46 protein-coding genes and 2 pseudogenes (1 of these 48 running past the window's edge) are annotated in these 57,671 nt (G+C 64.5%); 26 read left to right on the forward strand and 22 right to left on the reverse strand.

Going from position 1 to position 57,671, the window contains the following annotated elements; translation table 11 throughout:
- From D769_RS31505 to D769_RS28185, 12 genes and pseudogenes are all read left to right on the forward strand, one after another.
- Positions 1-781: VENN motif pre-toxin domain-containing protein (locus tag D769_RS31505; protein ID WP_152415094.1), on the forward strand; the 781-nt coding region annotated here is incomplete at its 5' end.
- A complete protein-coding gene (locus tag D769_RS32065) occupies positions 778-1,257 on the forward strand; it encodes a hypothetical protein (RefSeq protein WP_152415095.1) in 480 nt (159 codons plus the stop codon). The genes D769_RS31505 and D769_RS32065, both read left to right, overlap by 4 nt.
- A 176-nt stretch (positions 1,258-1,433) precedes the next feature.
- Positions 1,434-1,835 carry a hypothetical protein gene (locus D769_RS32070; RefSeq protein ID WP_152415096.1) on the forward strand — a complete coding sequence of 134 codons (402 nt, stop codon included), beginning with the start codon at positions 1,434-1,436 and terminating at the stop codon, positions 1,833-1,835.
- A 53-nt stretch (positions 1,836-1,888) separates the two neighbouring features.
- Positions 1,889-4,408: pseudogene (locus tag D769_RS28150) on the forward strand (hemagglutinin repeat-containing protein); the annotation flags it as partial.
- Between the two features lie 18 nt (positions 4,409-4,426).
- Complete coding sequence (locus tag D769_RS32075) at positions 4,427-4,732, forward strand: hypothetical protein (protein ID WP_152415097.1); 306 nt, start codon at positions 4,427-4,429, stop codon at positions 4,730-4,732.
- 35 nt (positions 4,733-4,767) lie between these two features.
- Positions 4,768-6,471, forward strand: a pseudogene (locus D769_RS33010) (filamentous hemagglutinin); the annotation flags it as partial.
- 1 nt (position 6,472) lies between these two features.
- The gene (locus D769_RS28160) at positions 6,473-6,727 is read left to right on the forward strand and encodes a hypothetical protein (protein WP_008651828.1); all 255 of its coding nucleotides are present in this window, start codon (positions 6,473-6,475) and stop codon (positions 6,725-6,727) included.
- 255 nt (positions 6,728-6,982) lie between these two features.
- The gene (locus D769_RS28165) at positions 6,983-7,174 is read left to right on the forward strand and encodes a hypothetical protein (protein ID WP_008651829.1); all 192 of its coding nucleotides are present in this window, start codon (positions 6,983-6,985) and stop codon (positions 7,172-7,174) included.
- A gap of 3 nt (positions 7,175-7,177) precedes the next feature.
- Entirely contained in the window at positions 7,178-8,944 is a 1,767-nt protein-coding gene (locus D769_RS28170) for a ShlB/FhaC/HecB family hemolysin secretion/activation protein (RefSeq protein WP_008651830.1), read from the forward strand.
- Between the two features lie 58 nt (positions 8,945-9,002).
- A complete protein-coding gene (locus tag D769_RS28175) occupies positions 9,003-9,677 on the forward strand; it encodes a CsgG/HfaB family protein (protein WP_008651831.1) in 675 nt (224 codons plus the stop codon).
- 30 nt (positions 9,678-9,707) lie between these two features.
- Entirely contained in the window at positions 9,708-10,181 is a 474-nt protein-coding gene (locus D769_RS28180; RefSeq protein ID WP_008651832.1) for a DUF4810 domain-containing protein, read from the forward strand.
- Positions 10,178-10,837 carry a DUF799 domain-containing protein gene (locus D769_RS28185; RefSeq protein WP_040011317.1) on the forward strand — a complete coding sequence of 220 codons (660 nt, stop codon included), beginning with the start codon at positions 10,178-10,180 and terminating at the stop codon, positions 10,835-10,837. The genes D769_RS28180 and D769_RS28185 overlap by 4 nt, the downstream gene beginning before the upstream one ends.
- 128 nt (positions 10,838-10,965) lie before the next feature.
- Here the strand turns inward: D769_RS28185 and D769_RS28190 are convergent, their stop codons facing one another.
- A complete protein-coding gene (locus D769_RS28190; protein ID WP_008651834.1) occupies positions 10,966-11,451 on the reverse strand; it encodes an adenosine-specific kinase in 486 nt (161 codons plus the stop codon).
- Between the two features lie 190 nt (positions 11,452-11,641).
- Between D769_RS28190 and D769_RS28195 the strand changes: the two genes are divergently transcribed.
- Positions 11,642-12,691, forward strand: a complete 1,050-nt coding sequence (locus D769_RS28195; RefSeq protein ID WP_008651835.1) for an MBL fold metallo-hydrolase — start codon at positions 11,642-11,644, stop codon at positions 12,689-12,691.
- Positions 12,692-12,730: 39 nt separating this feature from the next.
- Here the strand turns inward: D769_RS28195 and D769_RS28200 are convergent, their stop codons facing one another.
- The 4 genes from D769_RS28200 to D769_RS28215 all read right to left on the reverse strand — a co-directional run bounded on the left by D769_RS28200 (position 12,731) and on the right by D769_RS28215 (position 16,149).
- Entirely contained in the window at positions 12,731-13,453 is a 723-nt protein-coding gene (locus D769_RS28200) for an MgtC/SapB family protein (RefSeq protein WP_008651836.1), read from the reverse strand.
- A 112-nt stretch (positions 13,454-13,565) separates the two neighbouring features.
- Positions 13,566-13,772: a hypothetical protein gene (locus D769_RS32480; protein ID WP_193750074.1), complete on the reverse strand. Its 207-nt coding sequence runs from the start codon at positions 13,770-13,772 to the stop codon at positions 13,566-13,568.
- A 282-nt stretch (positions 13,773-14,054) separates the two neighbouring features.
- Positions 14,055-15,470 (reverse strand): ATP-binding protein, encoded by a 1,416-nt coding sequence (locus D769_RS28210; RefSeq protein WP_008651838.1) that lies wholly within the window; start codon positions 15,468-15,470, stop codon positions 14,055-14,057.
- A gap of 1 nt (position 15,471) precedes the next feature.
- The gene (locus D769_RS28215) at positions 15,472-16,149 is read right to left on the reverse strand and encodes a response regulator transcription factor (protein ID WP_008651839.1); all 678 of its coding nucleotides are present in this window, start codon (positions 16,147-16,149) and stop codon (positions 15,472-15,474) included.
- Between the two features lie 177 nt (positions 16,150-16,326).
- On the opposite strand from D769_RS28215, the gene zneB reads away from it, so the two are divergent.
- Genes zneB through D769_RS28230 form a run of 3 tightly spaced genes read left to right on the forward strand, consistent with a single transcriptional unit; the run spans position 16,327 to position 22,143 of the window.
- Complete coding sequence (zneB, locus tag D769_RS28220; RefSeq protein ID WP_008651841.1) at positions 16,327-17,484, forward strand: zinc efflux RND transporter periplasmic adaptor subunit ZneB; 1,158 nt, start codon at positions 16,327-16,329, stop codon at positions 17,482-17,484.
- The gene (locus tag D769_RS28225) at positions 17,477-20,596 is read left to right on the forward strand and encodes a CusA/CzcA family heavy metal efflux RND transporter (protein ID WP_008651845.1); all 3,120 of its coding nucleotides are present in this window, start codon (positions 17,477-17,479) and stop codon (positions 20,594-20,596) included. The genes zneB and D769_RS28225 overlap by 8 nt, the downstream gene beginning before the upstream one ends.
- The gene (locus D769_RS28230; protein WP_008651847.1) at positions 20,596-22,143 is read left to right on the forward strand and encodes an efflux transporter outer membrane subunit; all 1,548 of its coding nucleotides are present in this window, start codon (positions 20,596-20,598) and stop codon (positions 22,141-22,143) included. Before D769_RS28225 ends, D769_RS28230 begins: the two co-directional genes overlap by 1 nt.
- Here the strand turns inward: D769_RS28230 and D769_RS28235 are convergent.
- The 3 genes from D769_RS28235 to D769_RS28245 are packed head-to-tail and all read right to left on the reverse strand — an operon-like array spanning position 22,128 to position 25,024.
- On the reverse strand, positions 22,128-23,570 hold the full coding sequence (locus D769_RS28235; RefSeq protein ID WP_008651849.1) for an ATP-binding protein: 1,443 nt from the start codon (positions 23,568-23,570) through the stop codon (positions 22,128-22,130). The genes D769_RS28230 and D769_RS28235 overlap by 16 nt on opposite strands.
- Complete coding sequence (locus D769_RS28240) at positions 23,546-24,211, reverse strand: response regulator transcription factor (RefSeq protein WP_008651850.1); 666 nt, start codon at positions 24,209-24,211, stop codon at positions 23,546-23,548. Before D769_RS28240 ends, D769_RS28235 begins: the two co-directional genes overlap by 25 nt.
- A 48-nt stretch (positions 24,212-24,259) precedes the next feature.
- Positions 24,260-25,024 carry an MFS transporter gene (locus D769_RS28245; RefSeq protein ID WP_008651851.1) on the reverse strand — a complete coding sequence of 255 codons (765 nt, stop codon included), beginning with the start codon at positions 25,022-25,024 and terminating at the stop codon, positions 24,260-24,262.
- 304 nt (positions 25,025-25,328) lie between these two features.
- Between D769_RS28245 and D769_RS28250 the strand changes: the two genes are divergently transcribed.
- Complete coding sequence (locus tag D769_RS28250) at positions 25,329-25,640, forward strand: hypothetical protein (RefSeq protein ID WP_008651852.1); 312 nt, start codon at positions 25,329-25,331, stop codon at positions 25,638-25,640.
- A 7-nt stretch (positions 25,641-25,647) separates the two neighbouring features.
- Here the strand turns inward: D769_RS28250 and D769_RS28255 are convergent, their stop codons facing one another.
- Positions 25,648-26,268 carry a response regulator gene (locus tag D769_RS28255; protein WP_008651855.1) on the reverse strand — a complete coding sequence of 207 codons (621 nt, stop codon included), beginning with the start codon at positions 26,266-26,268 and terminating at the stop codon, positions 25,648-25,650.
- A 109-nt stretch (positions 26,269-26,377) separates the two neighbouring features.
- Here D769_RS28255 and D769_RS28260 point away from each other — a divergent pair, with 109 nt between their 5' ends.
- Positions 26,378-27,961: an ATP-binding protein gene (locus tag D769_RS28260; RefSeq protein ID WP_008651856.1), complete on the forward strand. Its 1,584-nt coding sequence runs from the start codon at positions 26,378-26,380 to the stop codon at positions 27,959-27,961.
- On the opposite strand, the gene D769_RS28265 is transcribed toward D769_RS28260, so the two are convergent.
- Positions 27,951-29,507, reverse strand: coding sequence for an efflux transporter outer membrane subunit (locus D769_RS28265; protein WP_008651858.1), 1,557 nt, complete (start codon positions 29,505-29,507; stop codon positions 27,951-27,953). The genes D769_RS28260 and D769_RS28265 overlap by 11 nt on opposite strands.
- A gap of 169 nt (positions 29,508-29,676) precedes the next feature.
- Between D769_RS28265 and D769_RS28270 the strand changes: the two genes are divergently transcribed.
- From D769_RS28270 to D769_RS28280, 3 genes are all read left to right on the forward strand, one after another.
- Positions 29,677-30,891, forward strand: a complete 1,215-nt coding sequence (locus D769_RS28270) for an efflux RND transporter periplasmic adaptor subunit (protein ID WP_008651859.1) — start codon at positions 29,677-29,679, stop codon at positions 30,889-30,891.
- A gap of 51 nt (positions 30,892-30,942) precedes the next feature.
- The gene (locus tag D769_RS28275; RefSeq protein WP_040011318.1) at positions 30,943-34,080 is read left to right on the forward strand and encodes a CusA/CzcA family heavy metal efflux RND transporter; all 3,138 of its coding nucleotides are present in this window, start codon (positions 30,943-30,945) and stop codon (positions 34,078-34,080) included.
- A gap of 162 nt (positions 34,081-34,242) precedes the next feature.
- Positions 34,243-34,899, forward strand: coding sequence for a response regulator (locus D769_RS28280; protein ID WP_008651864.1), 657 nt, complete (start codon positions 34,243-34,245; stop codon positions 34,897-34,899).
- An 8-nt stretch (positions 34,900-34,907) separates the two neighbouring features.
- On the opposite strand, the gene D769_RS28285 is transcribed toward D769_RS28280, so the two are convergent.
- The 7 genes from D769_RS28285 to D769_RS28315 form a co-directional block, all read right to left on the reverse strand.
- Positions 34,908-35,297 (reverse strand): response regulator, encoded by a 390-nt coding sequence (locus tag D769_RS28285; protein ID WP_008651865.1) that lies wholly within the window; start codon positions 35,295-35,297, stop codon positions 34,908-34,910.
- Positions 35,298-35,330: 33 nt separating this feature from the next.
- Positions 35,331-35,606, reverse strand: a complete 276-nt coding sequence (locus tag D769_RS28290; protein ID WP_008651867.1) for a XapX domain-containing protein — start codon at positions 35,604-35,606, stop codon at positions 35,331-35,333.
- Between the two features lie 78 nt (positions 35,607-35,684).
- Positions 35,685-37,304 carry an MFS transporter gene (locus D769_RS28295; protein ID WP_008651868.1) on the reverse strand — a complete coding sequence of 540 codons (1,620 nt, stop codon included), beginning with the start codon at positions 37,302-37,304 and terminating at the stop codon, positions 35,685-35,687.
- Between the two features lie 18 nt (positions 37,305-37,322).
- Positions 37,323-37,745, reverse strand: a complete 423-nt coding sequence (locus tag D769_RS28300; RefSeq protein WP_008651870.1) for a DoxX family protein — start codon at positions 37,743-37,745, stop codon at positions 37,323-37,325.
- A 30-nt stretch (positions 37,746-37,775) separates the two neighbouring features.
- Positions 37,776-39,641 (reverse strand): amidohydrolase, encoded by a 1,866-nt coding sequence (locus tag D769_RS28305; protein ID WP_008651871.1) that lies wholly within the window; start codon positions 39,639-39,641, stop codon positions 37,776-37,778.
- An 86-nt stretch (positions 39,642-39,727) separates the two neighbouring features.
- Positions 39,728-40,549 (reverse strand): alpha/beta hydrolase, encoded by an 822-nt coding sequence (locus tag D769_RS28310; RefSeq protein ID WP_008651873.1) that lies wholly within the window; start codon positions 40,547-40,549, stop codon positions 39,728-39,730.
- 65 nt (positions 40,550-40,614) lie between these two features.
- On the reverse strand, positions 40,615-41,301 hold the full coding sequence (locus D769_RS28315) for a hydrolase (protein ID WP_008651875.1): 687 nt from the start codon (positions 41,299-41,301) through the stop codon (positions 40,615-40,617).
- Between the two features lie 316 nt (positions 41,302-41,617).
- Here D769_RS28315 and D769_RS28320 point away from each other — a divergent pair, with 316 nt between their 5' ends.
- The 3 genes from D769_RS28320 (at position 41,618) to D769_RS28330 (ending at position 48,035) form a co-directional block, all read left to right on the forward strand.
- Complete coding sequence (locus D769_RS28320) at positions 41,618-42,304, forward strand: response regulator (protein ID WP_035881050.1); 687 nt, start codon at positions 41,618-41,620, stop codon at positions 42,302-42,304.
- Between the two features lie 84 nt (positions 42,305-42,388).
- Complete coding sequence (locus D769_RS28325) at positions 42,389-47,575, forward strand: ATP-binding sensor histidine kinase (protein ID WP_052018185.1); 5,187 nt, start codon at positions 42,389-42,391, stop codon at positions 47,573-47,575.
- Positions 47,576-47,735: 160 nt separating this feature from the next.
- Positions 47,736-48,035 carry a zf-TFIIB domain-containing protein gene (locus tag D769_RS28330; protein WP_008651884.1) on the forward strand — a complete coding sequence of 100 codons (300 nt, stop codon included), beginning with the start codon at positions 47,736-47,738 and terminating at the stop codon, positions 48,033-48,035.
- Between the two features lie 249 nt (positions 48,036-48,284).
- On the opposite strand, the gene D769_RS28335 is transcribed toward D769_RS28330, so the two are convergent.
- A complete protein-coding gene (locus D769_RS28335) occupies positions 48,285-49,490 on the reverse strand; it encodes an NnrS family protein (RefSeq protein ID WP_040011319.1) in 1,206 nt (401 codons plus the stop codon).
- 315 nt (positions 49,491-49,805) lie between these two features.
- On the opposite strand from D769_RS28335, the gene D769_RS28340 reads away from it, so the two are divergent.
- Complete coding sequence (locus D769_RS28340; RefSeq protein WP_008651888.1) at positions 49,806-51,434, forward strand: methyl-accepting chemotaxis protein; 1,629 nt, start codon at positions 49,806-49,808, stop codon at positions 51,432-51,434.
- Here the strand turns inward: D769_RS28340 and D769_RS28345 are convergent.
- From D769_RS28345 to D769_RS28355, 3 genes are all read right to left on the reverse strand, one after another.
- The gene (locus D769_RS28345; RefSeq protein ID WP_008651890.1) at positions 51,404-52,705 is read right to left on the reverse strand and encodes a cytochrome c peroxidase; all 1,302 of its coding nucleotides are present in this window, start codon (positions 52,703-52,705) and stop codon (positions 51,404-51,406) included. The genes D769_RS28340 and D769_RS28345 overlap by 31 nt on opposite strands.
- A gap of 21 nt (positions 52,706-52,726) precedes the next feature.
- Entirely contained in the window at positions 52,727-54,271 is a 1,545-nt protein-coding gene (locus tag D769_RS28350) for a metallophosphoesterase (protein WP_040011320.1), read from the reverse strand.
- 66 nt (positions 54,272-54,337) lie between these two features.
- Positions 54,338-55,987: a hypothetical protein gene (locus tag D769_RS28355; RefSeq protein WP_234819135.1), complete on the reverse strand. Its 1,650-nt coding sequence runs from the start codon at positions 55,985-55,987 to the stop codon at positions 54,338-54,340.
- A 144-nt stretch (positions 55,988-56,131) separates the two neighbouring features.
- Between D769_RS28355 and D769_RS28360 the strand changes: the two genes are divergently transcribed.
- Positions 56,132-56,956, forward strand: a complete 825-nt coding sequence (locus D769_RS28360; RefSeq protein WP_008651895.1) for a penicillin-binding transpeptidase domain-containing protein — start codon at positions 56,132-56,134, stop codon at positions 56,954-56,956.
- A 27-nt stretch (positions 56,957-56,983) separates the two neighbouring features.
- On the opposite strand, the gene fliR is transcribed toward D769_RS28360, so the two are convergent.
- Positions 56,984-57,671 carry the 3' portion of a flagellar biosynthetic protein FliR gene (fliR, locus tag D769_RS28365; RefSeq protein ID WP_008651897.1) on the reverse strand. The gene runs 98 nt beyond the window's last position, so the window shows 688 of its 786 coding nt (coding positions 99-786); its start codon lies beyond the right edge, outside the window — the gene reads right to left on this strand; its stop codon occupies positions 56,984-56,986.

Here is a 57,671-nt window from a genome sequence, read left to right on the forward strand (position 1 = left end):
GGGCGCCGGCCAGGGTTGCGGGGCGGGCGCGATGGGTGCGGCGGCCAGCTCGGTGATCGGTAGTCTGCTGTCGCCGCCGGAAGGCTTGACGCCGGGGCAGAAGCAGGCGCGGGAGAATGCGATCCAGAGTCTGGTGGCCGGCGTGGCGGGTGCGGCTGGGGCGTCGGGGGTGGATGCAGCGACGGCGACGAATGCGGCGACGTTTGAGATTGAGAATAATTGGCTTAGTCTCAAGCCCGTCCAGCCACCGCTACCGATCTCAACGCCAGGACAACCGCAGAAGCCGTTCCAGACACCGGGTAAGCCTGCGGATCCAAGTGAGGTTGCGGTAACAGGGACGCCGGATCAGTCAAAGAATAATCAATCCAAGCCAATTATCCAGCCGATTGTCGATACGGCAGATGCCATTGGGGCCGTAATTGGCGGAGTATTGCCCAATCCACTGAAGATTGTCGAGGGTCTTGGGGCGATTCTTAGCAATGCTGATGGAGTTCCAAAATACGTTCCCAGCCCAAAACACGACGCTGGTGGTTGGGGGACTCCTATGGATCTGGACGAGCTAGCGGCTCAACGAGTGCTTAACAATTCTGTGCAAGGTGGAAAGCAGCGCTATGGCGTTTCTGACGGTAAGGTATATGAGTTTCAACCCGACAACGTTGGAGGATGGCATGGGTACCCAGTTCCCGGAAACGAAGTTCCTGCTAATGTTTTGAGAGCGTTACTGCAGAAAGGAGACATAACAAAATCGGAGTATGGAAAGCTCATTAAGGGGAAGCAATGAATAATTTGAAGCTTGATTTTTATCCGATGACGAATGTGTCGCCATTGAGTTTTGGATTTTCGGAGTCAGCGCGCATTGGTAGAATCGTACTTGCTGTTATAGGTAATAGTATCGATCGCATTCTTGTTGATGTTAAATGGGATTTTGGTGAGTTAGTTTCTTGGTTCGCCGAAAATAGAACATCCATAAAAATGGAGTCGCTCCCTGATTTTGTGAGTTGGGATTGTTCTATTGCTAAATCAATAGATAAAATATATGAGAGTCCAGATAATTATTCTGACGAGCAGTTGGACATGCTGTTTGAGTATAGGCGGCGTCATGAAATTTGTTTTGGAATGAGGGGTGTAAAAATACCATCACTTTATGTTGGGGTTGGAAGTTTAGGGGAGGAGGTGTCGGGTGAGGTAGATCGTGTCAGATTTCGTTATCCAGTTAATCTTGACTCGTTCTTCCGAGAGTTGGAGGCGTTGAGCTAGTCTGCAAGAGATCCGGCCGTTGAGGCTGTCAGCGACGGCGTCAAGTTCATCCTACGAGTGGATGGAAAGGTCAGTGCCTAACTAAGACACCGAATAGAAGTGATCCTGATACTTGGAGCACCAATCCCGGTATCCCAGGAACCCCTATACTTCCAGGTAAGCCGTAGGAGGTGATCATGAAAAATCAAGCTAATCAGTACGCGGAACTGCACGACGCAGAATTGGTATCGGTTGCACACGAAAAGAAGGACAAGAAAATCTCCTTAGGCTTGGTGTGCAGCGATGGAAGCGAGGTCTCGATGAAATTGTGCGGCGTTAAGACGATCAGAATCACCGATTACGTTTCGCAAAATATCGTTTCGCGCGTACTTCACTCAGAGTCCATGCAGTTGGATAGAGTTGCTCTGAATCAACTGGTTACATGGGCAAATTCACTATCCGACGGCACTTGTCTGATTTCACGAGAGGCAGCTGACGCTTATGTTTCAGACATTCAGACTGGTGCACTAAGGCTTTTTGCTATTGAGCCATCCTGGGGTGCAGAGCTAGTTTGTATCTACACGGCTGAAGAACGTTGAGAGCATTGCGTCATATACAAAAGTACCCCAAGAGCTACGATTGGTTCTTGCTTCACCACGACGAAACCCACGAAGTGAAGCAGACCGGCTTCACGCTGGGCGTGGGCGGCGGCGCGATCGGTTCGGCCATTAACGCGGGGCAGAAGGCGGGGGCCGCGACGAAGAGCCAGGACGGCCGCGCGTCGGCGCTCTGGGGGATCGCGGCAGGGCGGGATGCCTACGACGCGGCGATGGGTGCAGGGGATGCCGTCAAGAGCCTGGCCGATGGGAAGGGGCCAGCGGGCACGGCGCTCACGCTGTCGTTCGGCACCAGCCAGAGCAAGCAGACGCTGACGCAGGACAGCACCACGCACACAGGATCGAACATCCAGGCAGGCGGCACGGCCACGTTCACCGCCACGGGCGTGGATGCTGCCGGAAACAAGACCGCTGGCAATCTGGACATCGTTGGCTCGGATATCGGGGCCAACAAGGTCGGGCTCGACGCCAGGGGCGATGTGAACATCGTGTCGGCCACCGACACGTACGAGAACCGCAGCACGAACAAGTCGAGCAGCGGGAGCATCGGGGTGTCGGTCAGCGCGGCAGGCTTCGGGGTCTCGGCATCGGCCTCGACCAGCAAGGGCCATGCCGATGGCACGGGCACGACGCAGGGCAACAGCCACGTGAGCGGCAGCGAGTCCGTGTCGATCGTATCGGGCAAGGACACCAACCTTCTGGGTGGCGTGGTCAGCGGCGGCAAGGTATCGGCCGATGTCGGCGGCAACCTGAATCTCGCGAGCCGTCAGGACACCGAGGACAGCGAGGCCCGTCAGCAGAGCGTGGGTGGCGGTATCGGGTGGAGCCAGGGTGCTGGCCTCTCGGGATCGTTCACCGCGTCGATGGGCAAGGGTGACGGCAAGTACGCCAACGTGAGCGAGCAAACGGGGATCCGGGCGGGCGAAGGCGGCTTCGATCTCGATGTGAAGGGCAACACGGACCTGAAGGGGGCGGTGATCGCGAGCACGGCCAGCCCGGACAAGAACCGGCTGTCCACGGGCACGCTGTCCTGGAGCGACATGGAGAACCAGTCGGACTACAGCGCCACGTCGTTGGGTGTGAGTGGAGGCTTCACCTTCGGGCCGAAGGCGGAGGACAAGAAATCGGGTCCGACGTCAGGCAGGAACACCGGCGGCGTGAGCCCGATGATTCCGCAGCACGAGAGCGGCAGCCAGCGAGGCGTGGCGCAATCGGGTGTCGCGGCGGGCACGATTGTCATTAACGATGCGGCGAACCAGAAGCAGGACGTGGCGACGCTGAACCGGGAGACGTCGAACACGAACACGACGGTGGGCAAGAACCCGGATCTGGCCAACGTGCTGGGCAAGCAGGCCGACATCATGGCGGCGGCGCAGGCGGCTGGGGAGGCGGTGGCGAAGACGGTAGGGGACGTCGCAAATGGAAAAGAACGTGACGCTCGCGCAGCGGCGCAAGTGGCGCGCGATGCGGGCGACCTCGCCCTCGCAACTCAGTATGAGGATGAAGCTAGACGATGGGAGGAAGGAGGCAGTTACCGTGCGACGCTGCAAGCTGCGGGAGGTGCGCTGATTGCAGGATTGGGTGGGGGGAATGCCGTGGCGGGGGCTGCGGGTGCCGGCGCGGCGTCGATTGCCGGCAAGAAGCTCGACGAACTCAGGAACGCCATTGCCACTGGTGCGGATACTGGTAATGCCGCGCTTGACGAGACCGTGGGAAATATCGCTGCCAACATCGTTGCGGGAAGCATCGGTGCAGTCGTAGGCGCTGGCTCGGGTGCCGCGACAGCGGCTAACGTTGACCGTTTCAATCGCCAACTACGCGTTACTGAAAAGAAGCTGATTCAAGCTGCAGCAGGCGATGACAGCGCCAAGGCGGAGAGACTTAGGCAGGCAGCATGTTATGAGGTGAAATGCTGGGCTCAGTATCCAGCGGGAAGTCTTCTGTACAGTTCCAATTATGTGAGTACCTTGACAGGAGAATCTCTTGTTAGTGAAAGAGCTTGGATCAAAGGTCAGCAGGCGCAGGGATACTTCACCTACACGACGATGGACAATATTTCCGATCAGAAATCTGTCTTCTTTGGAATGACAAAGGATGCCTATAGCGGCGTTCCATGGGAGCGGCTCAATGATCCGAAGCCTGGCCAAAGCGGCATGAGTTACCTCGTTCCGACGCGCGGTGGTTGGGCAGACGATCAACACAAGAATGCATTTCGCGAAGCCACTGCAGATACGGCGGGATTTGTGGGAGCTCAGGCGGGGCGTGTATCTGCTGCTGCGACAGCGGCTGCTAGTGTTCCGGGTCCGCATGTGCCGCTTGCGGAGGCTGTTGCGGCAGGTGGGGCAGTTGTAAATCTGGGGGCGACTGCGATCGTTCAAGCAGTAAAACCAAACGTTGGTCAAATGGTTATTGAAACAACTACATCACTCGGCGTAGATCTTTCAAGCAAGATTCCGGTTGTCGGTCCTGTATTGAGCCCGGGAGTCAATGAGGTAATGGAATCATTTAAGGGTTCAAGGCCCGCTAATGATATTAATAATTTCATAAACAAATAAATACTGTTGGAGTTTTATATGGGCTTGTTTGTTAGGGATGGGAATTTAAGAGGGATTGTTTGCGTAGTTCTATTTTTAATTGGAATAACTGTCGTTTATGCATTTGTTGAGTATTATTATGGGTCGATCAGGATTTTTGGAATATCTCTTGGTATGGCCTTGATGGCGATTGGCGGATACTCTGCAAAAGCCTCGGCGCTTCACCTGCGCCCCTTTGATACTTCGCCATGGCGCCGTGCCAAGGCCACATATGACGAGCCCGAGAAGACTATCGAGTTGGAAGATTCGACCAACCGAGACTCCGACGATTCCAAATCGAAATGACATTTGCGCTGCCTTGCCGAAAGCGCGGTGTGGCTGAAGGCGGCTTCGATCTCGATGTGAAGGGCAACACGGACCTGAAGGAGGCGGTGATCGCGAGCACGGCCAGCCCGGACAAGAACCGGCTGTCCACGGGCACGCTGTCCTGGGGCGACATGGAGAACCAGTCGGACTACAGCGCCACGTCGTTGGGGGTGAGTGGTGGCTTCACCTTCGAGCCGAAGGTGGAGGACAAGAACTCGGGTCCGACGTCAGGCAGGAACACCGGTGGCGTGAGCCCGATGATTCCGCAGCACGAGAGCGGCAGCCAGCGAGGCGTGGCGCAATCGGGTGTCGCGGCAGGCACGATCGTCATTAACGATGAGGGCAACCAGAAGCAGGACGTGGCGACGCTGAACCGCGAGACGTCGAACACGAACACGACGGTGGGCAAGAACCCGGATCTGGCCAACGTGCTGGGCAAGCAGGCCGACATGATGGCGGCGGCGCAGGCGGCTGGGGAGGCGGTGGCGAAGACGGTAGGGGATATTGCGGGGAGCAAGGAGCGGGCCGCGCTTGCGAAGGCCAAGGAAGCCAGCGACGCGGGCAATAAGGAGTTGGCGCAGCAGTATCGGGATGAGGCGGCGCTATGGGAGGAGGGTGGAGCGAATCGCGCGGCACTCCATGCCGCGGGCGGCGCGCTGATCGTGGGGCTGGGCGGCGGCAATGCGGTCGCGGGTGCCGCAGGTGCGGGGGCGGCTTCGCTGGCGGGCAAGACGCTGAACGAGCTGAGCCAGACGATTGCCAGCAGCGTGGGAAGCGGCAACGCCGATCTGAACGAGGCGATTGGCAATCTGGTGTCGAACGTCGCAGCGGGCGGGATTGGGTTGGCGGTGGGAGGCGGTTCAGGGGCTGCGACGGCGGCGAATGTGGATCGGTTTAATCGGCAGTTGCATCCGGATGAGAAGATGCTGGCGCAGAAGATGGTGGCCAAAAGCAACGGCAAGTACACGGCCGAGCAGATTGAAGCGCAGATGCGCCTGTCCAACGTCGTCGATATGAACGGTACCGTGCTGGAATACGGTACACCCGATCAGATTGATGCGGTGACCACAAAGCCGACAGATACCGGTGTGCAGTGGACTTCGATAACAGGTACGACGCAGATCCGGGAAATACAAGCGCAGCCAGATGCTGGCTTCATTGCTTACATCCAAGCGCAGCGGAGGACGATGCAGGGGGATGTGCCTTATACAAGCCGAATGGACTTTAGTAATGTTCCGAAGGTCAGCTACTCACCAGGGTTACTGTCCACCGCAAAATGTGGAGGTGGACAGACTGATTGCGCAGCAGGACTTCCAACTCCATATAGCGCGGAGGAGGTGGCAAGGCGAAGGGTTCAAGTTGCTGATGCAGCAAGCAACTTTGGCACCCAGACAGGACGGCTGGGCGCAGCAGCAGGTGCCATTGCTGCAAGCTCTCCAAATCCCGTCGTGTCGACGACTGCCGGCACGATATCTTTCGTAAGTACGGTCGCGAGTGTAATTGCAGGAGGTGTGGAGCAACTGGCAAGACCGGACGTGGGCCAGTATCTTGGCGAGGGCGCTCTAGGTGCCACCGGCTATTTTCTTGGTGAACGTTATCCCATGGCTGGACCTGTGATCAATGAATTTGGGGAGGGAATAAAGGCTACCGGTGCCATGGATAACATTAAAGCTTGGATAAACAAAGGTTGGAACAGGACAACGACGTCGGAAAAGTAATATGAAAATGATAAAGGATGGAAACCTCACCGCGCTGATGCGTGGGCTGATAATCTTCCTCGGTGCCGGGATCGGAGCGGCAGGATTGGGGTTGGATTGGCTTCCAAAGTGGGCGAGTATCGTGATGATTCTCGGTGGCTTCGCTGCAATGCTGCTGGGAGGCCTTAGTTCTCGCGCTGCACTGATTGGTCTAAGGCCCTTCGGTGAATCGGAATGGCGCAAAGCAAAGCGGACCTACGAGAAGGACGACAAGTGAATCGACAAGACGACCAAGGGTCACGGAGGTGACGTGCATGCAGTAGTTTTCATTATCGGAAAACGCTGACGGACTGCTTGTATTGCAAAAACTACCGGGAGCAAGACTAATGCGCCCGCCGTGAAAAAAGCTTCCCGGCCACTGATCTTCATTTCGGCCAGATTTCAGAGCCAGTAGTCCTCAATTACTTCAACCAAAACGGCACCAGACCGACCAACGCCCCCTAACCAACTCTCCGATAAGGGGCATAACTGCATGAAGAAGACGCTCGCATTTTCCCTGCTCGCAACGGCTACCGCCATTGCGGTCTGTGGTGGTGGTACCGACAGTGGCACGACCACCGGCGCCACTGGTGTCGCAAGCAATCTCATGGCACTACTTGACGCATCGTGTCTCGCCGCCATGCCTACGGGCGGCACGATGACTGGCGTCGAATTGAAGCATTAACCCATGAGAATCAAGTCGATGGCGATGACTCGCCCACTTCATGCGAGCCTGCTTCTGCTCGGCCTTTCCACGTGCGCGGAGGCGCAGCCGACTGGCCCGGGCCGGAGCCCGGCCACCACCGCCGCCGATCAACAACAACTCACCCGCCAGCAACAGGAAGCCCGCGAGCGCGCCCAGGCCATTGAAGCGCCCGGCGTGCGCGCGCAGGATGTGACGCCGCTCGCCTATCCGACGCTGCCGACCGAGACGCCATGTTTCCGCATCGACCGCTTCGTGCTCGACGTCCCTGCCGATCTGCCCGATAGCGTCCAGGTACACGGTGCCTCTACGCTGCCGATGGACCCGTTTGCTTTTGCCCGTGCATGGCTCGATCACTATCAGGGTGCGTGTGTCGGCAGGCAGGGCCTGGATATGCTGACCAAGGGTGTGTCTCAGACCATTCTGAGCCGAGGCTATGTCACCACGCGCGTGTTACTGCCGCAGCAGGATCTCAGCACCGGCACATTGCGGTTGGCGCTGATCCCCGGCGTGATCGGCGAGTTGCGTTTTGCGGAACCGGACACGCGCGGCACGTGGAAGTCCGCGTTTCCGGCACGTTCGGGCGATCTGCTGAATCTGCGCGATCTGGAGCAGGGGCTGGAGCAGATGAAGCGCGTGGCCAGTCAGGATGCGGAGATGCAGATCGTGCCGACTGCCGTGCCGGGCGTGAGCGATGTAGTCATCGCGGTCAAGCGGGCGAAGGCGTGGACCGTGGTGGCGTCGATCGACAACTCGGGCACGGAGGCAACGGGCAAATGGCTCGGCAATCTGAGTCTGGGCATCGATAACCCACTGGGTCTCAACGATCTGTTCAACGTCGGCTATATGCAGGACGTTGAGCTTGGCAACCGGAAGCACGGCACGCATGGCTGGAACGGCTTCTACTCGGTGCCGTGGGGTTACTGGACGGGCACGCTGTCCGCGTACTCGAACACGTACTACCAGCAGATTGCGGGCGTCAACCAGACCTTTGTCTCAAGCGGGAATTCGCAGACGGTGGACATGAAGCTGCAACGCGTGCTTCGCCGCAGCCAGAACGACGTGCTGGGTCTGCAGTTCCGGCTCTCGCGCCGCTTTGGCGAGAGCTTCATCGAGGACACGGCAATCCCCCAGCAGCGGCGCAACAACACGTTTGTGGAGGCCGGCTTCACCGATCGCCATTACTTCGGCGCGGCGCAGTTCGATGGCAGCCTCGTGTATCGCCAGGGCATCGGCGGATTCGGTTCGCAGGCCGATACGCTGGCTGTGAACGGCGGGCCGACATGGCGCTACAGCATGGTCGTGGCCGATGCCAATCTGTCGGCGCCCTTCCGGCTTGGCGAGCAGATGCTGCGTTACGTGACGACCTTCCGTGGCCAGTACACCGGTGATCGCCTGTATGCGCTGGACATGATGACCATCGGCAGCCGCTATACGGTGCGCGGCTTCGACGGTGAGATGCTGTTGGCCGGCGATAGTGGCTTCTACTGGCGCAACGAACTGCAGGCACCCGTCGCCAACACCGGGCAGGCGCTGTATGCGGGGCTGGACTACGGACGTGTGTTCGGGCCGTCGACGGTCGGGCTGGTTGGCACGCAACTGATCGGCGCGGTGCTGGGCCTGCGCGGTGGCTTTGGTTCGAAGTTCGGGCGGCTGTCCTATGACTTCTTTGTCGGCCTGCCCGTGTACAAGCCCGCTGCCTTTCATACGTCTGGCGTCACCGGCGGGATGCAGGTGGCGTATCAGTACTGAGTTTTCATACCGGCGGCTGTCGCCGCTTTCAGCAACGTAGTCAAACAGGAGAAATTACGTGATTCGATTCAAGACCTATGCCGCGGTGGGTGTCGTGGCGGCGCTGGGGTTGGCAGGCTGCGCGACCGAGACGTCCACGGCGGTGGCCGTGCAGAAGGTGGAAAGCGCCAGCCGCCCCTACAACGGCGTGCGCACGCCGATCGCTGTGGGCAAGTTCGATAACCGCTCGAACTATATGCGCGGTGTGTTCTCGGACGGCATCGATCGGCTGAGCGGCCAGGCGAAGACAAGTCTGGTGACCCACCTCCAGCAGACCAATCGATTCAATGTGCTGGAGCGCGAGAATCTGGACGAGATGAAGCGCGAGGCGACGATCAAGAACCAGGCCCAGAAGCTCAAGGGCGCCGATTATGTCGTGACCGGCGACATCACCGAATTTGGCCGCAAGGAAGTCGGCGACGTGCAGCTGTTCGGCATTCTGGGCCGCGGCAAGGAGCAGGTGGCCTATGCCAAGGTCAATCTGAACATCGTGAACATCAGCACCTCCGAGGTCGTTTACTCGACGCAGGGCGCGGGCGAGTACAAGTTGTCGAACCGGGAGGTGATCGGCTTTGGCGGCACGGCGAGCTATGACTCCACGCTCAATGGCAAGGTGATGGATCTGGCCATGCGCGAGGCGGTGAACAACCTTGTGGGCGCCATCGAATCCGGCGCGTGGAAGCCGCAGCAGTAATCGCTGTTCTTTGTACGACGGGAAGAAAAAATGAAGAGCATGGTCACGCTGCGCAAGGCAGCGTTTTTGTCGGCGGCCGGCCTCGTGCTGGCGGGTTGTGCGAGTGGGCCGAAGCCCCTCTATCAATGGGAGGGGTATCAGACCCAGGTCTATCAGTACCTCAAGGACGGCGCGAAGGAGGAACAGGTGCTGGCGCTGGAAAGCGGGCTGGACAAGATGAAGGCGAAAGGTGGCTCGCCGCCGCCGGGGTATCACGCCCAGCTTGGCATGTTGTATCTGAATCTGGGCAAGGGCGACCAGATGGTGAAGGAGTTCCAGACCGAGAAGACGCTGTTCCCGGAGGCCACGCCCTATATGGATTTCCTGATGCGTAATGTGAAGACCGATGCGCGCAAGGATGTGAGCGCAGGGGCCGCAGCCGATGCCGCAACCAACGCCTCGGCCAAGGCCAAGGCTGACACGGCGGAAGCGAAGTCCGACGCCACCACCGGGAGCGCCAAATGATGCGTCGAATCCTGACCTATATCGCGGGCCTTGGTGCCGTGGCGCTGTTCGCGGGTTGTGCCGTGCCGACCAAGCAAATTGACTATTCGGCGTACAAGGCCGCCCGGCCGCGTTCGATCGTGGTGCTGCCGCCGTTGAACGAGTCGCCGGATATCAATGCGACCTACGCGATGCTGGCGCAGTCCACCGCGCCGCTGGCCGAGTCGGGCTACTACGTGCTGCCTGTGGCGCTGGTTGACGAGACGTTCCGCCAGAACGGGTTGACTGTGCCGGGTGACATCCACGCCGTTCCAGTGGCCAAGCTGCGCGAGATCTTCGGCGCCGACGCCGCGCTATACGTGACCGTGAGCGAGTACGGTTCGAAGTATCAGGTGCTCAGCAGCGTAACGCGCGTGGCCGCGAGCGCGAAGTTGGTGGATCTGAAGACCGGCGACGCGCTGTGGAGCGGTTCGGCCGCCGCGGCCACCGACGACTCCGGTAACGCCGGCGGCGGACTGGTGGGTGCGCTGATTGCCGCGGCCGTTGCCCAGGTGATCAACCACACGGTGGATCGCAGCTACGGCGTGGCTGGAGCCGCGAGCGACCGGTTGCTGTCGGCGGGTCAGCCCACCGGTATTCTGTACGGGCCGCGTTCGCCGAAGTACCAGTCGGACTAACGGTAGTCGGCGTACATCGTCAGGCCACGACCTCGGTGATCCGGGGTTGTGGCGGTGCCTCATGGACGATACGGGCAATACAAGCGAAACGCGCGACACGCGCGATACTGGCCATCGCTCCCTCCCACTCAGAGCTTGTAGCCAATCTGCCGCAGCAGTTGCTTCCGGTCGGCGATATCGGCGGCGGTCTCGATGCCCAGCGGCGGTTCTCCATCGACGACGCCGAGCACGGCCCGGCCAAGATCCGTCTGCGCGACGATGACCTCCGTCGGGTTCGCGGTGGCACAGTAAATGCGGCATACCTCGGGCACGGCGCGCACGGCGCCGAGCACGTTGACGGGAAAAAACCCATCCCCAAGAAAGATCAGGAAGGTATGCCCAGCCGCGATCGCGGTGGCGTTCTGGCAGGCCAGGTCGATCATCGCCTCGTCGGTGCCAGACCAGCGCACGAGCCGTTTGCCCGATGCCTCGCAGAAGGCGATGCCGAAGCGGATGCCGGGTACCGTGCCGACGAGTGCCTCGTGCAGATCCTCGACGGTCTTGATGAAATGTGACTGTCCGAAGATGAAGTTGGTGTCTGCCGGCTTGGATACCGGCACCGCGCTGAGTTCCATGACTTGCTCTCCTGCATGGGTGCCTACCCAGTCAATGGTAGGCCGCGTGTCTTCGAATGCAAGCCGATGCATCCCGGGTGGATTAAGATAGCCGTTACGCCTGCCGGCGTCGTCGCAGATGCAGCACGCCGGCATGTGTTCAGCGACATCGTCAGTTTCCATCGACATCCACATTCAGAAGGAATCTCTCATGAAGCTGCATTCAACTCCGCTTCGTGCCGGAATGGGGTCCGGCAAGCGCGTGTTCCAGACGCTGGTTTCCGCCACGCTGCTCGCGGCCGCGACACTGGTCCTGCCCGCGATGCCGACCGATGCGTGTGCGCAAGCGCCTGTGCACGCGCAAAAGAAGACGCAGGTGCCCGGCTACTACCGCATGATGGTCGGCCAGTTCGAAGTCACCGCGCTGTACGACGGCTATATCGATCTCGATCCGAAGCTGTTCAAGTACACCAGCGCGCGCGAGGTGCAACGGTTGCTCGCGCGCATGTTCGTCGAATCGACACCCGGCATGCAGACAGCGGTCAATGCCTATCTGGTCAATACCGGCAGCCATCTGATTCTGGTCGATACCGGCGCGTCGGCATGTTTCGGCCCGACGCTGGGACGGATCCGAGAGAACCTGCACGCGGCCGGCTACGAGCCGGAACAGGTGGACACCATTCTGCTGACCCACCTGCACGCCGATCACGCCTGTGGTCTGCTTGCCAATGGCACGGCGGCGTTTCCCGCCGCCACTGTCTATGCCGACAAGGCCGACGCGGACTACTGGCTCGACGAGTCGAAGGCCGCGGCAGCACCCAAGGATGCGCAGGGTCTGTTTGCCATGGCACGTGACGCGGTGGCGCCTTACCGGGCAGCCGGCCGATTCCGCACCTTCAGTGCCAGTGCCGGCGCAGGTGACGAACTCGTGCCTGGCGTGCGCGCGGTGCCAGAATTTGGCCACACGCCGGGGCATGTCGGCTATCTGTTCACGTCCGGCAGGGAAAAACTGCTGCTGTGGGGCGATGTCATCCATAGCCACGCGGTGCAGTTCCGCAGCCCGCAGGTGGCGATCGAGTTCGATACCGACAGCCATCAGGCCGTGATGACGCGTAACCGCGTGCTGGCCGACGCCGCCCGCGACAAGCACTGGGTAGGCGGCGCGCACCTGCCGTTCCCGGGCATCGGACATGTGCGGCGCGAGCAGGTCGGCTATACATGGGTGCCCGTCGAGTACGGGCCGATCCGCAACGATCGCTGAGCGGGGCGGGGTTCACTCTGGCGGCGCCTTCGGGCGCCGCTATTCCGTGGTGCTCGGACTCCAGAACGCCTGGCTTACGGCTTCACATGCCGAAAGCCGTGCCACCACGGCATCCAGCTCGTCGCCGTCGACCGAAGTGGCCATGAGCACGGCTTCGATCTCGATATCGTTCGCGCCGAATGCGTGAACCACCAGATCGCGCGTGGGGTGGTTGCTGGCTTCCAGCATGTCCGACAGCAGCCGCAATGCCTCTTTCTGGCGATGGCGTGGCGTGATCACGTAGACCGTGTTGGTCACCTCGACCGCAGGCGTGTCGATTGGCTGCTGGTTGATGCGATTGACCACGGGACGCAGCAGCGTGTTGGCGGCCAGCACGAACATGCTGCCCAAGCCGGCCTCGATGATCAGGTCCGCGCCCGCGCTGGCGCCGACCGCGGCGGAGCCCCACAGCGTGGCAGCGGTGTTCAGGCCGCGCACATTGCCTTCCTCGCGCATGATCACGCCCGCACCAAGAAAGCCGATGCCGGATACCACGTAGGCCACTACGCGCACCGCGCCGTCGTGGCCGGCCAGTCGGTTGGCCATGTCGACGAAAATGGCCGCGCCCACGGCGACCAGCACGTTGGTGCGCAGGCCGGCGGTGCGCTGGCGGTACTGGCGTTCATAGCCGATGACCCCGCCAAGCACGAAGGCGGTAACCAGGCTGATGCTGGTGTCGAGGAGCGACTCTAGGTTGATGTTCTGGATGGCTTCGATGGACATGCTCGACGGACGTGGAAATCATGACGCCACATGGCAGCCGTGGCTGGCATGTGGCAGGACACGGCACGTGCGTGCCGTGGCGTACAACTGGCGTATGGATCGCGGACGCGTCTTACCAGAGCGTGCGGCAGAACCGGATGGCCGCATCGGCGTATTCCCGATCGGTTCTCGGGGCGTCCGTGCGGCCGGCCTGGCCGGGTGATTTCGAGTTCGTGGTCGAGGTCGAGGTGTTCGACTGCGTCTGGGCGCGCAGGAACGGGGAGACCAGACGCTCAGTGAGCGCGGAGGTCCGGGTGGTGGATGCGAGGAACTTGCGCATTTCCGACTCCTTCGCTGTCCTGCCGACCATGGCGGAACAGCATGGTGCCTGCCGGGGCAGGCGCGTGCGAGTGGCGCGCGGCGGGCTGGGGCGCCCGTGATTGCCGCTGCGTGACTTGCGATGGATCGATGCAAGCCAGCGACAAAAAAGGATGTGGGTGGCCTGCTTAACCTTGTGTTGGATATCGACTAGAACAACAGTCCATTTGAGGGTCCTCCCCAGGCGAGCTTTGATGGGACGGAGTGTATCGACGGGGTGCTGCTCCGTACACTGAATTCTTCTTCAGGAACCGGCTTCGCGCAGTGCCAGCGGAATCCTGACCGTGAACACCGCGCCGCCGTCGGGCCCGTTGGCGGCCTCGATATGCCCGCCCTGAGCATGGATGATCGATTGCGACAGGGCCAGCCCAAGACCCACTCCCTCGTTCTCGGACGCGCGCGCGCCCGCGCCACGGAAGAAGCGGTCGAACAGGAAGGGCAACTCGTCCGGGGGGATGCCGGGGCCTTCGTCGGTGACGCGCAATGTGGCGTGGTGTGCGTCGGCGGCGCAGTCCACCACGATCTTGCTGCCCCGTGGCGAGAACTTGAGCGCGTTGTCCACCAGATTGGCCAGCACCAGCCCTACCGATCCGTGCGACACCTTGGCGCCGCCCGCCGCTTCGCTGCGTGCCACCAGTTCGACCTGCCGTTCGCGGGCGGCAGGGCCGGCGCGCAACAGCGTTTCCGCGATCAGCGCATCCAGTGCCTGCGGCTCGCCAGCCTGGCGATCCTGCCCCGCGTCGAAGCGGGCCAGCATCAGCAGTTCCTCGATCAGCCGGGTCAGGCGGCCCACTTCATCCAGGCAGGAGCGCAACGTGTCCACGTACTCCTGGCTCTCGCGCGGCCGCCGCAACGTCACTTCGATCTCGGTGCGCAAGCGGGAAAGCGGCGAACGCAGTTCGTGCGAGGCGTCGGCCGTGAAGCGTCGCTGCTGGTCGAAAGCCTGCTCAAGCCGGTCCAGCATCGCGTTCAGCGTATCGACGAGCTGGCCGATTTCGTCCGTTGTGCCGGGGTGCGGCAGGCGTTCGCCAAGGTTGGCGTCGCCGATGAGCCGGGCCTGCTTCACGACGTCGTTGATGCCACGGAACGCGCGTCGCGTCAGCACGCTGCCGGCGGCGCCCACGGCGGCCAGCAGCGCGGCGGCCATGATGCCGAACAGGATCGTGGCCGACTCCAGCACGTTGTGCACATCGTCCAGCGAGCCCGCCACCTGAATTACCACGGGCTTGCCGTTTGCCACGGCGGGCAGCGACACCATGCGCAGCGGTTCTTCGCCAAAGCTCGGCAGCGTCTGAAAGACCGCCTCCCCGCCGGACGCGAGTTCGTCGAGCAGCGCGGGCGGGGCGGGCAGCATGGCGTCACCCAGGTTTGAGCTGCGGGCCAGGATTTCGCCCTTGGCATTGACGATCTGCACCAGCCGGTCCAGGCGCACCAGCGATGGCGGGGCCGACCCGGGCGGGCGCTCGTGCACGCGGACCGGTTGCCCGTGGCTCTCCACCTGCATGCCGGCCTCGGTATCGGCCAGCGTCAGCAGCGCCGCGTCGAGCTGCCCATGCACCAGGCGCGATAGCTGCCACCACCCGGCCAACGCCGAGCAGGCCACGATCACCACGATGACGGTCCAGTGGGTCAGGACCAGCCGCTGCCGGAAGTTCAGCACGTCAGAGGGCCCCCAATGGCGAGATGCGGAAGCCCTGGCCCCGCACGGTCTGGATCAGCGCCGCCATGCCCGGTGGGTCGAGTTTGCGGCGCAGGTTCTTCATGTGCACGTCGATCAGGTTGTCGATGGCGATCAGGTCCGCGTGCCAGATGTGTTCCGCAAGCTGTGCCCGGCTGACGATCTCCCCGGCGTGCGTCACCAGCAGGATGAGAATCGCGTATTCCTTCGGCGTGAGATCTAGCCGCGCGCCGGCCCGCGTGACGCCACGGGTCTGCGGGTCGATGACGAGGTCATCCAGCGTGATCGGGGCGGGTTGAGCCAGCTCCACACGCCGCAGCAAAGCCCGCACGTGCGCGAGCAGTTCCTCGAAGACGAAGGGTTTGGTCAGGTAGTCGTCGGCGCCGGTGTCCAGCCCGGTGATGCGGTCATTGATCGCATCGCGCGCCGTCAGCATCAGGATCGGCGTGCGCACGCCCTGCTCACGCAATTCCCGGCAGAACTCGACGCCACTTTTGCCCGGGAGCATCCAGTCGAGGATCAGCAGACTGAACGCGTAACAATTGTGAGCCGCCGCCACGTCAACCGAATGGGCGGTCTCCACGTCATAACCTTCTTCTTGCAGACCACGGGCCAGCAGTCGCGCTGCCTTCTGGTCGTCATCTACCAATAGGATCCTCATGGGTTCGCCTTTCCGGGTCGGGTCTGATTCTATCAGCCGACTTTTCCGCATGTTACGCATACGGCCCTGCCTGAAGAAGAATTCAGGGTGCGCGGGGGCTTGCGTGCGTACCATTGGCGGCAAATTCCCGCATGTGGCGATTCCATATCTTTTGAAACATCAGCATCGGAGTGAATGATGAAAAACAAGCCAGCCTTTCCCGGGCGCGCTGTCTACTGGCTTGCCGCGGCGGTCATACTGGGTCTCGGCGGTGCTGGTGTCTGGACGATGCGCGCCAAGGCCGACCAGAAGCGCGCGGACCCGCCCGTCGCCCTGCGTCATGAAGGCGAGCGCCTGGTCGTCCCGGCCGAGTCGCCATTGCGCCGTACCTTGGCTGTGGCGCCCGCCACGCGCGAAACCGTGGCCGCGCCGTTCAATCTGCCGGCCATGGTCGAAGCCGATCCGGCCAAGCTCGTGAAAGTGCTGCCGCCGCTGGCTGGCCGCATCGTCAGCCTGAACAAGCAGCTTGGCGACGAGGTCAAGGCTGGCGACGTGCTGTTCACGATCGATTCGGCCGATCTCGCGCAGGCCACCAGCGACGCCGCCAAGGCCCGCGCGGCCATGACGATGGCACGCCGCAACCTGGATCGTCAGCGGGAACTGGACAAGTCAGAGATCGCCGCAAAGCGCGACTTCGAGCAGGCCCAGAGCGACTATGACCAGGCTGCCAGCGAATCCCAGCGCGCCGATGCGCGTCTGGCGCAGCTTGGCGCCAAGGGTGGCGGCACGTTGCAGGCGGGCGGCGGCCACATTCTGACCGTGCGATCACCGATCAACGGGCGCGTGGTCGATCTCAATGCCGCGACCGGCGCGTACTGGAACGACACCACGGCCTCCCTGATGACCGTTGCCGATCTCTCGCACGTGTTTGTCACGGCCAACGCGCAGGAAAAGGATCTGGGCCACGTGTATGTCGGCCAGTCGGCCACCGTCAAGTTCGACGCCTATGACGATGCGCAGCCGGGCAAGGTGCGCTATGTCGGCCAGATCCTTGATGCGGACACCCGCACGACCAAGGTGCGCATGGTGTTCGACAACCCTGACGGACGGCTCCGTCCCGGCATGTTCGCGCAGGCTACCTTCCTGTCTCAGCCGCATGAAGGCATCGTCGTGCCGATGTCGGCCATCGTGCAGAGCGGCTTCTACACCCGCGCGTTCGTCGAAGTGGCGCCGTGGCAGTTCGAACCCCGTGTGATCAAGCTCGGCGCGCAGATTGGCGACCGTATGGAAGTGAAGTCAGGCCTGTCCGCGGGAGACCGCGTGGTGGTGAAGGAAGGGGTGCTGCTGAATGATTGAGCGCCTTGTAACCCTGTGCTTCAACCGGCGCGGCATCGTCGCGCTGGTGTTCGCGATGGTCGCGCTGTACGGCTGGTACGCGTGGAAGCAACTGCCCCTGGAAGCGTATCCGGACATTGCCGACACCACCTCGCAGGTGGTCACGCAGGTCAACGGACTGGCCGCCGAGGAAGTCGAGCAGCAGATCACGATCCCGCTCGAGCGCGAGATCATGGGCGTGCCCGGCATGCACGTGATGCGCTCCAAGAGCACGTTCGGCCTGTCCCTGATCACCGTGGTGTTCAAGGATGGCGCGGAGGACTACTGGTCGCGCCAGCGCCTGCAGGAGCGCATCAACGGCGTTTCGCTGCCGTACGGTGCGCAGCCGTCGCTTGACCCGCTGACGTCGCCGATCGGTGAAATCTACCGCTACACGCTGGTGTCGAAGACACGCGATCTGCGCGAGTTGTCGGAACTCCAGTTCTGGAAGGTGATTCCGCGCCTGAAGCAGGTGGCGGGCGTGGTGGACGTGGCCAACTTCGGCGGCCTGACCACGCAGTTCATGCTCGAGTTCGATCCGGTGATGCTGTCGAAGTACAACATCTCGCTGAACCAGATCACGCAGGCGATCTCCGAGAACAATGCCAACGCCGGCGGCAGCATCCTGAATCGTGGCGAGCAGGGGCTCGTGGTGCGCGGCGTGGGCCTGATCCGTAATCTGGACGATCTGGGCAACATCGTCGTCACCCAGAAGAATGGCGTGCCGGTGCTGGTGAAGGATCTTGGCCGCGTGGTGCTCGGCAACCCGCAGCGCCACGGCATCCTGGGCATGGACCACAACCCGGACACGATCCAGGGCATCACGCTGCTGCTCAAGAACGAGAACCCGTCGGTCGTGATGGAGGGCGTTCATGCCGCCGTGCGTGACCTGAACGACAACATCCTGCCCAAGGACGTCAAGGTGGTGCCGTATATCGACCGGAGCAATCTCGTCGATGCCACGGTGCATACCGTGGGCAAGACGCTGATGGAAGGCATGTTCCTGGTGTCGCTGGTGTTGCTGCTGTTCCTGGGCAGCCCGCGCGCGGCGATCATCGTGGCCGTCACGATCCCGCTGTCGCTGCTAATGGCGTTCATCCTGATGCATCATTTCAAGATCCCGGCGAACCTGCTTTCGCTCGGCGCGATCGACTTCGGCATCATCGTGGACGGCGCCATCGTGGTGATGGAGAACATCCTGCGCCGGCGCGAGGAGGACGCGGAGAAAGAACTGCATGGCCGGGACATCATGCAGTCGGTGCTGCAGGTGGCGCGCCCGATCTTCTTCGGCATGATCGTGATCATCACGGCCTACCTGCCGTTGTTCGCGTTCCAGCGCATCGAGTACAAGCTGTTCTCGCCAATGGCCTTCGCCGTGGGCTTCGCGCTGTTCGGGGCCTTGCTGGTGGCGCTGCTTCTGATTCCGGGGCTGGCGTACTGGGCCTATCGCAAGCCGCGCAAGGTGTTTCACAACCCGGCGCTGGTCTGGCTTGCGCCGCGCTATGAATCGGTGCTGAACCGGCTGGTGGGCAGCACGCGCACGGCAATCGGCATCGCGGTGGCTACGCTGGTCGGCGTGATGATCCTGGGCGCGACGATCGGGCGGGACTTCCTGCCGTATCTGGACGAAGGCTCGATATGGCTGCAGGTGACGCTCCCGCCGGGCATCTCGCTCGAAAAGGCTGGCCAGATGGCCGACAACCTGCGTGCCGCGACGATGGAGTTCCCGGAGGTGGAGCACGTGGTGACGCAGGTGGGCCGCAACGACGAAGGTACCGATCCGTTCTCGCCGTCACATATCGAGACCGCGGTGACGCTGCACCCCTATAGCACCTGGACCACCGGCCGCGACAAGCAGCAATTGATCGAGGCCATGGCCACGCGCTTCCGCGATCTGCCGGGTACTCAGGTGGGCTTCTCCCAGCCGATGATCGACGGTGTGCTCGACAAGCTGGCGGGCGCGCACAGCGACCTGGTGGTCAAGGTGTACGGCAACGACTTCGCCGAGACACGGCAGGTGGCCACGGCGATCACGCGGCTGCTGAAGACGGTGCCGGGCGCGCAGGACGTGATCATCGACCAGGAGCCGCCGTTGCCGCAGGTGCGTATCGACGTCGATCGTGCCGCTGCCGCGCGGCTGGGCATCAATGTGGCCGACGTGATGGCGCTGATCCAGACTGGCATCGGTGGCAGCCCCGTCACGCAGGTGTTCGTCGAGGACCGCAGCTACAACGTGGTGGCGCGCTTCATTGGCAGCTCGCGCAACGACCCCGAGGCAATCGGCAACCTGACGCTCACGGCCGCCAATGGCGCGCATGTGGCCCTGGCCCAGGTGGCGCATATTCGTCTGGCAGAAGGCGAGACCACGATCACGCGCGAGATGAACAAGCGGCACCTGACGGTGCGCCTGAATCTGCGCGGCCGCGATCTGTCGTCGTTCCTTGAAGAGGCGCGGACGCGCATCGACAAGGAAGTGCCGTACGACCGTACCCATATCCAGGTGGCATGGGGTGGTCAGTTCGAGAACCAGCAGCGCGCCCAGGCACGTCTGGCGGTGATCCTGCCGATGGTGTTGGCGCTGATGTTCGTGCTGCTGTTCGGCGAGTTCAAGAACCTGCGGCAGCCCGCGCTGATCCTGATGGCGGTGCCGCTGGCAACGCTGGGCGGATTGGTGGCGCTGCATCTGCGCGGGATGACGCTGAACGTGTCGTCGGCGGTTGGCTTCATCGCGCTGTTTGGCGTGGCGGTATTGAACGCGATCATCATGATCGCCAACCTGAACCGGTGGCGCGATACCGCTGGCGTGAGCCTGAAGGAAGCGGTGGTGCGTGGCGCGGGCGAGCGGATGCGGCCGGTGCTGATGACCGCGACCGTGGCGGCGCTGGGCCTGATTCCGGCGGCGCTTGCGCACGGGCTGGGCAGCGACGTGCAGCGTCCGCTGGCCACGGTGGTGGTGGGCGGGCTGATCACGGCAACCGCGCTGACGCTGGTGCTGTTGCCCGCGTTGTATTACCTGATCGAGACACGCGCGGCGAAGCAGGTGCGCGAGGAGCCTCCGGTCCAGTTCGGCCCCACCAGTGAAGGGGATTTGTAATGGCTAAAATCACTTCGATCAGCGTGGCGGCGCTGCTGGCGCTGGCCACCGCGGGTTGCGCGGTGGGCCCGGACTTCCAGCGCCCGGCCGCGCCCGAGACCGATCGCTACACGGCGACGACATTGCCCGCGGAGACCGCATCGGCATCCACGCCGGATGGGCAGGCGCAGCGCTTCGCGCCGGGGCAGGATGTGCCGGCGCAGTGGTGGACGATGTTCGGCTCCAGCGAACTCAACGCGCTGGTGGATGCCGCATTGCGCGCTAACCCGGACCTGCAGGCGATGGAGGCCGCGCTGCGCGTGGCCCAGGAGAACGTGGCGGCGCAGCGTGGCGCGTTCTTCCCGAGCGTCGACGCGTCGTACACGCCGTCGCGCCAGAAGATCGCCCAGATCATCGCGAGCCCGCTGTCCGACAACAGCGATCTGTTCACGCTGCACACGGCGCAGTTGAGTGTCTCGTACGTGCCCGACGTCTTCGGCGGCACGCGCCGGCAGGTGGAGTCAGGCGTGGCGCAGGCCGACGTTGCCCGGTTCCAGTGGCAGGCCGCGTACCTGACGCTGACGTCGAACGTTGTCAATGCGGCGATCCAGGAAGCCTCGCTGCGCGCCCAGATCCGCGCGACGCAAGACGTCATTGCGCTATCCACGCGCCAGCTCGAGGCCGTGCGCAAGCAGCAGCGCCTGGGACAGGTCGGCGCCGCCGAAGTCGCAGCACAGGAAGCCACGCTGGCGCAGGCGGAAGCGGCATTGCCGCCGCTGGACCGGCAACTCGCCCAGCAGCGCAACCTGCTGGCGGCATTGACGGGCCGGTTGCCGAGCGATGCCGTGCCGCAGCAGTTCGAGTTCGAATCGCTGACGCTGCCCGGAACATTGCCACTGAGCCTGCCGTCGAGGCTGGTTGGCCAGCGTCCCGACATTCGCGCGGCGGAAGCGCAGATGCACGCGGCTAGCGCCCAGATAGGCGTGGCCACGGCGGCCCGCCTGCCCAATATCACGCTGACTGCCGCGCTCGGTAGCTCGTCGCAGGCGATTGGCGATCTCTTCACGGCCGGCACCGGCTTCTGGGGAATCTCCGCGGGCCTGATGCAGCCGATCTTCAAGGGCGGGATGCTGCTGCACCAGCAGCGCGCGGCCGAGGCGGCCTACAAGCAGGCATCTGCGCAGTACCGCAGCACCGTGCTGACCGCCTATCAGGGGGTGGCCGACGCGCTGCATGCGGTCGAGGCCGATGCGCGGGGACTACGCACTGCATCGGATGCCGAGCGTGCCGCGTACCGCAGCTTCAACATCGCCCAGGCACAGTGGAAGGCCGGACAGATCGGCTACCCGGCCGTGATGCTGGCCGAGCAGACGTACCGGCAGTCGGCGATCACGCTGGTACAGGCGCGCGCGAGCCGGTACTCCGATACCGTGGGCCTGATGCAGGCGCTGGGCGGAAGCTGGGAGGATGAACCGGGCAAGACGTTGGAGAATCCGCCGGAGAACCACTCGGACAGCAAGCCGGCCGCAGCGCCGGAGGCCGCCGGCAAGGCTCAGGGTAACGGCTGATCCGTGGCGGCAGTCGCGTGCTGCCGACGGACGCCGCTCTCGTTGCCGCCATCGTTGCCGACATAGTTGTCACCACAGGGCACGCGCACCGTCACGCGCGTGCCGTGGTGCGCGGCCGCGTCGGCGTAGTCGATCTCGACCGTGGCGCCCACCCGCTCGGCAATGACCCGGACGATGGAGAGGCCAAGGCCGGAGCCGGGCGCGTCGTTGCCCGGAATCCGGTAGAAGGGATCGAAGATCCTGCTTCGTTCCTCCGTGCTGATGCCGGGTCCGGAATCGGTCACGATCATTGCCACCGCATTGGGGGAAGTCTCCACCGACAGATCGACGCGGCCGTGTTCGGGCGTATAGCGGATGGCGTTGTCCACGAGGTTCTTGAGCAGCGTGATCAGCTCCACCTCCTGAATTGGCACCTGCGCATCGGTGTCGCCAACCGCGCCGATGTCGATGTGACGCGAATCGGCCAGGGGCATCAGGTCTTCCAGCACGCGCCGGAAGGCGTGCCGCACGGAGATGCTTTTCGCTGGCGCTGGCGCCGCGGTTGCCGATTGGGCGCGCGCGAGACTCAGCAACTGTTCCAGCAGGGCGCGGCTGCGTTCGATGCCGCGCCGCAGGGTGGCCAGCCGGGTGCGCGCGGCCTCGGGCATCTCGGTGCGTTCGAGCCGTTCGGCCTGCAGCGATAGCGCGGTCATCGGCGAGCGCAGTTCGTGCGCTGCGTCGGCGACGAAGCGGCGCTGCATCTCCATGGCCTGCGCGATACGGGCCAGCAGCCGGTTGATTGCCACTACGAAAGGACGGACTTCGGCGGGAAGCTCGTCTTCCGGCAATGGATACAGTTCGTGCTCGCCGCGCCGGTCGATGTCCGTGGAAAGGGTGGAGATGGGGCGGAACATCTGGTGGACCAGATAGGCCACGATCAGCAGCAGCACCGGCACGAGCACCAGAAACGGCAACACCGTGACCTGCGCGCTGTTGCGCGCGATTTCGTCGCGCATGCCGGTTTCCTGGGCGACGGCAATGCGCTGGCCGGTCGGCAGCGTCCGGATCAGCACGCGGTAGGACTCGTGGTCGACCTCGAAGGTGCCGAGACCATCGGGTGCGCTGGCGGGCAACGCCAGCATCTGCCTGCTGCCGTCACCGCCCGGTGACAGGGTCTGCACGATCACTCGGGCTTCCTCGTCGCTGTGCGGCAGTCTGCCAGCGTCCGCCAGATGGGGCGCGGGCAGATGCTGCGCGTCGAACAGCATCGACACCTGCCGCAGCAGGTCATCCTGCATGATGTTGGCTTCGCGGAACGCCGAGGCGAACGAGAAGATGCCGCCGATGAGTGCCACCGCGAGGATCGCCAGCGATACCCAGAGGGATAGCCGTTGCTGGACCGAATGCTTTGGCCCGGCGTATTTCAGCCTTCCTTCGGCACCTGCCATCCCACCCCCCTGACGTTTCTGATGATGGTGCTGCCGAGCTTCCTGCGCAGGCCATGGATCAGGAACTCGACCGCATTGCTTTCCACTTCATCGCCCCAGCCATAGATGCGCTCTTCAAGCTCGGCACGCGACAGGATCGCGCCCGGGCGTGCCAGCAACGCCTGCAGCAGCGCGAACTCGCGATTCGTGAGTTGTTGGGGCGCGCCGCCCGCCAGGGTGGCCTGCCGGGTCGACAGGTCCAGCGAGACGCGGCCGTTGCCAAGTACCGATGACGCCAGGCCACTTCTCCGGCGCCACACAGCCCGCATTCGCGCGAGCAGCTCATCCATCTCGAATGGCTTGACCAGATAGTCGTCGGCGCCTGCATCGAGCCCGCCGATGCGGTCTTCGAGTGCGTCCCGCGCCGTGAGGATCAGCACCGGCACGGCGCTGCCACGCGCGCGCAGCGACGTCAGCACCGCATGGCCGCTCTTGCGCGGCAGGCCCAGATCCAGCAAGACCACATCATAGTGCTGGCGATCCAGTGCATCCAGCGCGGCCTGTCCATCCTCGACCCAGTCGGCGGCGCAGGAGGCGTCCTTCAGGGCGTCCTGCACCACCTGTCCGATCATGCGGTCATCCTCGACCAGCAGCACCCGCATCGCGTTCTCCATGCCAACGGTGTCCGACATCACGCATCATAGCGCCGCTCAATGGCTTGCGCGGGCCGCCGCCCGCTGGGGCAGCAGCAGGATGCAGATCACCATGAACGAGACCAGCGCGGCCGACGCCGAGAAGCGGCTCAGCGCCAGCCCACCCGATTGCAGCGGCTTGTCAAGAAAGTCGCCGACCACGGCACCGAGCGGACGGGTCAGGATAAAGGCGGCCCAGAACAGCAGGGTGCGCGAGATGCTGGTCCAGTAGTAGGCCGCGGCAATTGCTGCGAGCAGTGCGACGAAGACGAGCATTCCGCCCAGATAGCCCAGGCCGATGGTGTCGGCGGTCCAGTCGCCCAGCGCCGTGCCGAGTGTCTGCGAGAACATGATCGTCACCCAGTAGAACAGCTCGGCCTTCGGCGAGTTGACCGTGTCCACCGACACCGTTCCCATCGAGCGATACCACGTGGCCAGCGACAGCAGGAGCAGCGCCAGCAGCAGTGCGCTGCCTCCGGCATAGCCGATGCCGAGCGAGCGGTCCGCGAAGTCCGCGAGCGTGGTGCCGACAGTGGTCGTGGCGACGATGGTCACCCAGTACAGCGCGGGCCGGAAAGCGCGCGCGCGGATCTGCGCGGACACGGCGGCAAGGAAGACCACCGCGAATATCGCGGTGCTGACGAGGTAGCCGAGATTCAGCGACATCGACAAGGCATCGCCGCCGGTTTCCCCAAGCGTGGTGGCGGCGATCTTGATGAGCCAGAAGCCCAGCGTGATCTCGGGCACCTTGCTGAGTGCGTGATGTGTGGTGGAAGTGTTCATCGCATGTTCGTTGTCTTAAGGCTGGATTAAGCCGCGGCGCGTGCGCGGAGGTTGTACAGCGGCTGCATTAAGTCTTCATTAAGGAGCGACGCCGCGAAAGCGAGAGGCCATTCTTTCGTACAAGACTTAGCGTAGCCATAGTGCGCGGCGTGGCAACAATCCCTTACAAAGCTTCCGGCCAAGAATGTGTCTGATTCGTCAACGTTCGATGGATATCTCCGTTACACGTCATAACCGCGCTAACAGTTCGCAAAGACAAGACGAACCCGGGCGCTCATAGACTTGCACGCAGGAGGTACTGCATATGAAACGAATCATGATTGCCGGCATCGTGGCCGGCGTGGCGGCACTGGCATCGGGCAGCGCGCTGGCTCGCGTGGACGTAGGAATTGGCATCGGCATCCCCGGTGTCGTCGTGGCACCGGCGGCGCCGGTCTATTACCAACCGGCTCCGGTGTATGTCGCGCCGCCGCCTCCGGTCTACGTGGCACCGCGGCCGGTCGTGGTGGCGCCGGGCTACTACGATGGCTGGCGCGGCCGGGAGTGGCGCGAGCACGAATGGCGCGAGCACGAGTACCGCCGTCGTGAATGGCACCGCTGGCACGACGACGACTGATCGGTGCCTACGGTTTGATGAACCCCTCGGTGGCCGCGCGCACCACGGCTTCGACTCGCGTGGCCACGCCCAGTTTTTCCCTCGCGCGGTCGATATGGAAATCGACCGTCCGCTTCGACAGCCCCAGGATCGTCGCGATCTCGCCCGACGTCTTGCCGCGCGCGGACCATGAAAGCGCCTCGATCTCGCGCTCGCTCAGCGTGACGTTCTGCGGGGTGCGTTGTTGCGGTTTGACAGCGCGCGACAGCCGCGCTTCGATAATGCTCTCAAGGATGTCAAAATCCACGGGTTTGGTGACGTAGTCGTCCGCGCCCAGGCGGCGTCCCTTGAGTTCGGCATCGCGCTGGGCCAGCGCAGTAAGGAAAACGAACGGTACTCCGGCAAAGCGCGGGGCCAGCGCGCGCAGTTTGGCGAGCACCTCGAAGCCGTCCATGACAGGCATGCCCACATCGCACACGACAAGATCGGGTGGCATGCGCAGAATGGCGGCAAAGCCCTCCTGGCCGTCATGGGCGACGGTCACGGCAAAGCCTCGCTCGGTCAGTTCTTCCGCGATGAGCGTTGCCGTCTCTGCATCGTCTTCGATGCATAGAATCTGGCGGGGAGTATTGTCTGCAGATGTGACCATGTAGGGGCACTACTGTAGGGGAGCGGGCCGCAACCCGTCAATCGAACGGCATCTTGCAACTTCAGGGTAATGTATGCGCCACTTGTCTAGCGCAGAGGGAAAGGTAGCGGTGGGCAGGCTTTCCGCGGCTCCGCTGGCACAGCTTCATCGATTGCGTGTGCGTCTGCCGCTGGTATTCGTCTTGTTCCTGCTGCTTGTGATCGGGCTGGGCGCGTTCAGCATCAACAGGCTCAGCGCCTTTCACAACGTCGCGGCCGAGATCAGTGGCCGCTGGCTGCTGAGCAACCGCATCGCGGGCGATCTCAATAACAGCATTTCGGACTTTCGCGCCACCGAGGGCGAACTGCTGACCGCGCGTCGCGGCAAGGATCGGGGGCGCGCGGAAGGTTCGCTCGCGGTACTCGATGAAGAAATCGCGGATGCCAAGCGGCGCTATGAAACGATCGAGCATGACCCCATCGAGCTGGACCTTTACCAACAGTTCAGCGAGCAGTGGCGCGCATATCGCGAACTGGCCAGCCGGGTGCTGGTGCTTTCCCAGCGCGATGACAAGACCGAGGCCATTGCGCTTTACTACCAGGAGTCCCGACGCGCCTTCAGTGTGGCCAATGCCACGCTGGCCACGCTGACCGAGCGCAACGTCACCGGCGCGAACGAGGCGACCCAGGCGGAGGCCGTAGCCTACCGGCATGCCAGGGACCTGATCGTGAACGCGATCATCGTGGCGGCGTTGCTGATGATTGCCGGCGTGCTTTACTTCGTCACGGCTGTGACCAATCCAATCGCGGTACTGGTCGACCGGATGCACCGGATCTCCGACAACGAAACCGCGATTGACATCCCATCGACCGAGCGTCCCGACGAAGTGGGAGAGATCGCTCGCGCCGTGGTCCGGTTCCGCGACAACACGGTGGCGCTGGCGCAAAGCCGCGCCACGCTGGCCGAGCAGGCCCGCACGCTGGAAATCACGCTGGCCAACGAGCGGCGCATGGCGGAATTGCAGCGCAACTTCGTGTCGATGGTGTCGCACGAATTCCGCACCCCGCTGACCGTGATCGACGGCTACGCGCAGCGCCTGAGTCATATGAAGCCGCCGCTGTCGCTCGAGCCGGTGCTGGATCGCTCGAGCAAGATCCGCGCGGCGGTGCGGCGGATGACCGCGTTGATCGAGGATATGCTCGGGGCTTCGCAGGTGCTCGACCTGGCAACGCCGGGGGCGTTTCAACGCACGGAGTTCTCGCTACGCCTGCTGGTGCACGAGGTCTGCGAGATGCATCGCGAAAGTTCACCGGATGCGCAGATCGTGGAGCAGTGGCGCGAAGACGTACCCGAGATTTTCCATGGCGATGCGCGCTTGCTGTTCCAGGCCGTGAGCAACCTGATCGGGAACGCCGTCAAGTATTCGCCGCCCAAGACGCCGGTCAGCGTGGATGTATCAATGGAATCGGGCGCGATCCTGATTTGCGTCGCGGACCAGGGCATCGGCATTCCGGAGAAGGATCTCGGCCACGTGTTCGAGCGATACGTGCGCGGCGCCAACGTGACCGGCACCGCCGGCGCGGGCGTGGGACTCTATATCGTCCGGCTGGCCGCCGAACTGCACGGCGGCACGGTGTCGGTGCGGAGCGCGGAAGGCACGGGCTCGCGCTTCTTGCTCAGGCTGCCAGAAGCGCCAGCGCCGCTCAGCGCGTAGCGACTTCGGCGCGGGCCGGCTTGCCCGCGTCACCCACCTGCGTGCCTTCGGCCTGGCGGTTCCACCAGCCGCCACCCAGTGACTGGTAGAGCGCCACGGTATCCGTGAAGCGCGCAGCCTGCGCCTGTGCCGTAGCCTGTGTGGCCGTGCGCATCGTCTGTTCGGCGTTGAGCACTGCCAGCACATTGACGTAGCCGCTCGACAGTTGCTTCTCGGTGATCTCCAGCGTCGTGCGCGCGGCCTGCTCAGAGGTGATGGCCGCACGCAGCGTTTCCGCATCGGCGTCGATCGCGTGCAGCGTATCGGCCACGTTCTGGAACGCGTTGATGACGGTGCTGCGGTACTGGGCCTCGGCCTGCACGAGCGCGGCATCGGCGCCGTGCTTGAGCGCCAGCATCGTGCCGCCGGCGAAGAACGTTTGCGCGACGTTGCCGGCCAGGCTCCAGAAGACGTTGCCGGCGCTGAACATCTGGTTGAACACGGTGGCCGTGCCGCCGTACGAGCCAGTGATGGTGAGTTGCGGCAGCATGTTGGCGATGGCCACGCCGACTTCGGCCGTGGCCGAATGCAACTGCGCTTCGGCCGCGCGCACGTCCGGGCGTTGTCGCACCAGTTCAGATGGCAACGACACCGGCAGTTCCGCCGGCAACTTGAAATCGTCGAACGTGAACTCGGCGTCGAGCGGATCGGCCGGCAGCTTGCCGGCCAGGGCAGCCAGCAGGTCGCGCTGCAGGGCCAGTTGCTTGCGCAGCCCTGGCAGTGCCTGTTCGGCCTGCGCAAGCTGGGCCCGGGCCGCGGCCACTTCGAGACCGCTGACGAACCCGAGCGTGAATTGCTTCTGCAGCAGGTTGTACAGCTTGGTCTCGATGGCGACGATACGTTGCTGCGCGTCGATCTGAGCGCGCAACGAGGCTTCCTCGATAGCGGCCAGGCTGATGTTCGATGCCAGTGTCAGGTAGGTAGCCTCCACCTCGAAGCGCTGCGCATCCTCGAGCGCCTGCAGCGACTCCACCCGCCGGCGGTTCAGGCCGAAGACATCGGGCGCATAGCTGATCGACAGTTCCGCCGTGTGCAGGTTGTAGAGCGGATCGCCAGACGTCAGCGTCGGCGAGATCGTTCCTACCGCATTGCGCTGCCGCGATGGCGAATAGGAACCCGAGACGGTCGGGAAGAAGAAGCCCTGCTGCGCGCGCACTTGCGCCTGAGCCTGCCGCAACGCGGCTTGCGCGGCCGTCACTGTCGGATTGGCCTTCATCGCTGCCGCGATAAAGCGGTCGAGCTTCTCCGAGTGCAACATGCTCCACCACTGTTCGGGGATCTGCATGCCTTCGACAAAGCGCTGGGCTTCGCCGCCTTGCACCGGTGCGGATGCTGTCTCGGTGGGCAGCGGCTTGGGCGTGTACGCGGTGGCGTCGGGCGCCTTCGGCGTCTGGAAATTGGGGCCGACGGCGCAGGCCGTCAGAACGCCGCAAACGGCCAGGGCGCAAGCCGTGCCGGCGAATGGGATTCTGGAGCGAATGGAAGGGCTGCGGTGATCTGGCAGCATGGGCCGTGACCTCAAAGCGATGGCTGGTGCTGTTGGTAGAGCTATTGGTAGCGCTGGGCGGATTCTATGAGCGATGCGCCGGGGAGGCCACTGTCATTAATCACAGTAGACCGTGACGCGGCGAACTCTCATCATTTGCCCAAGTTTTCAGAATCCAGAGGGTTAGTCCATGCGTTTCGATGCCAAGTCCGCCATCCTGGGCGGGGGCGCCACCGCTGTGGTCCTGGTGGGGTTGATGTTCGCATTCAACGCGTGGACGCAGCCCAGCCCGCTCTACGGCCCGGAAAAAGGCTTCGGTCAGGGAGGTCCGTCGGAGCCTAAGGTGGCGCCGCGCGGCTCGTCCGTCACGTTGACCCAGACCCAGATGGGTACAGTCAAGGTCGTGTCGGTGCAAGACTATGAGTTCGCCAACCAGCGCGAAGCCGTCGGCAATATCGACTTCAATCAGGACCGCTCGGTCCAGGTGTTCACGGCCTACCAGGGCAAGGTTCGCAACGTGTTCGTGAAGGTTGGCGAAGACGTGGCCAAGGGAGCGCCGTTGTTCGATATCGAGAGCCCGGATCTGGTCCAGGCCGAATCGACGCTGATCTCCGCTGCCGGTGCGCGCAAGCTCAATGCCAAGGCGCTGGAGCGCGCGCATCAGCTCTTTGAGATTCAGGGTATCGCGCAGAAGGATCTCGACCAGGCCATCTCCGATCAGCAGGCCGCGGAAGCCGCCTACAAGGCAGCGCGCGACGCCGTGGCCATCTTCGGCAAGAGCGCGTCCGAAATGGATCGCATCATCGAACAACGTCGCACCGACCCGGTCCTGACCGTGGTCAGCCCGATCGCGGGCCGCGTGACGGCGCGCAATGCGCAGCCGGGCCTGCTGGTCCAGCCCGGCAACAGCCCGGCACCGATCACGGTTTCCGATATCTCCACGATCTGGATGCAGGCATTCGTGACCGAAGCAGACAGCCCGCTGCTGAAGGTGGGGCAGGCGGTCAAGGTCCATGCGATGGCCTTTCCGGGACGGGAGTTCGCCGGAACCATCACGACAACGGGCGCGTCCATCGACGCCGCCACGCACCGCCTGATGGTCCGTTCCGAGGTCAAGGACCCGAAGCACGAACTGCGGCCGGGGATGATCACGTCCTTCTCGATCCGCACCGGTGAGCCAGATCGTTCCGCGGCGGTCGCCGCCGATGGTCTGGTGCGCGAAGGCGACGGCACGATGACCGTATGGACGACCAAGGATCAGCGCCGCTTTGAGCGCCGCGTGGTCACGGTCGGACAGACCCAGGACGGTCTGGTGCAGATTCTCAGCGGCCTCGCGCCGGGCGAGCTTGTGGCGAGCGAAGGGGCATTGTTCCTGAGCAACGCCGCGGCACTGGCCGCCCAGTAAGCGTATCCACCGCTTCCCAGTCATTCCGAAGAATTCGAAGACGAGGCCTCCGTGCTCAGGAACGTACTCCGGTTGTCGCTGACGCGACGGCCGCTCATTCTGCTTTTCCTCCTGGTATTTGCCGGGGCCGGCTTGTTCGCCTACTCGAAGCTGAACATCGAAGCCTATCCGAACCCCGCGCCGGTGATTCTCGAGATCACCGCGCAGGCCCCGGGCCTGTCCGCCGAGGAGATGGAGCGCTACTACACGGTGCCCATGGAAGTGGGGCTGGCCGCCACGCCGGGCGTGGAGAGCATCCGCTCGACCTCGTTCTACGGCCTGTCGTTCGTGCGGGTGACGTTCAAGTACGGCGTCGACTACTACTTCGCCTATACGCAGGCCGCGCTCAACCTGCAGCAGAACGTCAGCCTGCCGAACAACGTGCAGCCGCAGATCCAGGCGTCGAGCCTGGTCGGTGAAATCTATCGCTACCAGCTCAGGGGGCCGGCGCACTTCGGGCTGACGAACCTGCGCACGCTGCAGGACTGGGTGCTTGAACGTCGCCTCAAGACGGTGCCCGGTGTGGCCCAGGTGGTGAGCTGGGGTGGCACGACCAAGGAGTACGACGTCGAGGCCGACCTGCACAAGCTCGACGCGTACAACATCACGCTGCAGCAGATGATCTCCGCGCTGGGTAATGCCAACATCAACGTTGGCGGCCGGACTATCAACCTTGGACAGCAGTCGGTCAACATACGTGGTGTAGGCCTGATCGAGGACACCAAGGACATCGAACAGGTGGTGCTGACACAGCACAATGGCGTGCCCGTGCAGGTCAAGGACGTCGCCAAGGTCAAGATCGGCTTCACGCCACGCCTGGGACGCTCCGGGCGCGACAACCAGGACGACGTGGTCACCGCCATCGTCGTGATGAACCGGACGCTGCAGACCAACGAGGTGGTGGCGCGCGTCAAGGCCGAGATCGACAAGATCAACAGCGACGGCACGCTGCCTGCCGGCGTGAAGATGGAGCCCTACTACGACCGCTCGACGCTGGTCTCGGTCACCACGCACACGGTGCTGCACAGCCTGCTGTTCGGCTGTCTGCTGGTGTTCTTCATCCAGTGGGTATTCCTGGGCGATCTGCGCAGCGCGGTGATCGTCAGCGTCAACATACCGTTCGCGCTCTTCTTCAGCATCATGATCCTGGTGATGCTGGGAGAATCCGCCAACCTCTTGTCGGTGGGGGCGGTCGACTTCGGGATCATCGTGGACTCCTCGGTGATTCTGGTGGAGAACATATTCCGGAACTTCCAGATGCCGCTGGCGGATCAGCAGCGGCTGCTGATGAGTCGGGACGCGCGGGCGATCGGCAGGGGTGCAGGTATCACGGACCGCATCCGCATGATCTTCGTGAGCGCGCTGCAGGTGGACAAGGCGGTGTTCTTCTCGGCGGCCATCACGGTGGCGGCGTTCGTCCCGCTGTTCACGATGCAGGGTGTGGAAGGGCAGATCTTCGGGCCGATGGCGCGTACCTATGGCTATGCACTGCTGGGCGCGCTGATCGCCACGTTCACGGTGACGCCGGTGCTGTGCACCTATCTGCTGCCCAAGCACATCGAGGAGAAGGAAACCATCCTGGTGCGCTGGCTGCATCGTATCTATGAGCCTGCGCTCAAATGGTCGCTCGGCAACAAGAAGCTGTCGGTGGCGATTGGCGCCGGCGTGCTGGCGGTGACGGGGGCGTTGATGCCGCTGCTGGGCACCGAGTTCCTGCCGGCGCTGGAAGAGGGCAACCTCTGGATCCGCGCCACCATGCCACCAACCGTTTCGCTGGAGGCCGGCGTGCCGTCAGTGGCGCGAATGCGCAAGATCCTGCTGTCGCATCCTGAAGTGGCGACGGTGGTGTCCCAGCATGGCCGTCCGGACGATGGCAGCGATGCGGCGGGCTTCTTCAACGCGGAGTTCTTCGTGCCGCTCAAGCCGATGGATCAATGGCCGGCGGGCATGACCAAGGACAAGCTGGTCGCGGAGGTGCAGAAGGAATTTGCCAACGAGTTCACAGGGATCTCGCTGAATTTCTCGCAGTACATCCAGGACAACGTCCAGGAAGGCCTTTCCGGCGTGAAGGGCGCGAACTCGGTGAAGATCGTCGGCCGCGACCTGCCCACGCTGGAGAAGCTGGCCGATCAGGTGCTGCACGAGATGAAGGAGATCCGGGGCGTGTCGGACCTTGGCGTGTTCCGCGTGCTGGGTCAGCCCAACCTGAACATCAAGATCAACCGCGAGGCGGCGGCGCGTTACGGGCTCAACACCGGCGATGTCAACTCGGTGGTGGAGGCCGCGCTCGGTGGCACGCAGGCGACGACCGTGCTCGAAGGCGACCGGCAGTTCTCGCTGACGGTGCGTATGGCGCCCGAGTATCGCGGCAGTATCGACGCGATCCGCAACATCAAGGTGGCGTACCAGACAGCGGATGGCGCGAATGCCTATATTCCGTTGAGCGCGCTGGCGGACATATCGCTGGATACCGGGGCGTCGTACATCTATCACGAGCGCAACCAGCGATACATCCCGATCAAGTTCAGCGTGCGTGACCGCGACCTGGGTAGCACGGTGGCGGAAGCGCAGGCGCGTATCGCCAGCAAGATCAAGCTGCCCGAGGGCTACCGCATCCAGTGGGCGGGCGAGTTCGAGCAACTGGAGCTGGCAAAGAAGCGACTGGCGCTGATCGTGCCGATCAGCATCGTGATGATCATGGTGCTGCTGTACGGTCTGTTCAATTCGCTGCGGGACAGCGTCATGACGCTCGCGGGCATTCCGTTCGCCATCGCCGGGGGTGTGATCGCGCTGTTCGTGACCGGTCTGGATTTCAGTATCTCGGCGGCCATCGGCTTTGTCTCGCTGTTCGGGGTATCGGTCATGGACGGCATCCTGATGATCACCTACTACAACCAGTTGCGTGAACAGGGGCTGAAGTCCGAGGCGGCGATGTCGCAGGCGGCCCAGCAGCGGATGCGTCCGATGCTGATGACGGCGCTTTCGGCCTGTATCGGCTTGCTGCCGGCGGCCATCTCCACCGGAATCGGCAGCCAGGTGCAGCGTCCGCTGGCCACCGTGGTGGTGGGCGGCATGTTGATCGGACCGATCATGCTGCTGGTGATCGTGCCGGCGCTACGCATGGTGTTCATCGGCAAGAAGGAGACCTGACCGTAGACGTCAGACCGGCTTCGTGCCGGTAGCTGGTGACACGCAACGGCCACGTCGATGCGTCCCGGGGCAGAACGCCCGGGGCGGATCGCGTGGCCGCTTGCATTTCAGGGCAAAGCGCCGATAATCCCACTTCCCGGAACGAATGCCCCCAGGATCGCCATGACGCGTGACAGGATCGAAGAGGGTGATGAAAGTGAAGAGAGCGCGGTGCTGGTCGTCGATGACGATCAGGATGTGCGCGTGGCGCTATCCAGCCTGTTCCGCTCGGCGGGACTCGCGGCGGAGTCGTTCGCCTCGGCGGAGGAATTGCTCGCACACGGCATTCCGGATCGGCCCACCTGCATCGTGCTCGACGTGCATCTGCATGGCGCGAGCGGCCTCGACCTGCAGGCCACGCTCAACCGGGCGGGTCGCCATGCGTCGATCGTATTCATCTCCGGCCGTGGTGACGTCCCGATGACGGTGGCGGCCATGAAGGCCGGTGCCGTCAACTTCATCGCCAAGCCATTCCGCGACCAGGACCTGCTCGACGCCGTCGACGAGGCCTTGCAGCGCGACCGGGCGCAGCGCGACGCCGAGGCGCAGAGCCGGCAGCTTCGCGATCTTTTCGACCGCCTGACCGGCCGGGAGCAGGAAGTCATGCAACTGGCGGCGCGTGGCCTGATGAACAAGCAGATCGCCGACGACCTCGGCATCAGCGAAGCCACGGTCAAGATCTATCGCGGTCACGCCATGCGCAAGATGCAGGCCCGCACGTTCGCCGAACTGGTCATCATGGCCCAGTCTCTCGGGCTGGTGCAGGACGATGCCGGATAGCCCGCGCGTCAGATCCCCGACCCACTCTGGCCGCTGGCCAGCGCACGCGCCAGGCACCGGAGCAATTCTCTCTCCTGAAACGGCTTGCCGAGGAACCCGGTGGCGCCCACGTCAAGGGCGCGCTGTTCGTCACCGTCCTGGGCATAGGCGGTCATGAGGATGACCGGCACATCGAGCCCGAGCGCGCGCAGCGCCGTGCAGAGCGCGAAGCCGTCGATGCCCGGCATTCGCACGTCGCTGACCACGCACCGGATATGCCCGATCGACGCGGACTGCAGCAGTGCCTGCCCGCTGGCGTAGAGTTCCACGGCCAGGTCGAACGAACGCACCAGTTGCCCCATGGCGTCCCTGACGGAGGCGTCATCGTCAACGATCGCGATTACGGGAAGGGCAGTCACACGGTGCTCCGGACATCGGCCCCAATGGCGGCCTCATTGCTCCGGCTTGCTCTCCTTGGTGTCGGCCGCGGCCAGTGTCGGGCCAGGCGTGCCCGTGATCTTCGGCATGCATTCCTGGTGGAACCACGCCACGGTGACGGGCTCTCCCGCGATCATGCGCTTGATTGGCGGTACGACCTGCTCGCCGATAAGCATGCCGAGCAGGCCGATCAGGGCCACCGCTGGCGGGGCGGGAGAGCGGACCTGCATCAGTGCGTAAATGATGCCGACCAGGATGCCGGCGCCCAATGAGATCAGATAGAGCTTCATGCGAGCCTCGCGATATGTCGCAATACGAAACGGGTCAAAAGAAACAGGTCATAGGAAACAGGGGGGACGGCAGGCGCGTCATCGCTTGTTAGGTGGCAGTCCCACGCCCAGCAGATGCCGCACACGCGGTGGCGTCGTGCCACCATGGAACGCGGTCACTTCTCGCTGCAGGTCGGCATCGGCGTTCGGCACGCGGCGGTGTTGCCGCAGGTGCTCGGCCCATGACTCGACCAGAAACCACTCGGTCATCAATTCGGGATTGGTGGGGTCTTCCATCACGCCCCAACTGAATGCGCCATCGCGCAGCCGCTCTTCGGAGAGCCGGTGCACGGCGTGCAGGAAGCCGTCCCGGTTGGCCGGGGCAATCAGGTACTCGATCAGGATCATCACCGGGCCGCGATCGTGCGCGATCTCGTCGGCCATTTCGGGCTCGGGCCAGTGGCCGGCCGGGCCAAGGTCGTCTTCGCCGTGCGGCAGACGCAGCCGGTGCAGCGCCAGCGCGGCGACTATCAGGCCCGAGCCGGCGATCAGCAGCGCGGGGGGCGTGCCGAGCGCCTGCGCCACGAAGCCCCAGAGCAAGCTGCCACCGGCCAGCGCGCCGTTGAATACCATCTGGTAGACCGCCAGCGCGCGGCCACGCACCCAGTTGGGCAGGATGGCCTGCGCCACGCCGCCGAACGTGGTCAGCGCCATGATCCATGCCGCGCCCAGCAGCAGCAACAGCACCAGCGCCAGCCAGACGGGTGGCGCGACGGAGAGCGCGGCCATCACGACGGCCGTGACGATGGCGGACAGCAGCACCATCCCGTCGGCGTCGAGCCGCTTCTGCAGGCGCGGCATGAGCAGCGCGCCAAGAATTGCGCCCACCCCGACCGCCCCGAGCATCACGCCATAGAGCCCCGCGCTGCCATGGAGCAGCTTGCGCGCCACCAGCGGCAACAGTGCCCACACACTGCTGCCGAACGCGAAATGCACGGCGGTACGGGCCAGCACGACATGGAGCTTGCTGTGCGCCCGCGTGAAACGCAGCCCGGCGCGGGCCGCGCTGAAGAAGTGCTCGCGTAGCGGATCGACCGGTCGCTGGGGTCGATGCCACCAGATCAACGCGGCGATCACGAACACGTAGCTGAGCAGGTCCGCGCCGTAAGTCGCGGCCGCGCCGAACGCAGCCAGCAGCAGGCCGCCGGTGGCCGGCCCGATTGCGCGCGCGATGTTCACGCCAAGCGAGTTGAGCGCCACGGCCTGCCGCAGCGTGTTGGCTGGAACCAGTTCCGGCACGATCGACTGCCAGGTCGGCCCCATCATCGCCGATCCGATGCCGCCGGCGAACGCCAGCGCGATCAGGAGTTCGATCGTCAGCGATTGCCGCCATGCCAGCAGCATCAGCGCGCCACTGACCAGGGCCAGGCAGAGCTGGATCACGATCAGGAAGCGGCGGCGGTCAAGGATGTCGGACAGCACGCCGGCGGGAATCGCAAGCAGGAACACTGGTAGCGTCGATGCGGCCTGGATGGTGGCCACCGCAGCCGGCGAGGTCGACAGGTCGGTGGCCAGCCATGCGCTGGCCACGTCGCGCATGAAGCTGCCGACATTGCCGAGGATCGTCGCCACCCACAGGACCGCGAAGGTCGATTGCGCAAGCGGTGCGAAGGTGCCTGTGGATGCGGGAGCGCTTGCCGTCGAGGCGGATTGCGTCATGTGAACTATCTATCGTCTCTACGCTCGCAGGTCATGCCAGGCCACCAGCACGAAGCCGCCGACCAGACCCAGGTGCTCGAAGAACGCATTGGCCATGCCAAAACGGGCATCCGGCGGGGCGTTCCAGAAGCTATTGGCCAGGAATGTCGCCGCCAGCGTGAAGGCGGCCAGCGCCAGCGCGCCGAGCCAACGGCCGCGTCCGCTCAGGATCATGGCCGATGCGCCCAGTTCCAGCGCGATGGTTCCAGCCGCCAGCGGGCCGGCCGGCGACAGGCCGAAGTGCTGCATCTCGGCCATCGCGCTGGGAAAGTCGAACAGCTTGACCAGTCCGCCCTGCAGGTAGGCCGCGCACAGCAGCAACAACGCGACCCAGTGCAGCCAGCGCGGCAGCCGGTGAGGGCTATCGCCTGCGGATGACAGCGAAGGCATCGAGGAAGGCATGACCGGTCTCCGTTCAGATTGGCACGTGACTCAGAACGCCCAGCACGAACAGCCGAGCGCGCCCCAGAATCCGCTCTCGTCGGACGTCGGCATGTTCGATGTCCAGGCCTTCGCGTGCGCATGGCCGTGCACGCCGCATGACGACGCGCAGCCGCACGCGGTGTTCATCGCCAGCGTCTTCGCCTTGGCGGTTGGTCGCGGCTGGTACTGGCTGCCGTAGCGGGCTGGCGACCAGTCGGGCATCGCGGGCGGAATCTCCGGCGAATGCTTGCCGAACTCGCTGTCGCCGTAGACCACCTTGCCGCCGAGCACGGTCATCACGGACGTGATGTCCTGGATGTCATCGCCGGGCACGGAGAAATAGTCGGCAGAGAGCACCGCGAGGTCGGCGAGCTGGCCGGCCTTGATCTGCCCTTTCTTGCCTTCCTCGGACGAGAACCAGGTATTGGCCTCGGTCCACAGGCGCAATGCGGTTTCGCGATCGAGCAGATTGGCTTGGGGATACATCGACATGCCGCCCACGGTCTTGCCCGTGGTCAGCCAGTACAGCGACACCCACGGGTTGTAGGACGCCACGCGCGTCGCATCGGTGCCTGCGCCCACCTTGACACCCTTGTCGAGCATCTTGCGGATCGGCGGCGTGGCCTCGGCGGCTTTCGCGCCATAACGTTCGACGAAGTACTCGCCCTGGTAGGCCATGCGGTGCTGCACTGCGATGCCGCCTCCGAGCGCGGCGATGCGGTCGATATTGCGATCGGAGATCGTCTCGGCGTGATCGAAGAACCAGTTCAGGCCGGTGAACGGAATATCGCGTGCCACCTTCTCGTAGACATCGAGCGCGCGCGTGATCGTCTCGTCGTAGGTGGCGTGCAGGCGCCACGGCCAGCGCTTCTCGGCCAGCAGACGGATCACCGGTTCCAGATCGGCCTCCATCGACGGCGGCATGTCGGGCCGCTCGACGCGAAAGTCCTCGAAGTCGGCGGCGGTGTAGACGAGCATCTCGCCAGCGCCGTTGTGCCGATACAGGTCATCGCCCTGGCCCGGCTTGACGGTGGACGTCCACGTGGTGAAGTCGTTCAGCTCGGCCTTCGGCTTCTGCGTGAACAGGTTGTAGGCCAGGCGCACCGTCAGGTTGCCTTCCTTGTGCAGATCCTCGATGACGCTGTAGTCCTCGGGGTAATTCTGGAAGCCGCCGCCGGCATCGATCACGCCCGTCACGCCCAGCCGGTTCACCTCGCGCATGAAATGGCGCGTCGAGTTTTTCTGGTACTCGAGCGGCAGCTTCGGCCCCTTGGCCAGCGTGGCGTAGAGGATGGTGGCGTTGGGTTTGGCCAGCAGCAGGCCGGTGGGGTTGCCGCTGGCATCGCGCACGATCTCGCCGCCCGGCGGATTGGGGGTGTCCTTCGTATAACCAACCGTGCGCAGCGCCGCGCCGTTCAGGATCGCGCGGTCGTACAGGTGCAGGATAAACACAGGGGTGTCCGGCGCCACGGCGTTCAGTTCGTCGATGGTCGGCAGCCGTTTCTCGGCGAACTGGTGCTCGGTGAAGCCGCCTACCACGCGCACCCATTGCGGCGCGGGGGTGCGGTCCACCTGGTCCTTGAGCATCCGCATCGCATCGGCCAGGGAGCGCACGCCATCCCAGCGCAGTTCCATGTTGTAGTTCAGGCCGCCACGGATGATGTGCATGTGGCTGTCGATCAGGCCGGGGATGGCTCGCCGGCCGTTCAGGTCGATCACCGTCGTCTGCGCGCCCGCGAGTTTCATGATGTCGTCGCGCGTTCCCACGCTGGTGAAGCGCCCGTCCTGGATGGCTACCGCGTCTGCTTGCGGGTTGGACTTGTCGAGCGTGGTGAACTTGCCGTTGACGAGGATGAGGTCGGGGGTCGATGACATGGTGAATAGCTCCAAAGAGGCCGCCGCACGATGGCGGCGGTCGGGGCGATGAGTTGCCCGCGGGTAGCGGGTTGGGTGGCGTTGGCCTAAGTATTCAGGAAGGCCAGCAGATCCGCATTGACCGCGTCGGCATTGACCACGCACATGCCGTGCGACGCGCCAGGGTACACCTTGAGCGTGGCGTTCTTCACCAGCTTGGCGGAGAGGCGGCCCGCGTTGTCGATCGGCACGATCTGGTCGTCGTCACCGTGCAGGACCAGCGTGGGCACGTCGATCTTCTTCAGGTCCTCGGTGTAGTCCACTTCCGAGAACTCGCGGATGCAGGCGTACTGGCCGACGATGCCGCCTGCCATGCCCTGCGCCCAGAACGTGTCGATGGTGCCTTGCGAGACCTTGGCGCCGGGACGGTTGAAGCCGAAGAACGGCACGGCCAGGTCCTTGTAGAACTGCGAACGATTGTCGGCCACGCCCTTGCGGATACCGTCGAACACGTCGATCGGCAACCCGTTGGGGTTGGACGCGGTCTTGGCCATGATCGGCGGCACCGCGCCGATCAGCACGGCCTTGGCCACGCGCTGCGTGCCGTGCCGGCCAATGTAGTGCGCCACTTCGCCGCCGCCAGTGGAGTGGCCGACCAGCGTGGCGCCCTTGATGTCCAGCGCCACGAGCAGCGCAGCCAGATCGTCGGCATACGTGTCCATGTCGTTGCCCTGCGCGGGCTGGTCCGAGCGGCCGTGACCACGGCGGTCATGCGCGATCACACGAAAGCCCTTCTGCACCAGGAACAGCATCTGGGCATCCCATGCGTCGGCATTGAGCGGCCAGCCGTGCGAGAACACGACCGGCTGGCCGGAGCCCCAGTCCTTGTAGAAGATCTGTGTGCCGTCTTCAGCGGTGATGTAGCTCATGGTCTGTTCCTGGAGAGAAGGGTAGGTGAATGCCTGAAAGCCTGGATGTCCCTCTGCGGCGCGGATCAGCGGGCCGGGACCGGCGCCAGGGACTCGTGCGTCGTGGCGGTGCGCTGCGCCGCCTTGTGGACCATCGTGTAGGCGTAGTCAACGCCCATCCCGTACGCGCCCGAGTGTTCCTTGACCAGCTTCATCACGGCGTCATACGTGTCGCGGTGGGCCCAGTCGCGCTGCCATTCGAGCAACACCTGCTGCCAGGTCACGGGCACCGCGCCGGCCTGCACCATGCGTTGCATCGCGTAGTCATGCGCTTCCTTGCTGGTGCCGCCCGACGCATCGCCCACCATGTAGATCTCGTAGTTGCCTTCGAGCATCGCGCACAACGCAAACGTGGTGTTGCACACCTCGGTCCAGAGGCCGGCCACCACGACCTTGTTGCGGCCGTTGGCCTTTAGCGCGTCACGTACCTTCTGGTCGTCCCACGAGTTCATCGAGGTGCGCTCGAGCGTCTTCGCGTTGGGGAAAACGTCCAGCACTTCCGGATAGGTGAAGCCCGAGAACGACTCGCTCTCTACCGTGGTGATGGTGGTCGGGATGTTGAAGATCTTTGCCGCCTTGGCCAGACCCACCACGTTGTTCTTCATCGCCTGGCGATCCATCGACTGCACGCCGAAGGCCATCTGCGGTTGATGGTCGATGATGATGAGCTGGCTGTTCTGCGGGGTCAGGACTTCGAGCTTGGGGTTGGACATGAGGTCGCTCCTTGGGTAGCGGGGTTGGCGAAGGGGCGCGGGCGGAGGATGTGCTGGCCGCGTGCCGTCGCATCGGCCGTTCCGCCCATCAGCTCCACCCGCCCCATCCGCAAGAGGCAGTGCGCAGCGTAGGTGCCGCGGGGCGCCTACGCCATACACCTTTCGTATAGGTGGGCGGCATCGGTTGGCGAGGCAGCGGCGGGCTGGCAACTACGACATTGGTATGGGTGGCACGGATCCGGGCGCTATGCTGAAATGCACCGCATTGGCGCGCCGGCGCATGGACCGTGAATCATGAACTTTCTGTGACCTTGCCGTGACTGCTACCTGCCTGGAACCCGCCGCAAGTGCCGAGCAAGAGCCTGGCACGGTACTCGTGCTGGACGACGACACCATGGTGCTCGACGCGCTCGGCGGCCTCTTTCGCTCGCTGGACATGGATGTGGCGCTGTTCGCATCGGAAGGCGAGCTGATGGCCTATCCGCTTCCCGATACGCCTTGCTGCCTGCTGCTCGACGTCAGGCTGGGCGGCGCCAGCGGGCTCGACCTGCAGTCGCGGCTCGGCCAGTCCGGCATGGGGATGCCGATCATCTTCATGACGGGGTATGGCGATGTGGCGATGACGGCGGCAGCGATGAAGGCGGGTGCGGTGGATTTCCTGACCAAGCCGATTCTGGAGACGTCGCTGATTGCAGCCGTGTCCGCCGCCCTCGATAGGGACCGGTCGCGCCGGCGTGGGATGCGCAGGACCGACGCGATTCGTCGCGGCTTCGCCACGCTGACACCGCGCGAGGCGGAAGTCATGGGCATGGCGGTGTCCGGCCTGCTGAACAAGCAGATCGCGGGCGAGATCGGCATCAGCGAAGTGACGGTCAAGATTCATCGGGGCCAGGCCATGCGCAAGATGAACGCACGCTCCTTTGCGGATCTGGTGCTGATGGGTCAGGAACTCGGCCTTTACAGGGATGCCGCGCGGCGGGCACGCCAGTTCGCCGCCGCATAGCACGCGCAATACACGTATTGCAGGGCACGGCTAGAATGCGTGACGACGCACTCGCGCCCCACGAGCCAGCCCATCGCCACCAGCATGACCTCCCTCCCCCGCATCGAACATGCTCCCGTGCCGGCCTTCGACGCCGTCTGGCTTGCGCGGGTCGAATCGACCGTGCTGCTGACGGGAGATCACGTCCAGTCCTGCCGACTGTTTGACCCGATCTCGCGGACCCACTGGTTTGCCCAAAGCGCGCCGCTGACGGCCACGGCCGTATGCGAGCGCCTGCGGAACGCGGCGCGGCTTGCCACGCGCATGGAGCCATCGTGGGCGGCGATTCCAGCGGCCACGATCTGGACGCCTGACCGGCTTGTGCTGATCAGCGATGCCGAGGCCTCCACCCAATTCGGCATGGTGAACGCCAGCGCGCGTGAAGACGTCCCGATCGCGGCCCGCCTGGAACTGGCAATCGGCGCGGTCAGGGCCGTGGCGGCCATGCACGGGCGCGGCCTGCTGCAAGGCGTGATCCGGCCAGAGAGCTTCCTGCTCGACGACGCTGGGCGCATGCGGCTCACGGGGTTCGGATATGCCGTGGCTGTTGAGGAACCCTGCGCCGCGCTGCGGCATCCGGCCGATTCCGTCTTGCCGTATCTGGCACCGGAACTGATGCGGCAGGATGGGGCGCGTCCGAGTGTCGGCGCCGATCTCTACGCGCTCGGCGTCACGCTATACAAGCTACTGACCGGCGAACTGCCGTTCGTTGCGGACTCGCCGTCCGGATGGCAGCACGCGCATATGGCCATCGAGCCGCCCCCGCCGCAATCGCGTCGGCCCGATTTGCCGGCCGTGCTGGGCCAGATCGTCATCAAGCTGATGGCCAAGGATGCCGGCAGTCGCTATACCTCGGCGGCGGCGCTGCTGGCGGACCTGCTACGTGTCCGTGCCGAGTGGTTGCAGCGCGGGCGTATCGAACCGTTCTGCCTCGACATGCCGGGCACGCTGCCGTTGCCAGGGACGGGGTCGGGCCTTCAGGGGCGGCTGTCCGGCCGCGCCAGGGAGATGGAGGTGCTGCATGGCGCGTTGGCACGTGTCCGTGCGACCGGGGTATCGGAACTGGTACTACTTGCCGGTGCGGCCGGTGTGGGAAAGTCGGCATTGGCCGAATGGCTGTGCGGGCACGCGGACCAGACCGGGGCCCGCTTCGCGGCGGGCAAGAGCGATCAGTTGCAGCGCGATATTCCCTATGCGCCGGTGGTGCAGGCCATCACATCGCTGACCATGACGTTGCTCGGCCAGGACGATGCGTCGTTGCAGCAGGTGCGCCTGCGCTGGCTCGATCGGCTGACCGGGCAGGGGCGCGCGGTCGCCGAACTGGCGCCCGTCGTCGAATACGTGCTGGGCGCTACCGTGCCGCTTTCGGAAGTGCCGGCCCGGCAGGCTCAGGCGCGGATCGAAAGCGCGGTACTGCGCACGTTTGCTGCGTTCGCCGCGCCCAGCGAGCCGCTGGTGCTGTTCCTCGATGACCTGCAATGGGCCGACGCCTCAACGCTTGGCCTGCTCGAGGCATTCGCGGCGCATCGCCCTCCCAATATCCTGCTGATCGCAGCCTATCGCGAGCCCGGCCACGAGATGGCGCAGCGCCTGGCGTGGTTGCAGCAGGGCAGTCGTAGCGGTGGATTGCCAGTGTCGAGCATCGCGGTCCAGTCGCTGCCCGGGCGGGCCGTGGCCGATCTGGTGGCCACCGCGCTCGATGCGCCGGTGGCTCAGGTGGCACCACTGGCCCGCGCAATCCACGCCAGAACCGGCGGCAATCCGCTCTTCTGCGTGCAACTACTGCGGGCGCTGATCGACGACGGCGTGCTTGCGCGTGGCGAAGCCGGCTGGGCCTGGGACGATGCCGCGCTGGCGCACCGGCGCTACTCGGACAATGTGATCGAACTGATGCTCCGGCGCTTCGCGCGGCTGCCGAAGTCGGGCACGGCGCTGCTACAGCATCTGGCATGCGTGGGCATTCGCGGTGAGGCGGCGTTGCAGGCCCGCGTGGCCGGCGTCGGGCCGGATGAACTGGCGCACGGGCTGCGTCCGTTTATCGATGCCGGGATGATCGTCGAAGTGCCGGAGGGCTTTGCGTTCCAGCATGACCGCGTGCTGGAAGCCGCCTATTCATTGGTGGAACCGGAGGCGCGCCCGGCCGCGCATGCACGCGTGGCACGCGTCATGATCGAGCACTGGGGCGAGCAGGCGGCGGACCACGCGTTCGAGATCGGGAGCCAGATCGAGCGGACTGCGGGGCAGGCGCTATCCGAGCCGGAGCGGGTGATGTTCGTGCGGGCGCTCAATGACTCGGCGAGACGGGCCAAGCGTGCGGCTGTGCTGACGCGCGCAGCCAGCCATGTGGATCTGGCGTTCACGTTGATGGATGCAACCTGGTGGGACACCCACTACCCGCTGGCGCGCGACGCGCATCTGCTGCGCTGCGAGTGCCTGCTGGCACAGGCCGATCTCGACCGCGCCGCGCGGGAGATCGACGCCTTGCTACGGCGCGAGATGCCGGCGGTCGACAAGGCCGCCGTGTATCGCCTGCTGGCCATGCTGCAGACCGTGCGGTCCAACTACGAAGGGGCGATCAATGCCGCGCTTTCAGGGCTGGCGCTGGTGGACGTGCTTCTCGAACGACACCCGTCGCCTGCGCGAATGCGGGAGGCCTACGAATCGGTCATGGCGTTGCTTGGCGAAAGGTCCATCGATAGTCTTGGCGAACTGCCAGTCACGGCCGACGCGCGGATGCACACGGTCATGGGGTTGCTCTCGACGCTGATTTCTTCGCAGTTCGTGCGCGACGGGATCAGTTTCCTGCATGTGGCGACGATGGTGGAGCTGTCGCTCGCGCATGGCGCGACGCCCGAGACGCCATATGGCCTTTCATGGTTCGGCGTCTTCATCGCCAGCCTTTATGACGCGTACGAAGACGGCCTCGCCTTTGGGCTGGCGGCGATGGCGCTGGTGGAGCGGCATGGGTTTCAGGCCGAGCAGATCGCCACGCTGGTGGCGGTGGACCAGGTCAGCGTCTGGAGCCGCCCGCTGGCGTTCGCGCTCGGACTCGCCCAGGAGGCCGTGGCATTGGGGCGGGAGTCGGGCGATATCGGCATGGCCTGCTATGCCTGCAATCACATCGTCTCGGACCTGCTGGCGATGGGCGAGCCGCTTGCACTCGTTGATGAAGAGGTCGAACGTGGCGTGGGGCTGACACGGCTGGTTCGCTATGCCGATATCGAGCGGATTCTGGCTGCGCAGCGGCTCTTTCTGCGCGGCCTGCGCTTCGGTGGCGATGGCCCGGCATCGACGGTCGCGCAGCGGGCCGATGACGCGACCTCCTTTTCGACGCGCTTCTGGGTCTGGCTTCACGACGGCATGGCGTGGGCATACCGTGGCCAATGGGCACGCGCGCTCGGCAGCCTGCGGCAGGCGGAAGCGCTGGCGTGGTCGGCGCCGGCGCATATCAGCGTGGCCGATTGCCGCTTGTACCTGGCATTGGCGCTGGCACATGCCGCGCCGGCTGATGTCGATGGTGTCGATAGTGTCGAGGGTCTCGATCGTGCCGGAGTCCTCGCCGCGCTGGCCGGTCACCGGGACCGATTTGCGCGCTGGACCGCGCTGAATCCGCTGACGTTCCGGAACAAGCTGCTGTTGATCGACGCGGAAATGCTGCGTCTGCAAGGCGATGCCATGCGGGCGCTGGCGAGTTACGAGCAATCGGCGCGGGTAGCGGCGGCATCGGGGTTCGTGCACGAGCAGGCGCTCGCTTGCGAACTGGCGGGTGCGCTGTGTCTGGCCAACGGGCTGCCGGACTCGGGGCTGCACCATCTGCATTCGGCACGCGACGCGTATCGCCGCTGGGGCGCCCACCACAAGGCGGACCAGCTCTGCCGCCAGTATCCCGAGCTTGGTGATGCCGGCGCGGGTGGCCCTGAGCAGGTGCCAGCCGAGCCGGCGCGGGTGGCAGCAGGCTGGGAGCTCGGCATGCGGGCCGCCCAGGCCATGAGCAGCGAGCGCGTCATGGATCGGCTGATCGAGTCGCTGATGGCCGATGTGGTGGTCCATGCCGGTGCGCAGTACGGATTGCTGCTGCTGATGCGTGGCGATCGCCCGATGATCGAGGCGTCCGCGCGCGTCGTCGACGGCGCCGTTTCCACCACGCTCGGTACCGTGGAGCCGAACGACGACCTGTTGCCGCTTACCGTCCTCAACAGCGTCCTGCGCACGCGTCAGACCTTCGCGCTGGCCGACGCCTCTGCCGATGCGCCGTCGATCCGGATGCGCGGCGCGTCCGGGCGGCGGTTGCGCTCGCTGGTGTGCCTGCCGCTGGTGCGCGGCGGCACGTTGATCGGCGCGTACTACCTCGAAAATAACCTGGCGCCGGGCGTGTTCGGTGCCGGGCGGATTGCCGAACTGGAGGTGCTGGCGCCGCAGGTGGCGATTGCGTTGGAGACCGCGCGGCTCTACGAGCAATTGATCGACGAGAACGATCGCCGCCTGGCAGCCGAGATGGGCCTGCGTTCGGCCCGTGCCGAGCTTGCGCGGACCTCCCATCTGACGGTGATGGGCACGTTGGCGGCCTCCATTGCCCATGAGGTGAACCAGCCGCTGACGGCGATCGTGGCGTCGGTCGATGCCAGCCTGCGCTGGCTCAACCGCGCCACACCAAATCTCGGCGAGGTTCAGGACGGGCTCGCGCATATTCGCAAGAATGGCCTGCGCGCGGCCGAGATCATTCGTGCCTTGCGCGCGCTGGCCAGGCAGACCCCATCGGTAATGACACCGCTGCAGCCCGACGAGGTTCTGAGCGAAGTGCTCGATATGGTGCGCATGGAAATCGCCGGACACGGCGTGCGGGTCTCGACGAGCTTGTCCACGGGCGGCGCGCTGGTGGCGGCAGATCGCGTGCAGTTGCAGCAGGTGATGCTGAACCTGATCACCAATGCCATCGACGCGATGGCGACGACGCCGCCGGATGCGCGCGATCTGGTGATTGCTTCGGCGCTCGAGAATGCCGAGGTCGTGATCCGGGTCGAGGACGCCGGCCACGGCATTCCCGATGCCATGCGCCAGCGGCTGTTCGACCCGTTCATCACCAGCAAGCAGAGCGGCATGGGCATGGGGCTTGCCATCTGCAAGTCGATCATCGACGCCCACGGCGGCGAGCTCGATGCGGCACCGCGCGATGGCGGTGGCACGGTGTTCACGTTCCGGCTGCCAGTTCTGGGGAGCGCGACGCGCCCTTGATCCGCGCGGCGGGAGGAGGCCGGTGCGGTGCGAGGCACCCGTGCATAAACGGCGGATGACACCGAGATGACATTGCTGTCATGCAGCGCTTGGTGGCAGGGGCGCGCCATAGAATGGGCCGCAACGCGCCATTCGCGCACCCCACTGCAAGGAGCTCCAAATGAAATGCCCAACCTGCCCCGACTCGGTACTGATCATGGCGGATCGACAAGGTGTGGAGATCGACTACTGTCCGCGATGCCGGGGCGTCTGGCTGGACCGTGGCGAGCTGGACAAGATCCTGGAGCGCTCTGCAATGGCCACGCCAGTGTCACAGGCCTCGGCGCCGCGCGAACGGCCGGCATCACCTGCCTACCACGGTGATGACCACGGGCGCGGCGGTCATGACGGTTATGGCAGTCGAAATGGCCATCACGGCAATAAACGCAGGAAGTCCTGGCTGAACGAGCTTTTTGACTAGGATGACCAAGGCGGTCGAAGTGGTTGATACGACGGCAGGAAGCTGAAGGAAGAAAGGGGGCGATCGAGCACTGTCGATCGCCCCCTTTGACTGTGGAAGCCGTTTCCAAAAAGATTCTGGCGTCGTTGCGGGGCCTTGCCGTACTACTTGTACTGTCTGCGGCCCCGTGTCTAGCCCGAACCGCTTCGCTTCATTTTGAAACGGCTTCTTAGTGCCGGATAACGCCCAGCCCTCCGCCCAGCCCTCCGCTCAACCCTCCTTGCCGTCGATGCGTGCGCGCGTCAGGTAAGGCGTGTATTTGACAAGGTAGAGCACGAGGGACAGCGCCCACAGGATGCCCGACGCGGCGACGGCCTCGGGCTTGAGCGCCGGCAGGGCGATCGGACCGGCCACCCGCACAATGGCGGCCAGCGCCATGCACAGGTAGGCCAGGTGTTCCATGCGGCCCGTTTCCAGGCGGCGGCCGGAATGGCCCAGCGCCGTGCGTGTCACCATCGCGATGATGGCGCCCCCGATCACGCCGACGGTCAGCGCATGGAGCGCGGTAGAGCGGTCCACCCAGCCCAGCGAAGCTGCGGCGATCAAGAGGAAACCTACCGGCAGGAATGCATAGGCGGCGTGCAGGATGCTGACGATCGGCTTGCGTATCGTGCGTAGCGAATCCCATCCGGCCAGGCGGACGCCCTGCGCGATGGCGGCGGCGAGCGCCAGCGGTGCCAGGATGATCGCAGGTGCCACCACGGCGCTAGCCAGCGCGGCCAGCAGCGTCAGCGGGATCACGCAGCGTTCGACCCACGCCCAGCGGCGAATGCGGATACCGGGAATCGCATTGGCGGTGAACATTGGAATCACGCGGCCACCGATCACCGTGACGAAGATGGCGACGAGCCCGATGGCGGCTTCTGACGCGTGCAGTGCCCAGTCGATCCGGCCGCTCAGCACGGCGGCGTGGAAGCCGAGGTTGAAGGCCCCCATCACGCCGAGTGCGATCGCCAGGCCATAGTTACGCTGGCTCTTGGCGCGCCGGAGGATACGATAGAAGCTCAGGCTGCACAGTGGCAGGAACAGCACATCGACCGTGATGGCCGCCCATGCCGGGCCGCTCCACATCAGCACACGGGCCAGCAGCCACACGCCGACCAATGTGCCGAGCCAGGCCCCCTGCGGCGTTTGCAGTCCGGTCCAGTTCTTGCCGGCCGTGAACAGAAAGCCGACCACTACCGCGGCCGAGAAACCAAACACCATCTCATGCGCGTGCCAGACCATGGTGCCGGCCCACGGCTGGCTGGCCGGCGTCCACCAGCCAAGGTACATGGCGACCCAGGCCACCACGGCCAGGGCGCCGAATGCGGCAGCCAGTAGATAAAACGGGCGAAAACCCAGCGCGAGCACGGGCAATCCGCGATAGCCGGCCTGGGAGCGGGAGGGTGGGGAGATTTGCAGCAGGACTGACATGATCGGAGGGGAAGGTGCGCTTGACGCAATCGATTCTATGAAACATGCATCTGAAATGCAATTTAAAACTACGGATCTCATGCATCGGGTTGCATGAGGGCAAATCCCTAGGCGCTTTCACCCCCACTCCCTACCGGAGTAGGGCGAAATCGAGGGGCCGACAGCCGTTAGCCAGCAAACAATACATACAGGGCGTTGGCGTGATGGCGCGGACGACACCTGTAACGCGTGATACGGGGATTTTCAGTGCTTAATGCATCACACCGTGATGCAACAACATCCATATCGCCGAGGAATCGGCAACTGGGGGTAGCTGTGAAAATCCGCGATCTGTCGATCAAGACCAGGCTCCTTGCGGGGTTTGGCGCGCTGGCACTCATCGTGCTGGTGGTTTCGGGGCTGTCCTTGCGTGCGCTGAGTCAGGCGACCGATGGGTTCAGTGCCTACATCAACGGGCTCAACGCCCGTGGCGCGATGGCGTCCGAGGTGCGCACGTCAGTCGATCGTCGCGCCATCGCCGCGCGCAATCTCGTGCTGGTCACCACGCCGGCAGATATCAGTCTGGAAAAGGAAGCGGTGCTCAAGGCGCACGACGACGTAAAGGCGCGGCTGGGCAAGCTTAACGAGATGATCAAGGCCGAGGGCGTAAGCGAGACCGCCCGCAATCTGGTGGCCGAGGTCGACCGCATCGAGGCGCGTTACGGTCCCGTGGCCACGGCCATCGTCGCCCTGGCGCTCGAGGGCAAGCGTGACGCCGCCATCGAGAAAATGAACAACGAATGCCGCCCACTGCTGGCCGAGCTGATCAAGGCGACCAACACCTATGCCAGCTTCACCAAGGAGCGCCAGGACGAAATGATCCGGAAGCTGCAGGACGACTATGTCGCGCAGCGCAATCTGCTGATCATCGTGTCGCTAGCCGCGGTGGCCTTTGCCATGACCGGCGGCATGTTGCTGACCCGCGCGATCACCGGGCCGATAGAGCGCGCCGTGGGCGTGGCCAGCACCGTCGCGCGCGGCGAACTTGGCATGCGCATCGAGGTGAATTCCACGGACGAGACCGGCCGGCTGCTCGGCGCATTGCGTGACATGAACGAGCGCTTGAGCGAAACAGTGGCGCGCGTGCGCGAGGGCAGTTCGAGCATCGCGGTGGCCACAGGCCAGATCGCCGAGGGCAACATGGACCTGTCGAGCCGTACCGAGCAGCAGGCGGCGTCGCTGGAGGAGACCGCGGCGAGCATCGAGGAACTGGCGGCGACGGTCCGCCACAACACCGAGAATGCCCGACAAGCCAGCGAACTGGCCCGCAACGCCACCGAGGTGGCCCAACAGGGCAGCAGCACCGTGGGCCGCGTGGTCGATACGATGGAAGGCATCAGCGCAAGCTCGACCAAGATCGCGGAGATCACCGGCATTATCGAAGGCATTGCATTCCAGACCAATATCCTGGCGCTCAACGCCGCGGTGGAAGCTGCGCGTGCCGGCGAGCAGGGGCGCGGGTTTGCCGTGGTGGCCAGCGAGGTGCGTGGGCTCGCACAGCGGTCGTCGAGTGCGGCCAAGGAAATCAAGGAGTTGATCGACGCATCGGTTGCCCAGGTGCAGGCTGGCTCGTCGTTGGCCCGCGAAGCGGGCAAGACCATGACCGACGTCACGCAGGCCGTGGCTCGCGTCACCAATATCGTCGACGAGATTGCCACCGCGTCCGCCGAGCAGAACCGTGGCATTGAGCAAGTGAATCAGGCGATCGTGCAGATCGATCAGGTCACGCAGCAGAATGCCTCGCTGGTGCACGAGGCCGCGGAAGCGTCGAAGGCGCTTGAGGAGCAGAGCCGGTCGCTGGACGATGCTGTGGCGTTCTTCAAGCTGCCATCGGGCGGCGGGCGCCTTCATGACGCGCACCGCGCCGTCGTTGGTCAGCGGACGGCAGGCATCGCGTTCACGTAAGCCGCGTCCGTAAGCGTGCGCAGGAAGGCGACGATGTCGTCGATCTCGCCTTCCGTCAGCGCGGCCGGCATGTCTGGCCGCCGGTTCATCGGCGGCGAGTTGACGTTGATGTTGTCGCGATAGGCAACGGGCACATCGTCGAACGTCTTGCCGCCGGCATACCACTTGCCCGGATCGATCGATCGCGTGTTGTAGAACGCCACGGCATCGCGCAGCGTCGTGAACACCCCGTTGTGCATGAAGCGCTGGCGAACGGCCACGTTGCGCAGGCCGGGGGTGCGCACGTAGCCGCACCACTGGTCGGGATCGGGCCAGCGCAACGTGCGCGCGGTGGCGCAGAGCCCGTTGTCGAAGTGCCTGGGATCGCGGTTGGCGGGCAGGGCGCGGTTGCGCGGCACGGCGATCGCGTCGTAGCCGAAGTCCGTGAACAGCGACCGCTCCGGCCGGCTCGCGGTATCAGACAGCGTATGGCAACTCATGCAGTTGCCCTTGTCAGGGTTCTTGAATAGTGCCAGTCCGCGCATTTCCTGCGGCGCCAGCGGTGTGCGGCGGCGCAGGTAGTCGTCGAAGCGTGACGTGAACGGCGCCATCTCGTCGCTTTGCATGTACGCCTGCAGCGCTGCGCCCAGGGCGCGGAGCATCGCCTGTGGGTCCTTGCGTACCGCTGGGCCGAATTGCGCGGCCATTGCCGGCGCCAGATCGGTGTCGTTGACGTTGCGCAGCAGCCGGGCCGGGCTGCCGTTGTTCATCTCGTTCGGATCGAGCAGCGGGCCGCGTATCTGCTCGGCAAGCGTGTCGGCGCGGCCGTCGGCGAACAGGCCACCGAATGGGGATGCCGCAGGGGCATCGTCGTCCTGATAGAAATGGCGGCGCGGCACGTAGCGCACGTATAGCAACGAAGGTGGATTACGCAGGCTGAAGTGCCCCGGGCGACTGCCTTGCGGCACGCCGGGGTCACGCTTTCCACCGTCTGGCAGCGTGGGCGAGAACGCGCGCGCCGGGTCATGGCAGCTTGCGCACGACTGCCCGCGCGGCATCGACAGGCGCGGATCGAAGAACGCGCGCTTGCCGAGCGCCACCAGCGCCGGATCTGGCCGGAAGACGCCGGTAGTGGCATCGACCTTCGCGCTCACCTTGGGCGTGCCATTGCCGATGGTCGCCACCACCTGCGCGGGCGGTGCGCCAGGCAGCAGCACGGTGCCCGCCGCGCCGGCGTGGCCTGTCACCGCCCAGAGCGCAAGGGCGGCGACGGCAGGTCTTGCAGGTGTCATCAATATGCGATCAAGGTGCGTTCAAGGTGCGATAAAGCCGGTCTTGTCGCACGTCACCGTGTTGCCGGTCTGGTTGCAGGTGGCCATCAACTTGCCGTCCTTCGCGTAGGCCTTGAAGGCCCACCCGGTGGCCGGCGAGGCCTTGCGGTCCATCACCAGGAAGCCGAAGCTGGCATGGTGCGTGATCCGGTCGATCGTCGTGCCCGGAGCCGGCACGCTGCCGGCAGGCAACGGATCGGGCAGCGCGACGTCGAGGTTGTCGCCGCCGTTGCCGGTCACGATCGTCGCCGGATGCGCCGACGCGAAGTTGATCGCCTGGAAGTCATGCACGTGGCCGTGCAGCGCCACGTGAACGCCAGTCGGGTAGTACGCCTGCGCATTCAGGTTCGACATCACCGACTGCAGCGCCAGGTTGCCCGGCGCCGGGTTCGCGCCTGCTATCGGCGCGAAGCCGAGGATCGGATGGTGGTTCGTGAAGATCGTGGTCGTCATGCCTGGCTTGGCAGCCAGCGTGGCCACGGTCTGGAACTGCTTCTGGTAGGCGATGAACTGCGGATCGTTGGTCGGCAACGCTGCCTTGCCAGCCTTGGCAGAGTCGAACACGATCACCTGTGAACCCCCGCCCAGCGACACCGCGTAAGGGTCGGAGTAGTTGCCGCTGCTGTCGTTGACGGGATCGTCGCACGAGCGCGTGGTGTCGAACGGGCGCGGATCGAGGAAGCGTGACCAGCCCTGGCCGGCACGCGCGCATTCCTCGTGGTTGCCGCGCACCACCACCCACGGCGCCTTGGCCAGCAGCGGCGCGGCGGGCTTGAACAGGTCAGCCTGCCACGTATCCCAGCCATAGCCCCACGGGCTGCCCTGGCAACCGGCGATGTCCGGCGGGCAGGCGTTCTCGCGATAGTGGTAGTCGCCGATGTGCAGCACGAGGTCGGGATTGAAGCCCGCTGCCGTGGTGGCCACCGTGGAGAGCGGCCAGGCGTCGGTGTCGCTGCATGCCTGCCATGCGTTGTCGGCCTTCTTCAGGCGGCAGCCCGTGTCGGCCAGCACCACGATGCGCTGCGGCAATGCCTTGGGCAGCGGCAGTGTCTGCGTGCCGATGGCCGCGCTGGTGGCGGTGGAAGCCACGGTGGCTTCGCACACCGATACCGGGAACTCGGACGGCTTCGAATCGGCCGGCGCGCTCGCGGTGGTCCGCAGCGGCACGGTGGCGGGGCCCACGCGCAGCGTCATGCGCGTTGCCTTGCCATCGACGGTCAGCATCGGGCAGACACCATTGGTACCGGCGTCGGCTGGCGCGACATAGCTGGTGACGGCGCGTGCGATGGCCTGGTTGCCGTCGCCGATCTCGACCCACGCGGCCTGGATGTTGGCGCTCGCGGTGGCCGCGTCGGCCGGCGTGACCGTAGGTGGCGTGGTGGGCGGTGTCGTCGCAGGTGGCGTGGTGCCGCCGGTGCTGCTATTGGTGGTGGTGTTGGTGTCGTCGCTCCCGCAACCGTGCAATCCCGCCACGGCGACGAGCGCTACCATCCCGGCTGTCCAGCCGAGGGCTTTTTTTGTGCGCATGGTTTTCTCCCCTGTTAGGGGCGCAACCGTACAGGCCGAGTGTGTAATAAATATGACGGCCTGTGCTCACGCAGGCGCGATGCCCGCCCGCTGGCGCCGGGGCCCGGCGTGGCTGGCGGCGGTTCGCAATTCGGGCGGGAACGCGCGGATTTCGGCGTGAAAGAAGCCGCGCTCGCCGGGCCTCAGCACGGCGATCTGGGCAACCAGCCGTTCCATTGTCGAGTACGCCTGCATCGAGTCGCCCTGTTCATGGGCCAGGTACCAGACGGACTCCAGCAGCAGATTGGCGAACTGCAGCGCGTTGTAGCGGACGTGTCCGGCATCGTGTTCCTCGAGCGCGAACGCCGCCACCGACGACCAGCGCACGAACCCCTTGGCGGGCGCGAACGGGGCGTGAAAGGGCCGCAGCGCGTCGATCGCCTCGGCCACGCTGAGGGGGCGGCGGGCACGGAAGGCGCGCAATGAAATGGGCGGCTCGTCGGCGATGTCGCCACGCGCGATACGCAAAAGGAACACCGTGTTCCAGGCCGATCCACCGCCCACGCCGAAGCGATCACAGATCCATTCGGATAGTCCAAGCCAGCGCATGGCCTGCCGCTGCACGTCGCTAGCCGACAGCGTGCGAGCCTCATCGACGAGACCCTGGCGCCAGAACAGCCAGAGCGACCAGCCGATGTTTGCCGCCGCGTGCTGTACGGCATCGACGGAGTCAGCTTCATACGCGGCCTGCAACGCGCTGGAAAAGGACTCGAGCGCACGACAGGCGGCGGCCCGTCGAGTTGGCGTATCGGTTGTGTGGGTCGCATCGGGCCGCAGGGCGAGACTCTTGTGTACCAGCGCGTCAAGATTCAGCGTCTCGAAGCGGACTCGCGGGTTGTAGCGCACCACGGGTCGCAGTTCCGCATCCGCGGTGAGCCGTGTGAGTTCCGCCAGTGCCGACGACAGGTCGGCGCGCGCGTAGTGTTCCCAGGCGCGCACCACGTGCACCATCGCCGCGAAGGTCGGCAGCGCGGCGTTGACGCCGCCGCGCGCAACCAGACGCTGGAACCGTTGCAATGCCGCGCGACTGCGGTCCAGCCGATCGCTGCGGCGCCATGCGAGGCTTTCCTTGAGCAGCGACAGCGCGTGCTGGAAGTCGTCGGCCGCACTACGCTGCGCCGCGCGAAACGATTCTGCGACGCCAGCCTCCAGCGTGCCCGCGAAACCATCCTGCGCGCCTCGCATCGCCTGGGTCAGGTGGCGCCAGAAGTCCATGTCGCGCATCACGTAGCGCAATCCGTCGTCGTCGCCCGCCGTTGTTGTCGATGCCGCGGCATCGCCGGAAACGGACTTGCCGAGCCAGCGCGCGACGCCCGCAACGCCGAGTGCCTTGCCGTTGACGATGAAACGCAGCCGCTGCGCGGTTGACGTTGGCATCCAGAACGGACCCTTGCTGCGGCCTCCCGTGCGCAGGCCGGAGACATCGACATCTTTGTCCGCACCCCAGCCCACGGGCACCTGCCAGCGCGCGAAATCCGCGAACGCACGTGACACGATCATGCGTACGTCAGTGGCGTCGGCGAAGCGCGCCCGTACCTCGGCCGAGCGCAGGTCATCCTGGTCTCGTGTGGCGGCCAGCCAGATGCGCGCCAGTAGCCAGACCGACTGGTGGCGGGCGGATTGTCCCGCGACGCGATAGGGCGGAGACAGGTCGATGCGGATGACGGGGGCGGGCATGGCCGCCATGTTACGCGTGTTACAGCGGGCGCGGTTGGCGCCTGATGCATCGCGAACTATGCTCCGCAACACGATCCGGGCCTGGATTGCCAACCGTCGACATGACGAAACACCAATCCTCATCACTTCACATAACGAGTCGATATGCGAGACAAACTTGCGCGCCTGACCCTGGCGCTCTGCCTGCTGTTGCCGCTGGCCGCCCATGCCATCACCGGATCGACAATCAACGCCCGATCATTGTTTGATGCCGCGGGCGTCGACGGCACGATGGTCATTCACGACGTGCGGCAGCAACGCACGCTGACGTACAACCCCGAACGCGCGGCAACAGCCTATTCGCCCGCGTCGACGTTCAAGGTTTTCAATTCGCTGATCGCGCTCGAGACGGGCGCTGCCGCCGATGTCGACAACGACATGCTGCCCTGGGACGGCAAGATCATCATGCACAACGGCAAGCCGTTTCTACCACCGGTCTGCAACGGCGAGGTTTCGATGCGTGTGGCACTCAAGAATTCGTGCATTCCCGCCTATCAGACACTGGCGCGGCGCATCGGCACTGAGCAGTACCGCAAGTACCTGCGAGCCGCGCGTTTCGGGAATGCTAACGTCGACGGTCCGGTGGACTGGTTCTGGCTTAACAACCAGTTGACGATCACGGCCTACCAGCAGGTGGATTTCCTGCGTGAAGTGGCGGCGCGCAGGGTGCCGATGATCTCGGCGCGGAGCTACGACATGCTCGATGACATCCTGGCGATCGAGAAGACGCCGGCGTACACGATCTACGCCAAGACCGGCTGGGTGACGGTGCCCGGAAAGGTTGATGTTGGCTGGTGGGTGGGCTGGGTGGCGCGCGGCAACGATACGTACGTGTTCGCGATCAACCTGGATATGCCGAACCCGGGCGTCGCGCCGAAGCGCCAGGAGATTGCGCGCGCGGTGCTGAAGCAGGTGGGCGCGCTGTCCTGAGCGACGGCCGAGGTCTTTGCCTGATCGCTAGGGCGCTAGCTGGTCGAGCACGGTAGCGGCGGTCTGCAGGCCGCTTTCGATCAGATGCTGCACGTAGGCGCCCATGTGCGGCATCACCAGCGCCAGGACCAGCATGCCGCCCAGCAGCGTGACGGGGAAGCCCACGGCGAAGATCGAAAGCTGCGGCGAGGCACGGTTCAGGATGCCCATGGCCAGGTTCATCGTCAGCAGCGCCGCGATCATCGGCAGCGAGAGCAGGGTACCGGCGGAGAAGATCATCGAACCCGCGCGAGCCAGCACACCCCAGCCGTGCCCGGAGAGCGGCACGCCGGAGATGGGCAGGCCCTGGAAGCTGTCGATCAGCGCGGCCAGCATCATCAGATGCCCGTCGAGCGCCAGGAACAGCAGCATGGCCACCATGTTCAGGAAGCGTGACAGCACCATGGTCTGGCCGCCAGCGGAGCGATCGTAGAACGACGCGAACGACAGACCCATCTGCAAGCCGATGACTTCACCCGCCATCTGCACCGCGGCGAATACCAGCCGCATTGCGAAACCCATCGACAGGCCGATGCCGACTTCGTTGAGGACAATCAGCAGGCCATCGAGCGAGTAGACCGGTACAGCGGGGATATTGCCGATCGTGGGGGAGATGACTACCGACAGGGCGGCCGCCAGCAGGATCTTGAGACGCCGGGGAATCGTCGATTCGCTG

This window comes from Cupriavidus sp. HMR-1 (assembly GCF_000319775.1).
Taxonomy (GTDB): Bacteria; Pseudomonadota; Gammaproteobacteria; order Burkholderiales; family Burkholderiaceae; genus Cupriavidus; species Cupriavidus metallidurans.

What these genes read in the sequence shown, in the direction of transcription:
- D769_RS28300 (WP_008651870.1), bottom strand. Translation starts at nt 37,745, where the DNA reads ATGCCTTCCTCGATGCCTTCGCTGTCATCCGCAGGCGATAGCCCTCAC.
- D769_RS28265 (WP_008651858.1), bottom strand. Translation starts at nt 29,507, where the DNA reads ATGCTGCCAGATCACCGCAGCCCTTCCATTCGCTCCAGAATCCCATTC.
- D769_RS28185 (WP_040011317.1), top strand. Translation starts at nt 10,178, where the DNA reads ATGATGCGTCGAATCCTGACCTATATCGCGGGCCTTGGTGCCGTGGCG.
- D769_RS28195 (WP_008651835.1), top strand. Translation starts at nt 11,642, where the DNA reads ATGAAGCTGCATTCAACTCCGCTTCGTGCCGGAATGGGGTCCGGCAAG.
- D769_RS28230 (WP_008651847.1), top strand. Translation starts at nt 20,596, where the DNA reads ATGGCTAAAATCACTTCGATCAGCGTGGCGGCGCTGCTGGCGCTGGCC.
- D769_RS28240 (WP_008651850.1), bottom strand. Translation starts at nt 24,211, where the DNA reads ATGCGGGTGCTGCTGGTCGAGGATGACCGCATGATCGGACAGGTGGTG.
- D769_RS28310 (WP_008651873.1), bottom strand. Translation starts at nt 40,549, where the DNA reads ATGAGCTACATCACCGCTGAAGACGGCACACAGATCTTCTACAAGGAC.
- D769_RS28165 (WP_008651829.1), top strand. Translation starts at nt 6,983, where the DNA reads ATGAAGAAGACGCTCGCATTTTCCCTGCTCGCAACGGCTACCGCCATT.
- D769_RS28180 (WP_008651832.1), top strand. Translation starts at nt 9,708, where the DNA reads ATGAAGAGCATGGTCACGCTGCGCAAGGCAGCGTTTTTGTCGGCGGCC.
- D769_RS32075 (WP_152415097.1), top strand. Translation starts at nt 4,427, where the DNA reads ATGGGCTTGTTTGTTAGGGATGGGAATTTAAGAGGGATTGTTTGCGTA.
- zneB (WP_008651841.1), top strand. Translation starts at nt 16,327, where the DNA reads ATGAAAAACAAGCCAGCCTTTCCCGGGCGCGCTGTCTACTGGCTTGCC.
- D769_RS28225 (WP_008651845.1), top strand. Translation starts at nt 17,477, where the DNA reads ATGATTGAGCGCCTTGTAACCCTGTGCTTCAACCGGCGCGGCATCGTC.
- D769_RS28290 (WP_008651867.1), bottom strand. Translation starts at nt 35,606, where the DNA reads ATGAAGCTCTATCTGATCTCATTGGGCGCCGGCATCCTGGTCGGCATC.
- D769_RS28295 (WP_008651868.1), bottom strand. Translation starts at nt 37,304, where the DNA reads ATGACGCAATCCGCCTCGACGGCAAGCGCTCCCGCATCCACAGGCACC.
- D769_RS28270 (WP_008651859.1), top strand. Translation starts at nt 29,677, where the DNA reads ATGCGTTTCGATGCCAAGTCCGCCATCCTGGGCGGGGGCGCCACCGCT.
- D769_RS32070 (WP_152415096.1), top strand. Translation starts at nt 1,434, where the DNA reads ATGAAAAATCAAGCTAATCAGTACGCGGAACTGCACGACGCAGAATTG.
- D769_RS28255 (WP_008651855.1), bottom strand. Translation starts at nt 26,268, where the DNA reads ATGGTCACATCTGCAGACAATACTCCCCGCCAGATTCTATGCATCGAA.
- D769_RS28315 (WP_008651875.1), bottom strand. Translation starts at nt 41,301, where the DNA reads ATGTCCAACCCCAAGCTCGAAGTCCTGACCCCGCAGAACAGCCAGCTC.
- D769_RS28215 (WP_008651839.1), bottom strand. Translation starts at nt 16,149, where the DNA reads ATGAGGATCCTATTGGTAGATGACGACCAGAAGGCAGCGCGACTGCTG.
- D769_RS32480 (WP_193750074.1), bottom strand. Translation starts at nt 13,772, where the DNA reads ATGCGCAAGTTCCTCGCATCCACCACCCGGACCTCCGCGCTCACTGAG.
- D769_RS28190 (WP_008651834.1), bottom strand. Translation starts at nt 11,451, where the DNA reads ATGGAACTCAGCGCGGTGCCGGTATCCAAGCCGGCAGACACCAACTTC.
- D769_RS28280 (WP_008651864.1), top strand. Translation starts at nt 34,243, where the DNA reads ATGACGCGTGACAGGATCGAAGAGGGTGATGAAAGTGAAGAGAGCGCG.
- D769_RS28360 (WP_008651895.1), top strand. Translation starts at nt 56,132, where the DNA reads ATGCGAGACAAACTTGCGCGCCTGACCCTGGCGCTCTGCCTGCTGTTG.
- D769_RS28250 (WP_008651852.1), top strand. Translation starts at nt 25,329, where the DNA reads ATGAAACGAATCATGATTGCCGGCATCGTGGCCGGCGTGGCGGCACTG.
- D769_RS28160 (WP_008651828.1), top strand. Translation starts at nt 6,473, where the DNA reads ATGAAAATGATAAAGGATGGAAACCTCACCGCGCTGATGCGTGGGCTG.
- D769_RS28235 (WP_008651849.1), bottom strand. Translation starts at nt 23,570, where the DNA reads ATGGCAGGTGCCGAAGGAAGGCTGAAATACGCCGGGCCAAAGCATTCG.
- D769_RS28355 (WP_234819135.1), bottom strand. Translation starts at nt 55,987, where the DNA reads ATGCCCGCCCCCGTCATCCGCATCGACCTGTCTCCGCCCTATCGCGTC.
- D769_RS32065 (WP_152415095.1), top strand. Translation starts at nt 778, where the DNA reads ATGAATAATTTGAAGCTTGATTTTTATCCGATGACGAATGTGTCGCCA.
- D769_RS28200 (WP_008651836.1), bottom strand. Translation starts at nt 13,453, where the DNA reads ATGTCCATCGAAGCCATCCAGAACATCAACCTAGAGTCGCTCCTCGAC.
- D769_RS28325 (WP_052018185.1), top strand. Translation starts at nt 42,389, where the DNA reads ATGACCTCCCTCCCCCGCATCGAACATGCTCCCGTGCCGGCCTTCGAC.
- D769_RS28330 (WP_008651884.1), top strand. Translation starts at nt 47,736, where the DNA reads ATGAAATGCCCAACCTGCCCCGACTCGGTACTGATCATGGCGGATCGA.
- D769_RS28245 (WP_008651851.1), bottom strand. Translation starts at nt 25,024, where the DNA reads ATGAACACTTCCACCACACATCACGCACTCAGCAAGGTGCCCGAGATC.
- D769_RS28335 (WP_040011319.1), bottom strand. Translation starts at nt 49,490, where the DNA reads ATGTCAGTCCTGCTGCAAATCTCCCCACCCTCCCGCTCCCAGGCCGGC.
- D769_RS28170 (WP_008651830.1), top strand. Translation starts at nt 7,178, where the DNA reads ATGAGAATCAAGTCGATGGCGATGACTCGCCCACTTCATGCGAGCCTG.
- D769_RS28305 (WP_008651871.1), bottom strand. Translation starts at nt 39,641, where the DNA reads ATGTCATCGACCCCCGACCTCATCCTCGTCAACGGCAAGTTCACCACG.
- D769_RS28350 (WP_040011320.1), bottom strand. Translation starts at nt 54,271, where the DNA reads ATGCGCACAAAAAAAGCCCTCGGCTGGACAGCCGGGATGGTAGCGCTC.
- D769_RS28345 (WP_008651890.1), bottom strand. Translation starts at nt 52,705, where the DNA reads ATGACACCTGCAAGACCTGCCGTCGCCGCCCTTGCGCTCTGGGCGGTG.